The sequence below is a fragment of the Paenibacillus sp. MAH-35 genome, from assembly GCF_058135425.1.
Window position 1 is genome coordinate 57,672 of sequence record NZ_JBYUPU010000010.1, and the last position, 57,671, is coordinate 115,342.

At 57.2% G+C, this 57,671-nt stretch carries 43 protein-coding genes (2 of these 43 cut by a window edge); 10 read left to right on the top strand and 33 right to left on the bottom strand.

Features of this window, described 5'->3' with window-relative positions; genetic code table 11:
- Positions 1 to 397 carry the 5' portion of a hypothetical protein gene (locus AC3Y2E_RS13100; protein ID WP_190923625.1) on the bottom strand. 53 nt of this gene lie to the left of the window's left edge, so only the first 397 of its 450 coding nucleotides appear in the window; the start codon lies at positions 395 to 397; its stop codon lies off the left edge, out of view.
- 120 nt (positions 398 to 517) lie between these two features.
- On the opposite strand from AC3Y2E_RS13100, the gene AC3Y2E_RS13105 reads away from it, so the two are divergent.
- Genes AC3Y2E_RS13105 through AC3Y2E_RS13115 form a run of 3 tightly spaced genes read left to right on the top strand, consistent with a single transcriptional unit; the run spans position 518 to position 5,720 of the window.
- A complete protein-coding gene (locus tag AC3Y2E_RS13105) occupies positions 518 to 1,009 on the top strand; it encodes a GNAT family N-acetyltransferase (RefSeq protein WP_379210879.1) in 492 nt (163 codons plus the stop codon).
- 53 nt (positions 1,010 to 1,062) lie between these two features.
- A complete protein-coding gene (locus tag AC3Y2E_RS13110) occupies positions 1,063 to 2,679 on the top strand; it encodes an SWIM zinc finger family protein (protein ID WP_379210881.1) in 1,617 nt (538 codons plus the stop codon).
- Complete coding sequence (locus AC3Y2E_RS13115) at positions 2,676 to 5,720, top strand: DEAD/DEAH box helicase (RefSeq protein ID WP_379210883.1); 3,045 nt, start codon at positions 2,676 to 2,678, stop codon at positions 5,718 to 5,720. The genes AC3Y2E_RS13110 and AC3Y2E_RS13115 overlap by 4 nt, the downstream gene beginning before the upstream one ends.
- Positions 5,721 to 5,807: 87 nt before the next feature.
- On the opposite strand, the gene AC3Y2E_RS13120 is transcribed toward AC3Y2E_RS13115, so the two are convergent.
- Entirely contained in the window at positions 5,808 to 6,437 is a 630-nt protein-coding gene (locus AC3Y2E_RS13120; protein WP_379210885.1) for a copper amine oxidase N-terminal domain-containing protein, read from the bottom strand.
- 147 nt (positions 6,438 to 6,584) lie between these two features.
- Between AC3Y2E_RS13120 and AC3Y2E_RS13125 the strand changes: the two genes are divergently transcribed.
- Positions 6,585 to 9,068 carry a beta-propeller domain-containing protein gene (locus AC3Y2E_RS13125; RefSeq protein ID WP_379210887.1) on the top strand — a complete coding sequence of 828 codons (2,484 nt, stop codon included), beginning with the start codon at positions 6,585 to 6,587 and terminating at the stop codon, positions 9,066 to 9,068.
- A 187-nt stretch (positions 9,069 to 9,255) separates the two neighbouring features.
- Here the strand turns inward: AC3Y2E_RS13125 and AC3Y2E_RS13130 are convergent, their stop codons facing one another.
- From AC3Y2E_RS13130 to AC3Y2E_RS13165, 8 genes are all read right to left on the bottom strand, one after another.
- Positions 9,256 to 9,969: a TerC family protein gene (locus AC3Y2E_RS13130; protein WP_379210889.1), complete on the bottom strand. Its 714-nt coding sequence runs from the start codon at positions 9,967 to 9,969 to the stop codon at positions 9,256 to 9,258.
- Positions 9,970 to 10,279: 310 nt separating this feature from the next.
- Positions 10,280 to 11,602, bottom strand: a complete 1,323-nt coding sequence (locus AC3Y2E_RS13135) for an ABC transporter substrate-binding protein (RefSeq protein ID WP_379210892.1) — start codon at positions 11,600 to 11,602, stop codon at positions 10,280 to 10,282.
- A gap of 80 nt (positions 11,603 to 11,682) precedes the next feature.
- Positions 11,683 to 14,199 (bottom strand): glycosylhydrolase-like jelly roll fold domain-containing protein, encoded by a 2,517-nt coding sequence (locus AC3Y2E_RS13140; protein WP_379210894.1) that lies wholly within the window; start codon positions 14,197 to 14,199, stop codon positions 11,683 to 11,685.
- Between the two features lie 24 nt (positions 14,200 to 14,223).
- A complete protein-coding gene (locus AC3Y2E_RS13145) occupies positions 14,224 to 16,704 on the bottom strand; it encodes a glycosyl hydrolase family 95 catalytic domain-containing protein (RefSeq protein WP_483875098.1) in 2,481 nt (826 codons plus the stop codon).
- Between the two features lie 20 nt (positions 16,705 to 16,724).
- Positions 16,725 to 17,855 (bottom strand): DUF6807 domain-containing protein, encoded by a 1,131-nt coding sequence (locus AC3Y2E_RS13150; protein WP_379210896.1) that lies wholly within the window; start codon positions 17,853 to 17,855, stop codon positions 16,725 to 16,727.
- Positions 17,852 to 18,832 (bottom strand): sugar phosphate isomerase/epimerase family protein, encoded by a 981-nt coding sequence (locus AC3Y2E_RS13155; RefSeq protein WP_379210898.1) that lies wholly within the window; start codon positions 18,830 to 18,832, stop codon positions 17,852 to 17,854. Before AC3Y2E_RS13155 ends, AC3Y2E_RS13150 begins: the two co-directional genes overlap by 4 nt.
- Positions 18,829 to 19,908 carry a Gfo/Idh/MocA family protein gene (locus AC3Y2E_RS13160; RefSeq protein ID WP_379210900.1) on the bottom strand — a complete coding sequence of 360 codons (1,080 nt, stop codon included), beginning with the start codon at positions 19,906 to 19,908 and terminating at the stop codon, positions 18,829 to 18,831. Before AC3Y2E_RS13160 ends, AC3Y2E_RS13155 begins: the two co-directional genes overlap by 4 nt.
- 41 nt (positions 19,909 to 19,949) lie before the next feature.
- On the bottom strand, positions 19,950 to 22,034 hold the full coding sequence (locus AC3Y2E_RS13165; protein WP_379210902.1) for a glycoside hydrolase family 65: 2,085 nt from the start codon (positions 22,032 to 22,034) through the stop codon (positions 19,950 to 19,952).
- A 325-nt stretch (positions 22,035 to 22,359) separates the two neighbouring features.
- Between AC3Y2E_RS13165 and AC3Y2E_RS13170 the strand changes: the two genes are divergently transcribed.
- Positions 22,360 to 23,244 (top strand): helix-turn-helix domain-containing protein, encoded by an 885-nt coding sequence (locus AC3Y2E_RS13170; protein ID WP_379210904.1) that lies wholly within the window; start codon positions 22,360 to 22,362, stop codon positions 23,242 to 23,244.
- A 709-nt stretch (positions 23,245 to 23,953) separates the two neighbouring features.
- Here the strand turns inward: AC3Y2E_RS13170 and AC3Y2E_RS13175 are convergent.
- The 7 genes from AC3Y2E_RS13175 to AC3Y2E_RS13205 all read right to left on the bottom strand — a co-directional run bounded on the left by AC3Y2E_RS13175 (position 23,954) and on the right by AC3Y2E_RS13205 (position 36,073).
- Entirely contained in the window at positions 23,954 to 25,516 is a 1,563-nt protein-coding gene (locus AC3Y2E_RS13175) for an RCC1 domain-containing protein (RefSeq protein WP_379210906.1), read from the bottom strand.
- Between the two features lie 101 nt (positions 25,517 to 25,617).
- Positions 25,618 to 27,711, bottom strand: coding sequence for an exosporium glycoprotein BclB-related protein (locus tag AC3Y2E_RS13180; protein ID WP_379210908.1), 2,094 nt, complete (start codon positions 27,709 to 27,711; stop codon positions 25,618 to 25,620).
- 21 nt (positions 27,712 to 27,732) lie between these two features.
- Positions 27,733 to 29,547 carry a glycosyltransferase gene (locus tag AC3Y2E_RS13185; protein WP_379210910.1) on the bottom strand — a complete coding sequence of 605 codons (1,815 nt, stop codon included), beginning with the start codon at positions 29,545 to 29,547 and terminating at the stop codon, positions 27,733 to 27,735.
- 319 nt (positions 29,548 to 29,866) lie between these two features.
- Positions 29,867 to 31,456 (bottom strand): extracellular solute-binding protein, encoded by a 1,590-nt coding sequence (locus AC3Y2E_RS13190; RefSeq protein ID WP_379210912.1) that lies wholly within the window; start codon positions 31,454 to 31,456, stop codon positions 29,867 to 29,869.
- A gap of 118 nt (positions 31,457 to 31,574) precedes the next feature.
- Positions 31,575 to 32,450 (bottom strand): carbohydrate ABC transporter permease, encoded by an 876-nt coding sequence (locus AC3Y2E_RS13195; RefSeq protein ID WP_379210914.1) that lies wholly within the window; start codon positions 32,448 to 32,450, stop codon positions 31,575 to 31,577.
- Positions 32,451 to 32,475: 25 nt separating this feature from the next.
- Positions 32,476 to 33,432 carry an ABC transporter permease gene (locus tag AC3Y2E_RS13200; protein WP_379210916.1) on the bottom strand — a complete coding sequence of 319 codons (957 nt, stop codon included), beginning with the start codon at positions 33,430 to 33,432 and terminating at the stop codon, positions 32,476 to 32,478.
- A gap of 298 nt (positions 33,433 to 33,730) precedes the next feature.
- Complete coding sequence (locus tag AC3Y2E_RS13205; protein ID WP_379210918.1) at positions 33,731 to 36,073, bottom strand: helix-turn-helix domain-containing protein; 2,343 nt, start codon at positions 36,071 to 36,073, stop codon at positions 33,731 to 33,733.
- 743 nt (positions 36,074 to 36,816) lie between these two features.
- Here AC3Y2E_RS13205 and AC3Y2E_RS13210 point away from each other — a divergent pair.
- The 3 genes from AC3Y2E_RS13210 to AC3Y2E_RS13220 all read left to right on the top strand — a co-directional run bounded on the left by AC3Y2E_RS13210 (position 36,817) and on the right by AC3Y2E_RS13220 (position 40,233).
- Positions 36,817 to 37,872 carry a hypothetical protein gene (locus AC3Y2E_RS13210; RefSeq protein ID WP_379210920.1) on the top strand — a complete coding sequence of 352 codons (1,056 nt, stop codon included), beginning with the start codon at positions 36,817 to 36,819 and terminating at the stop codon, positions 37,870 to 37,872.
- 75 nt (positions 37,873 to 37,947) lie between these two features.
- Positions 37,948 to 38,643 (top strand): N-acetylmannosamine-6-phosphate 2-epimerase, encoded by a 696-nt coding sequence (locus AC3Y2E_RS13215; protein WP_379210922.1) that lies wholly within the window; start codon positions 37,948 to 37,950, stop codon positions 38,641 to 38,643.
- Between the two features lie 12 nt (positions 38,644 to 38,655).
- Complete coding sequence (locus tag AC3Y2E_RS13220) at positions 38,656 to 40,233, top strand: FAD-dependent oxidoreductase (protein WP_379210924.1); 1,578 nt, start codon at positions 38,656 to 38,658, stop codon at positions 40,231 to 40,233.
- 146 nt (positions 40,234 to 40,379) lie between these two features.
- Here AC3Y2E_RS13220 and AC3Y2E_RS13225 read toward each other — a convergent pair whose 3' ends face one another.
- The 3 genes from AC3Y2E_RS13225 to AC3Y2E_RS13235 are packed head-to-tail and all read right to left on the bottom strand — an operon-like array spanning position 40,380 to position 41,801.
- Positions 40,380 to 40,811: a hypothetical protein gene (locus AC3Y2E_RS13225; RefSeq protein WP_379210926.1), complete on the bottom strand. Its 432-nt coding sequence runs from the start codon at positions 40,809 to 40,811 to the stop codon at positions 40,380 to 40,382.
- Complete coding sequence (locus tag AC3Y2E_RS13230) at positions 40,804 to 41,316, bottom strand: NUDIX domain-containing protein (RefSeq protein WP_379210928.1); 513 nt, start codon at positions 41,314 to 41,316, stop codon at positions 40,804 to 40,806. The genes AC3Y2E_RS13225 and AC3Y2E_RS13230 overlap by 8 nt, the downstream gene beginning before the upstream one ends.
- Positions 41,313 to 41,801 carry a GNAT family N-acetyltransferase gene (locus AC3Y2E_RS13235; protein WP_379210930.1) on the bottom strand — a complete coding sequence of 163 codons (489 nt, stop codon included), beginning with the start codon at positions 41,799 to 41,801 and terminating at the stop codon, positions 41,313 to 41,315. The genes AC3Y2E_RS13230 and AC3Y2E_RS13235 overlap by 4 nt, the downstream gene beginning before the upstream one ends.
- Positions 41,802 to 42,070: 269 nt before the next feature.
- Between AC3Y2E_RS13235 and AC3Y2E_RS13240 the strand changes: the two genes are divergently transcribed.
- Complete coding sequence (locus AC3Y2E_RS13240) at positions 42,071 to 42,478, top strand: GNAT family N-acetyltransferase (RefSeq protein ID WP_379210933.1); 408 nt, start codon at positions 42,071 to 42,073, stop codon at positions 42,476 to 42,478.
- Between the two features lie 124 nt (positions 42,479 to 42,602).
- Here AC3Y2E_RS13240 and cysK read toward each other — a convergent pair whose 3' ends face one another.
- The 7 genes from cysK to AC3Y2E_RS13275 all read right to left on the bottom strand — a co-directional run bounded on the left by cysK (position 42,603) and on the right by AC3Y2E_RS13275 (position 51,433).
- Positions 42,603 to 43,538, bottom strand: coding sequence for a cysteine synthase A (gene cysK / locus AC3Y2E_RS13245; protein ID WP_379211202.1), 936 nt, complete (start codon positions 43,536 to 43,538; stop codon positions 42,603 to 42,605).
- Positions 43,539 to 44,464: 926 nt separating this feature from the next.
- Positions 44,465 to 45,409, bottom strand: a complete 945-nt coding sequence (locus AC3Y2E_RS13250; protein WP_379210935.1) for an ROK family protein — start codon at positions 45,407 to 45,409, stop codon at positions 44,465 to 44,467.
- A complete protein-coding gene (locus AC3Y2E_RS13255; RefSeq protein ID WP_379210937.1) occupies positions 45,406 to 46,383 on the bottom strand; it encodes a DUF4434 domain-containing protein in 978 nt (325 codons plus the stop codon). Before AC3Y2E_RS13255 ends, AC3Y2E_RS13250 begins: the two co-directional genes overlap by 4 nt.
- A 115-nt stretch (positions 46,384 to 46,498) precedes the next feature.
- A complete protein-coding gene (gene murQ / locus AC3Y2E_RS13260; RefSeq protein ID WP_379210939.1) occupies positions 46,499 to 47,404 on the bottom strand; it encodes an N-acetylmuramic acid 6-phosphate etherase in 906 nt (301 codons plus the stop codon).
- Positions 47,405 to 47,586: 182 nt separating this feature from the next.
- The gene (locus AC3Y2E_RS13265) at positions 47,587 to 48,489 is read right to left on the bottom strand and encodes a DMT family transporter (protein WP_379210941.1); all 903 of its coding nucleotides are present in this window, start codon (positions 48,487 to 48,489) and stop codon (positions 47,587 to 47,589) included.
- A gap of 270 nt (positions 48,490 to 48,759) precedes the next feature.
- Complete coding sequence (locus AC3Y2E_RS13270) at positions 48,760 to 50,679, bottom strand: ABC transporter permease (RefSeq protein ID WP_379210943.1); 1,920 nt, start codon at positions 50,677 to 50,679, stop codon at positions 48,760 to 48,762.
- Positions 50,651 to 51,433, bottom strand: coding sequence for an ABC transporter ATP-binding protein (locus tag AC3Y2E_RS13275; RefSeq protein ID WP_379210945.1), 783 nt, complete (start codon positions 51,431 to 51,433; stop codon positions 50,651 to 50,653). Before AC3Y2E_RS13275 ends, AC3Y2E_RS13270 begins: the two co-directional genes overlap by 29 nt.
- Before the next feature lie 227 nt (positions 51,434 to 51,660).
- Between AC3Y2E_RS13275 and AC3Y2E_RS13280 the strand changes: the two genes are divergently transcribed.
- The gene (locus AC3Y2E_RS13280) at positions 51,661 to 51,924 is read left to right on the top strand and encodes a hypothetical protein (RefSeq protein ID WP_190923666.1); all 264 of its coding nucleotides are present in this window, start codon (positions 51,661 to 51,663) and stop codon (positions 51,922 to 51,924) included.
- Positions 51,925 to 52,056: 132 nt separating this feature from the next.
- Here the strand turns inward: AC3Y2E_RS13280 and AC3Y2E_RS13285 are convergent, their stop codons facing one another.
- The 6 genes from AC3Y2E_RS13285 to AC3Y2E_RS13310 form a co-directional block, all read right to left on the bottom strand.
- Positions 52,057 to 52,353 carry a HesB/YadR/YfhF family protein gene (locus AC3Y2E_RS13285; RefSeq protein WP_379210947.1) on the bottom strand — a complete coding sequence of 99 codons (297 nt, stop codon included), beginning with the start codon at positions 52,351 to 52,353 and terminating at the stop codon, positions 52,057 to 52,059.
- Positions 52,354 to 52,475: 122 nt separating this feature from the next.
- Entirely contained in the window at positions 52,476 to 53,543 is a 1,068-nt protein-coding gene (locus tag AC3Y2E_RS13290) for a sensor histidine kinase (RefSeq protein ID WP_379210949.1), read from the bottom strand.
- Positions 53,540 to 54,247: a winged helix-turn-helix domain-containing protein gene (locus AC3Y2E_RS13295; RefSeq protein WP_379210952.1), complete on the bottom strand. Its 708-nt coding sequence runs from the start codon at positions 54,245 to 54,247 to the stop codon at positions 53,540 to 53,542. Before AC3Y2E_RS13295 ends, AC3Y2E_RS13290 begins: the two co-directional genes overlap by 4 nt.
- A 108-nt stretch (positions 54,248 to 54,355) precedes the next feature.
- Positions 54,356 to 55,819: an ArnT family glycosyltransferase gene (locus AC3Y2E_RS13300; protein WP_379210954.1), complete on the bottom strand. Its 1,464-nt coding sequence runs from the start codon at positions 55,817 to 55,819 to the stop codon at positions 54,356 to 54,358.
- A gap of 259 nt (positions 55,820 to 56,078) precedes the next feature.
- On the bottom strand, positions 56,079 to 56,957 hold the full coding sequence (locus tag AC3Y2E_RS13305) for a carbohydrate ABC transporter permease (RefSeq protein ID WP_190923673.1): 879 nt from the start codon (positions 56,955 to 56,957) through the stop codon (positions 56,079 to 56,081).
- Between the two features lie 14 nt (positions 56,958 to 56,971).
- A protein-coding gene (locus tag AC3Y2E_RS13310) for an ABC transporter permease (RefSeq protein ID WP_190923674.1) crosses the window boundary here: on the bottom strand, positions 56,972 to 57,671 show its 3' portion. 263 nt of this gene lie beyond the right edge of the window; the window shows 700 of its 963 coding nt (coding positions 264-963); the start codon falls outside the window, past its right edge; its stop codon occupies positions 56,972 to 56,974.

Below are 57,671 nucleotides of genomic sequence, written 5' to 3' on the forward strand. Positions count from 1 at the left end.
CCGCAGACGTCTTCGCCCACTCCACGCCGCCCAGCATCAAATAATCGCTCTGCAGGTGGAGCAGCGCATCGTCGTCGTCCTGAAACTGATAAACATGCACGACCGGGTAATCCGAAGTCCCCTCGATATATTCCCTAAGCTCGAGGCGAATTCCTCCCCAGTATCCGGAGAGCCCGGTTGCGCTCCCATGCGCGTTCTCCTCCTCCGCGACCTTAACATAGACGACATACGTCCGCGGTTCGATCGCACAAGACGTTTTCTCGTACACGACGCGATCCTTCACCAGATAGTCGCACGCAAACCGGAGCGAGATTTCATCCTTATCGATAAAATCATAATAATACAGCAGAGGAAATCCTTTCGATTCATCGAACAGCCGGTATTCCAGTCTGGCCACTCCCGCGCCTCCTCCTTCTTTTTGGTAAACTATGATATATACGCTCGAGTCTGAAAAATGGTTTCCTGTATCCGTAAATTTTTCGGTACAATGGCAATAAATGAAAAGGGGGCAGCCGTGATGCGGAAGGAGCAGACGACTTCATGGATCTTCGTTCCGATGCTGGAAGAGCACGCGAAACAATTATGCCGCTGGCGGTACCCGGAGCCCTACTCCGGATTCAATTGGCCGTCCTGGGACATGTTGACGGAAAGGGCGGAGGAGATTGGCGACCCCGTCATCCGCCGGGAACAGTATGAGGCGGTACTTGACGAGAAGGGCGAGCTTTGCGGATTCGTGCAATTTTTTCCGCTGGAAGGCTGGACCCGGCTCGGCTTGGGCATGAAGCCCGAACGCTGTGGGCAAGGCTCCGGAGTTTCTTTTGTCAGTTCGATCGTACAGCGGGCAACGGAACGCAATCCCCGGCATAAAATCGACTTGGAAGTGCAAACCGCCAACGCCCGGGCGATCCGCGTCTACCGGAAAGCCGGCTTCGTTATCGCCGATACGTACGAACGCAACTCAAGGGCAGGCCCGGATCTGTTCCACTGCATGGTATTCGAAGGCGGCTAGACGCCGGATATGGTATAATTATGGGAATGTCATGACGGAGTTGATCCCAGTATATGCTGAAAACGCAAATCACCCGCGAAGAGCTCGATCGCCTCGGCGAAGAGATTCACCAGTATTTCGAACTGCATATCGTCGAACGCGGACTCGAGTACCAGCAGAAAGGGTACGTCTACAATACCGAGGTGCTGCCCGGCCGGTCCATCGTGTCCAAGGTGCAGGGCAGCGAGGTATACGACGTCAAGCTGGACCTCGACTTCTTCGGCTTGAGCGAATGCTCCTGTCCTTATGAAGGATTTTGCAAGCATATGGCAGCCGTCTACTTCTACGCCTATTCCGTATACGGGCGTCCCGACGCCTTCGTGAAGGAATGGAAGCAGAAGCAGGAGGAGCCCCGCATTAAGCCGAGCAGCTCGAAGCTGCACCGGCAGACGGCGCTTCTTCCCTCCTCCCAGCCGGCTTCCGTCTCTCTGAAGGATACCGCTTCCGCACACGAGTGGCTGGAGCATACGGAGAAGGAATTCGAGGCGTTCTCCGAACGTCACAACAAATATAAATACGATATCGACGAATATTACGACGCTGCCCTGCAGACGGCGCTTCGCCCTTCGACCTGGTGGGTGCCGGGAGCGAAGAAGCTGCTTACCCTGCTCGGCATCGTCGTCACCCTGAACAGACTGGAGCAGGACTGCGATTCGGGAGGTCAGACGGTAGCCCCCCGTCTCATGTCCTACCGGACTACGGCGGAAGCGCTGGAGCGCCGGCTGGAGGAAGCCGTGGACGACACCGATCCCGAAGAATCGATCCGGCGCTGGCCGGAGCATACGCTCCTGCTGGGCGACCTTGTCTCGCGGTCTATCGCCTCCCGGCCCGCCCTGCCTCTAGTCCGCTGGATGGATGTGTACCGGCTGCTGTGGGGACGGCTGCTCGTGCACGAGCCCTGGGTAGAACGGGAGATCGCCTCAATCGGGCGGCTGCTGGCGTCTTCCGGCACGATGGCGGACAGCCAGCGGGATGACTGGCTGAAAGCCCAGGCTCATTTCGATGTGCTCGCCGGCAATGATCAGGACGCCTGGGGCCGTTTGCGGGAAACGTCCTCGTTTCATCCGGGGGAAGCTTTGTATTATACGAACGATTTCAAACGAAACGGCCAGTGGGAGAGGCTGTGGCTGTGGCTCGAATGGCTGCTGCCGCAATGCCGGAAGACGGACCGCGATCTGTTTCAGTCGCTGTGCGGCTACGCAACGGAGGCGGCCAAGCAGCTTGGCCGCGAGGACGAATGGGGGCGTGCGCTCGTGTCCATGCTCCCCGCCAGTTACTACGTCTACACCGACTTTCTGATCAAGACCGGACGCTTCCGGGAATGGGCTAGCTACCATCTGGCCGAACGCGTGGCCGTGTTCGAGCTGTACCCGGCCGATCTGCGGGCTGTCGAGTCCCAGGACCCGACGATCTTATACCCGCTGTATCACCAGACGATCGAGAGAAGCATCGTTCAGAAAAACCGTACCGCCTACAAAGAAGCGATCCGTCTGTTGAAGAAGCTGGGCGCCTTGTACCATCAGGCCGGACAGCCGGAGAAGTATGAGCTGTTTCTGCAAAAATTGTCTCAGCAGTACGCACGGCTTCGCGCATTCCGGGAAGAACTGGCGAAAGGAAAATTGCTCCGATGAAAACGACTACGGCGCCGATAACGGTTCACGTACGATGGATTGCGTCCGGCTCCTTCTGGATGCGCGCCGAGCAGGGCGGATTCGCCCTGGATTCGCTGGCGCAGAAGCAACTGCTGTTTGCTTGGCACGAAACGTCCTTTTACGGTACGTTCATCGAAGTGCTCGAGCTGGATCGGCAGGAGGGCGTATTGCTGCCGGCTCTGGAAGCAGCCGACTACTTCGCGCTGCCTGCATGGAACCCGCACGCACCAATCCGCTGGAGCGACGAGGCGAAGCCGCTGCATCACGTCTCCCGCCTGATTACCGAAGCGGTGAAGGATCGGAACCTCGTACCCGACTTCGCCAAATGGAAAGCCGGCGGATGGGGCTGGAAGCTGATGAACGAAGACGCCTATGCAACGGCGCTTGGCTTGTCTTCGGTGACGTATCCTCCTTATTTCGACGACTGGGTTCAACTGATTATGGAGGCCCGCTACCCCGATATGGAGGTGGTCCTTCACGGCGCAGAACGGAAGCGGCGGGCCGCGCTTTCGGCAGTCCCGCCCACCTCCGATGCAGATGATCCGGCGGCGGAGAAGGCAGTAGAGACGGGCTCCGGCGATCCTTCCGGGAGCGAGTTACAGCCGGACGGCAATGCTGGCGGTAATACGGCTTCGCGGCAGCCGGAAACGGATACAGCCACCCGCCCGGGCGAGCCTGCCGCGGTCCCGCTTGAGGACCTGTGGACGGATGAGCGCGACTGGCTCGTCTCGATCGGATGGATTCCGGACGAAGCTCCGTTCCGTCCCGCCTTGCGTCTGACCGAGCCCGATCAAGAGGAAGCCTGGTCGCTGACGGCGATTTTGCAGGACCGGAGCAATCCGGAGCGGATCGTCGACTGCGACGCAGACGGCCGGCCCGCCGGCAACTGTCCGGAGGAATGGCTTCCGTTTGCCGCCTCGCGGATTCGTCAGGCTTTTGCCAAATGGACAGCCATCATTCCATGGCTGCAGGCGGATAGGACCGAATCCGGAGAAGAGAGCCTGTCCATCCGGACGGAGATCGACTACGCGGAGGCATGGGATTTTCTTACGGACAAAAGTATTCGTCTGGCCGAAGTCGGCCAATCGGTCCTGCTCCCCGCCTGGTGGGAACAGCTTCGAAAAACGAAGCCCCGGCTGAAAGCGAAAGTGCGGCCGGGCGTAGGCGGAGCCGGCCAATCGCTGTTCGGCCTGAGCGGCATCGTCCAATTCGACTGGCGGCTCGCAATCGGAGACGCCGAGCTGGAAGAGATCGAGTTCCGCAGCTTGGTCGAAGGCAACAAACAGCTGGTTCGCGTTCGCGGACGCTGGGTGCTGCTCGATCCCGAAATGCTGCAGCAGGTGCAGCAGTGGATACGTCAAGTGCGCAAGAAGAAAGGGTTGTCCTTTCGCGACGTGTTGGAAATGCATCTCCTCGGACCTCAGGAGGGCGAAGCTTCCGGAGATGACGGCGACCCGCGTGACTCTACGGATGCCCTGCGCATTGAAGTGGAGCTTAACGAGCATCTGCGCGGCTTTATTCGCCAATTGGGCCGCGCCCAGAGCGTGACGGAGCTGGAGACGCCGGCCGGCTTCCACGGCTCCCTGCGCCATTATCAGGTGCTGGGCGCCTCCTGGCTTTTGTTTCTGCGCAAGTTCGGGCTCGGGGGCTGTCTGGCGGACGACATGGGGCTGGGCAAAACGATCCAGTGGATCACTTACCTGCTGGCCGTTCGCGAGCGGGAACAGCCGCAGTCGCCATCGCTGCTCGTCTGTCCGACCTCGGTGCTCGGCAATTGGCAGAAGGAGCTGGAGAAGTTCGCGCCGTCTCTGAACGTCCGGCTGCACTACGGACCCGGCCGGGCCAAAGGCGAGAAGTTCGCCGAAGCCGTGCAGGACTGCGATCTCGTGCTCACTTCCTACGCCTTGTCGCATCTGGACGAAGCTGAGCTTACGAGCGTTCATTGGAGCTCCGTCTGTTTGGACGAAGCGCAAAATATTAAAAATGCCTATACGAAGCAAGCCACGTCGATCCGCAAGCTGGACGCCGATCACCGGATTGCCATGACCGGCACGCCGATCGAGAACCGGCTCACCGAGCTGTGGTCGATCTTTGATTTTCTGAACCCGGGTTATCTCGGCAACCTGCGCTCCTTCACGGAACGGTTCTCGAACAAGATCGAGAAGACGCAGGACAAGGAACTGATCGGTCAGGTGCAGAAGCTCGTGCAGCCTTTCCTGCTGAGAAGGGTCAAGAGCGATCCGGCGATCGAACTCGATCTGCCGGAGAAGATGGAGTCCAAGGCGTACGTCTCGTTAACGGTCGAGCAGGCGACCTTGTACGAGAACGTGATCGGCGATCTGTTCGAACGGCTCGACCGGCTTCCGCCGATGGAACGGCGGGGGCTGATCCTGGCCGCGCTGACCAAGCTGAAGCAAATCTGCGACCACCCGGTCGCCTATACGAAGGAAAGTCCCGCTGCCACGGGTCAAGTATCCCGTTCGCAGAAGCTGGAGCGGCTGCTGGACATGGTCAGGGAACTCCGGCTGGAAGGCGACAGCTGTCTGATCTTCACGCAATTCGTCGAAGTCGGCCATCTGCTGCAGCGGGTACTGGCTAGGGAGATGAAGGAAGAAATTATGTTCCTGCACGGCGGAACGGCGAAGGCCCAGCGCGACCGGATGATCGAGCGTTACCAGTCGGAGAACGGGGGCGGCATCTTCCTGCTGTCGCTGAAGGCCGGAGGCATCGGGCTTAACCTGACCGCGGCGAACCACGTCTTCCACTTCGACCGGTGGTGGAACCCCGCCGTCGAAAACCAGGCGACCGACCGGGCGTTCCGGATCGGTCAGACGAAGCGGGTGCAGGTGCACAAATTCGTTACGCTCGGCACGCTGGAGGAGAAAATCGACGAGATGATCGAGCGCAAGCAATCGCTCAGCAAACAAATCGTCGGCGCCGGCGAGCAATGGATTACGGAGATGTCGACAGACGAGCTGAAAGATCTGTTCTCTCTGCGGCGGCAATGGGTGGAAGTGTAACCCGGCATGGGTCCCCGTCGTCGCCTATCCGATTGAAAGCCCCTTCCTTGACGGACAGGGGCTTTGTTCATTCGTTCAGAGTGATCATCAATCCTTCAAGGTAATATAAAGGCTCTCCGTCTTCGATTTGCCCCGGCACTCGGTCAACCTGTAAGAGGTTCCGTCCTCGCCCTTCACGGCCTCCAAGGAATTGCAGCTGGTTGAATAGATAATGCGATCATCCATATCCGACTTCGTATAGTCGACAAAGTAATGATACATATAGCCGTCGAAAACGATGGATGCCGGAAGCGGCCCGGCATCGATGGTCTGACGGGCGATCCGAATCCAATCGGGCTTTTTCTGCAGCGTGTTATATAGAAACTCCGCGAACCGTTCCCGGTCCACATGGCGATTCTGGATATCGCCGTTGAGCGGGGCCGTACTGTAGCTGTACGTCTTGGGCATAAGCGCAAAGGGAGCGGCGCTGATCGATATGGACCCTTGATCCCCGTCGTAATATACCTTCGCTCCAAGCGCCTCGGATACGAACCGCAGCGGCACGTACGTACTCCCGTTATGGCTGAGGATCGCCTGTTCCGGCGGAAGCTCCTTCTGCTCTCCGTTGACGAACAGCTTCACCGGAAATAACGCCATCTCCAGCGTACCGGATGCGTAAGCAAATGGAGCAAACGCCAGCAAGATCCCGAATAACGTACCGCATATAAATTTCTTCATTACCCTATACCTCCTTTTTTACCAAATATACACATGTAATGCGATAAAGTTTCGGTTCATCTTCATCTTTTGCAACATTTTCCCAATCCCTCCCGTTAATAAAGGTACAATCTGAATGAAATCAACAAACGGTAGGAGGTATACCCGTTGAAAAAACCGATTCTTACCGGCCTGCTTGTAGTTGCTATGGCCGCCGCTCTAACGCCGCCCGGGAATCAACCGCCTCTGCAGGTACATGCAGCTGCAAGCGAAGAAGGCAGCGACATCCAAATCCGCCTGAACGGACAGCCTTTTCGCGGCGACCGCAATCCCCTGCTCGTGGAAGGAGTTACCCTTGTTCCGCTGCGCAACATCGCGGAAGCGCTCGGAGCGGAAGTGAAGTGGGACGAGACCACCCAATCGGTCCTGCTGCGCAAAGATTCGTCTGAGATCATACTCACCCTGGGCTCTGCGGACGCGGTCAAAAACGGCCAGCCGATCCGGCTGGAAGCGGCTCCCCGCCTGAGCGGCGACATCACGATGGTCCCTCTCCGCTTCATCGGCGAATCGTTTGATACGCTCGTCACTTGGAACGACGCCACACGTACCGTGTCGATCGATCCGCTGCAAGCGCTGCCGACGGTTGGCAGCTATGACAATTTGAAAGCGCTGCTGGAGAAGACACAGGTGGTGTCCGGCTCAACCAGCGACCTAAGACTGTTCAGAGAAAAAAGCAGTACCGCCGTGATGGAAAAGTCGGAGACGTCGAATGCCATCAGCCAGTCGGATAGCGTCGCGGCAGCGCCTGCGGCACCCGTCGAGGCAAAAGCCAAACAGTCGGAAAGCGGCGAGTATTCCCAAACCAACACACAAGTCGAAGGCGTGGACGAAGCAGACGTCGTGAAGACGGACGGCACTTATATGTACCAGGTAAACCGGGGACGCGTCATCATTACGAAGGCGTTTCCTTCGAACGAAATGAAATTAGAAAGCATGGTCGATTTCGACGGTCAATCGTTTCGGCCCAGCGAGCTCTATGTAGATGATAAACACATGATCGTTATCGGCACGACCAACCGGAATGTGAACAACCTTGCCGCCGAGCCGATGCCGGCTCCTGTCGAGGCCCCGGGCGGCGTCATGATCAAAATCGCGCCCGTGCTTCCTTCATCCTCCGTCACCAAAGCGGTCGTCTACGACATTACCGACAAGTCGGCTCCGAAGAAGCAGCGCGAGCTCGAGCTGGACGGCAATTACGTCTCTTCCCGGAAAATCGGCGACGCTGTTTATTTGATCACGAACAAAAACGCCCGTTATTCGTTTATAGCCAAGTCCCCAAGCGGCGCCGCGACCGAAGACGAGGCAAAGAAACATGCACCGTCATACCGGGACACAGCCGTCTCGGACGAATGGAAGGCGATCGATTATGGCGAGATCCGCTATTTCCCGGATTCTCCGGAAGCGAACTATATGCTGATCGGCGGCTTTAACCTGAGCCGTCCCGGCCAAGCTATGGACGTATCGGCCTACCTCGGCTCCGGGCAGAACGTATTCGCCTCGGAGAACAACTTGTATGCCGCCGTCAGCAAAACAGAACCGATCCGCATCATGCCGGCGGAGACCCGCCACGATTCGGCGGCCCCCGCGACGCCAGGACCGGATGCCAGAATACAAGGCTGGGTCGAGCCGCCGGCTTACGAACGTAAAACCGTCGTCTACAAATTCCGGCTGGAGCAGGGCAAGACCAAATTCGTCACTCAGGGGGACGTACCCGGTGCGGTGCTGAACCAGTTTTCGATGGATGAGCACAACGGCATTTTCCGCATCGCCACGACGACGGGCGACATGTGGAGAACGGACGAGAATACGTCGAAAAACAACCTGTACACGCTGGACGAAGCGCTGAAGCCGCTCGGCAAAATCGAGGGAATCGCTCCGGGAGAGCGGATCTATTCGGTTCGGTTTATGGGCAACCGCGCCTACATGGTCACATTCAAGAATACCGATCCGTTGTTCGCCCTCGATCTTACGAATCCGGCGAACCCTACCGTTCTCGGCGCGCTTAAAATTCCGGGCTTCAGCGATTACTTGCATCCTTACGACGAGAACCACCTGATCGGCTTCGGCAAAGAAACGGTCGAGGTTCCGGTCAAAGGCGTCAAAAACCCGAATCCGGCGACGATGGTATACGTGCAAGGCATGAAGCTCTCGTTATTTGACGTAACGGACGTCTCGAACCCGGTTGAGAAACATAAAGAGGTGATCGGCAGCCGGGGAACGGACTCGGAACTGCTCCGCAATCATAAAGCGCTGCTGTACTCCAAAGAAAACAATTTGCTGGCGTTCCCCGTTACGGTTTATGAGTCGACGGATTCAGCCACGGACGGTTTTACTACCGGCTCAGGCAAATTTTCGTTCCAGGGAGCTTATGTATACCGTCTTGATCTGCAGAGCGGGTTTGATCGCAAGGCGTCCATCACACACATAAGCGAAGAGGAGAAAAAGAAGGCGGGCAACGGCTGGTACGGCAGCGATCGCAATGTAGAACGCATTCTGTATATCGGGGATACGCTGTATACGTTGTCCAAAGGGATGATTAAAGCAAACGACCTGTCTACTTTCGTGGAAAAAGACAGCTTGACTCTTCCTTAACGGCGCGGTGAGAAGGCGGAAGCCTGCAGCGCTTCTCCAATCGACAATTCACACAAAAAAACCTCCAGTTCTGCGCTATAGGTCCGATTCGTCGGTTCATCCAACGAACGGGCAGCCTATACGCAGTCTGGAGGTTTTTTATTTAGAGCGGCCTGGAGTACCCCCGGGCCGTCCTGTTTGAACTAGATCAAGACGCTTTGGATGGCTCGCTTCCGTTCCGCGATCCGTCTACCGCTTTGGTTGCGCGCGACTTCTTGATCGCATAACCGGCACTCATAACGCCTACGACGACGAGAACAACGATCGTCCATTTCAGGAATCCTGTGCCTATCCATGCTTTCACAAAGTTCTCACCCACCATCATCTTACCAGCGGTCAAAGCGAGAACCCCTGCCCCGATATACAGCGTAGCGGGGAATTTCTCCAGCAGCTTCAGGATCAGCGTGCTGCCCCATACCATGATCGGTACGCTGATAGCCAGTCCGATTACGACGAGTATGAAGTCCCCATGCGCAGCTCCAGCGACGGCTAGAATGTTGTCGATCCCCATAACGGCGTCTGCAATGACGATGGTCCGGATCGCAGCGGCGAGCGTCGTGCCCGCTTTCACGTTATCATGACCTTTATCGTCGATTAGCAGCTTGATCGCGATCCATACGAGGAACGCTCCGCCCGCAAGCAGCAAGCCCGGTATTTTGAGCAGCCATACAACCGCAAGCGTCGCAGCAGCGCGGATCACGACAGCCCCTACCGTCCCCCATATAACTGCTTTCTTCTGTTGTTCCTTCGGCAAGTTCCGAGCTGCCATCCCGATGACTATCGCGTTGTCCCCGGCAAGCACCAGGTCAATGACGATAATTGCGAGCAAGGCAGACCACATGTCAGCAGTGAACCATTCCATCCTGATCCCTCCTAAATTGGTTGTCGGACAAGCGCCGCTTTGTCTGGACACAACAAAAACGACCTCACCCTTACTGGCAAAGGCCGTTTTTCGAAAAACGAAAAGACCTTTACCTTGTTCGGCAAAGGTCTTGCTTACAACGGTAGACGTTGCCAACAAAGCCGAGGACGGTTCGCGTCCCGTAATGACGACTTTGCTGTAGTAGCTACTCCCCTTTGATGCGATTGTTGTTATTGTAACTGATCGTTCACATTTTAGTCAAGCTTATGTGAGGTTTCTGTTTTGTATCATTTTCATGAAGCTGTACCTGTTACTTGGCTTTGGCCGCTTCGATCTTTTTGTTCGTCTCTTCTTCCGCTGCCCGGAAAATCGTATTATAATCTCCGTCCATAACGACTTTCGGCACGGTTTTGGCATAAGGAGTGAGCAGCGTACTGTCGTAACGGGACTTGAACGGGATCGGAGCAAAGTTGTTGTAGAAAGCCGCTTTTAAGTTTTTGTCCTTAAAAAGGCTGTCTTGACCGTACACTTGAATGACCGCTTCTTTTTGCAGTACCGGCATGACTCCGATTCTCGACAGCTTCGTCTGAACTTCATCGGACAGCAGGTACGCAATCGCCTTCATCGCCTGATCTTTCTGCTTGGACATCGAAGTTACCGCGAAATAAGTCGGGTAAGCCTGAGAACCGACTTTCGGAAGGTTATCGAACGTAGGCAGCGATACCATATCCCAGTTCATTTTCTTATAATCGTCCGGGAAGACGAAGACGATCGAGGACAACCAGGCGAACATCGCCACCTCGCGGCTCGTCAGAAATTCCTCGCGGTACGGAATTGCATCTTTGTGCGCCTTCATGTATTCCACGTATCCGGTTGTTTTGCTGGGGCCGACGAATACGGTGTTAAACAGTTCTCTCCATTTCTCATTGGCGTACAAAGTAGCCTTTTCCGTAACCGGATCGACGAACGGAATCGACAGCTGGTTCATCATCAGCATATGCGTCTGCGACGAGGACAAGCCGATATATTGCGTCTGGTCAAAACGGGTCAGCTTCGCGGCCAGCGTGTTCGCCTCCGTCCAGGTCATGCCGTCCTTCGGATACGGGACGCCAAATTTGTCAAAGATGTCTTTGTTATAATACAGCACCATGTTGTTGTTAAAAACCGGAATGCCGTATAATTGATCCGCAGAAATCTGCTTAACCGAGTCCGCCACCGTCTTCTCGATCCGGGTAAAATCGACGCCGTGCTTCTTCGCCAGTTCGGTCATATCGTATTCCAGTCCGTTGTCGAGCAGCCCCGATGCGAAACCGCCGATCGAATCCCAATAAATATCGATCGTTTCGCCGGAAGTCAGCACTTCTTTCATCCCGTAATCTTTTTGCTTGGCAATATATTTAATCGTATAGTGGGGAAATTTCTCTTTGAGGGCATTGCCAAAACGTTCGTTCCAGCTTTCCACCGAATCTCCGCTGTTCGAGTAAACGACCAGGTTCGCCGGCTGTTCCGGCTCCGGCTTGGGCACGTCCCCTGTCGTCGTACCAGCTTCCTTACCTCCGCAAGCAGCCAAAAGCAATGTAGCACACAGAACGGGCAATGCGAGTAAACGTCCGATTTGGTTCTGACGAATCATTTGTTCATTCCCCCCATTGGAATTTGCTTCCCTGCTTTGTTCCCGGCTTTCCTTTTGGGCATTCATTCCCTGTTCCCCGACTAGTTCAGCCCGATCGTTACCGGACCGATCAGCCCTGACGGCAAGCCCGCACCGTCATACCGGTTAGCCAAACTGTTCGTCACCTGGATGCGAATCTCGTTGTCCCCCTGCTTCAATAAGGCCGCAATATCAAAGGTGTAAGGCTTCCACATCTTAACGCCGGCATGTTGTCCGTTTACCCAAACTTCCGCGAGTTCATGCACCTCACCCAGGTCCAGGCAGGCTCTCAGGATCGGAGAAGTCCCATCGGCCGTAAAGAAACGGGTGTAAGTGACGGTACCGGAAAACCGCTCCATCCCTTCCCATTCCGTCCAACTGCCGAGACGGATTGAATGCGGCTGCTCCTCCTCGTGTACAGCTGCCAGCCAATCAGAGAATAAACTAACGAACGTTCCTTCTCCATCACCAAACTTTGCCGAAAAGATGTATTCAGGTGCCGCAGACGGGTCGATACGGAGGATGACCGCCTCTCGTCTGTTTATCGTCAGCGCGACATTCATACCGCCTTCTTCGCCCGGAGCGTACTTTACAGGGAAAACGCTTCCCCCTTCCCAGGCGTCCCACCGCTCCGCGCGTCCGGCCTCCTTTACCCGAACGGTTCCGGAGTACGGCTCCTCTCCCTCATGGACAAATACATAAAAATGGTTGCCGTCCTTGATCAGATGACTGACGCGGATATGCGGGCATGCGGGCGATAGGGTGACGTCTCTCCCGGTCAGCCGGTCCAGCTCCGCCACGACCTCATCCGGCTCCCGAATCGCTGTCGTTCCCGGCCATGCTCCGTCGTCTCCTTCAGCCGCCAGCCGGACGACCCGGCCTCCCTGCTGCACGAAGCGGGCAAGCACCGCTTTGGTCTCCGCTCCAAACCGTCCCTCGTCCTCGACCAGCACCACCCGGTAGCGCTGGGCTTGAATTGTCATTTCGCCGTCCTTCACCTGTGCCGTTCCCGTAAGCAAGCTCTCCTCCAAATAATTGAATTCGAGCTGGTTCTGGTATAGCGGCTTCGTGATCCGCCACGGCATCCAGTCCTCCCGGCATAAAACGGCTATCGGCGTCACATTAACGCCGTCCGTCATCAGCCAGCTCATCCGCTTCATATAATCTGCGAACAGCCGATAGTGCGGCCACCAAATATTGTTTGGTCCGACATCGGGCGGCCGTTCGTTGCGGCGCTCCCCTGTGATCGAGTAGTAGAAGGCGTGCGGGCAAAACAGGTTGACGCCGCGGACGGCGAGCCAGTCGATATACCATTTCATATCCGAGCCGCTTAGCGCCCATCCTCCTCCGGGACTGCACACCCCGAGAAATTCGTTCAGATTTCTTCTCCGTCCGCGGTGCCGGGCCGCGTCGGACGAGCACTTGCCCGCCGTACTGTGCCTGCCCTCGACCGCCGTGTCTCCCTCGGGACCGACCCAGCGCCAGACGACGTCCTGGCCGGGAATGTGGAAGTGCTCCTGCAGCCCGATCCCGTCGCTCGCCGCCGGATGTCCGGTGAACGCGATGCCGTGCCGGGCGCACCATTCGGATAGCGGCCGGTAGTAGGAAGCGCTCAGCCGGTCATGGACCGCTTTGCGGTAACGGCTCCGGACCCGCCCCGCATCCGCCGGGGAATCAGCCGTCTCCAGCCATAACAGCACCAGATCGGATTCTTCGCACCCGGACCGGATAAAATCGTCGAGAAAATGTTCCGTCCAGACGTGCAGCCCTTTGATATGCCGGCGGCCGAGCATATCCGGCTCATCGGTGAACATCCCCCGGATCGTCCGCCCGAAGTACGTTCCGACCCGTTCATAGTACCGCTCGTGAGTCAGTCGAATAAATTTGGCGGTCGCCAAAGGGTTAAGCAGGTCGGCTGCGGGCGGAGCGTTCGGCTCGCCGTCGTCTTCCCCGAAGTGGACGCCGCGGATCGTGCCGCGTGACCGGGTCTCGATAAACAGCACGATCGACCAGCCCTCCTCATCCGGAGGGACAAACGTCACGCATCCGTCCATCGGCTGCAGCACCACCGGCCGCGTCCCCGGGTATAACCGGCGATCATCCTGAAGGCGAACCGCCTGCGCCGATACGAGCCGGTCGCCGGGTTCGAGAACGGCTGAGCCGCCGCCTTCCCCGGGCCGGCCGGAACCGCCGTCCAGACAGATCGGCCCGCCGCAGCCGAACTCGGCCATTTTCAAACCGCGGCTCGCATACTCCGGATTGCCTTCCACCACTTTGCCTTGAGCGGAACCGGACGGGTACATCGCTTCGTCGTACAAAATCACCTGCATCCCCCGGGCATCTGCCTCTTTCACTGCTATCTCTACCAGATCCATATACGGTTCCGACAAATACGGGATCGACTTCGGCAGCCCCATCCTCGGATGAATGACGAATCCCATCACCCCTTTCTCCGCGAAGTCGCCGATTTGCCGGACGATCTCCTCCGCCGTCAGCGCATCGTTCCAGAACCAGAACGGAATCGGCGTATATTCGTCCACCGGATCGCGAAACTGTTCTTGCAGCGTTCTGAATGCCATGCGTCACCTACTCTCCTTTCCACGCTAATTCCGTTGTCCCGCAGTGTGCGAGATTGGGACGGCTTCCTGCCCGCTAGCGGCCGGCTCCGACGTTATCACCAGCTTCTCCCCGGCGGGTAACCGGACCCGGACCGCATACCCTTCCTCCTCAGCGGTCCGATCTCCGTCAGCCGTGTACATACGGAGCTTGCCGAAACCGGACGGCAGCCGAAGACGAATATCCGTGTCTCTGTCGGCATGCAGCTCCGCCTCGAATGTTCCCTGCTCCGCATCCCAGGAGAACGAGACGGCTCCGGTACAGAAACGCAGCCGCTTCACTTCCCCTTTCACCCACGCTTGCGGCCGTGCCGGGAGCAGCCGGACCGTATCCGGCGATACCCCGAGCAACATTTCCTGCACCGCTGACACCCAGCCCATATTCGCATCCATCTGCACCGGAGCTCTCCGGTAATGGAGCGTAACGCCCATATGGCGCCAATCGTTATGCACCGTATAGAAATTAGTCAGCAGGCACGAGCGGGCAAGCAGCGCCAAACATTCCAGCGCCCGTTCGCCGTCCTCCATGCGGGCGTACAGATTGGCGAGATGCGCGAACGACCACGCGGTCTGGTCCCCGATTCCGATGACGAGCCGTTTCTCTACGGCCTGGACGAACGCTCTGAACAGCTCCGGGTCGTTCTCCCGGGTCACCTCATGTGCGGGAAATACGGGATACATATGCGAGATATGGCGGTGCTGGTAGCGGTCCTCGAAATCCGGATGCTGCCATTCCTTAACGGCTCCGTCCCCGTTTACCTCGTAAGGGGGGATGCGGCTAAGCAAGTCCGCCCACCTCGCGATATCGCTTTCATACACCCCTGCGGCTCGGCTTCCTTCGATCAGATTCGTCAGCAGCTCTTTGGCGATCGCGAAATCGAGCAAGGCGTTGATCGCGGTCGGCATCGGATGCGCCACGGCGAAAGAGTGGCCTTCCGGCATAAAGTTGCCCGGCGTATTTTCCGGAGATACGGAAGGGTACGAGACCAGCATCCCGTCGTCGCCCGTGACGAAGAAATCTTCGTAGAACAGTGCGACTTCTCTCATAAAGGGCAAAGCGCGGTTTCGCAAAAAGTCCGTATCGCCCGTGAACAAGTAGTGATCGTAAAAATGCCGGGCCAACCATCCTGCAGCTCCCGTCCAGTTCAATATAACGGGAACGACCTGAAACGGTGACGTATTGCCCGGCGTCGTGCCGGCCGGAATGAAGATGCCCCTGCAGCCGAACAGCTTCCGTGCGCTTTCGCGGAATGAGTCCATCCGCTCCTCGTAATACCCGATCAGCGAGAGCGTCAAGCCGGATAATCCGCCGACATCGGCATGCCACGACATCATTTGCACGTTCTCGTTGGCCATATGGTGGCTCCAGACCGCTTTGTAATCGCCGCCCCACAAGCCGTACAGCGGAAAAGGAAGTCCTTCCGGCTTCGTCCCGGAAATGTACAGGTACCTGCCGTAATTCCACATCGTCTCGGCCATTCCCGGAGGCAGCTCCCCCTCGTACGCCTCCAGCAGCATCTCCTCGTTCGAAGCGGCCCGCTTCCCGTCGAGCAGCCGGATTTCCGCCGAACGGAACAAGGGAGTATGGATAGCCGTATGACGGGCTAACAGTTGTTCATAGCTGTCCGATATGTCCCCTAGCCGACTCTCAAGCAGCGGCCACGCTTGTTCACGAGCGGTGCGTACGAACGGCCGGAGGAGCAGCAAGATCGAATCCGCTCCGTGTACGGTCAGCTTCCCCCCGTCCGCCGTCATCGTGCACGTGCCGCCTTGCGGAATAACCCGCAGCACGGCCCCGAAGTCCATACCATCCCCGGCCGAAGCCGCATAGCGGATAAAGCCGCCTTCCGCCACCGCCTCCCACGACTCCTCGACCGCTTTCGGGATGCCGGAGGACGCTCCGTCCCCTTTCTCATGCGGCTTCAGCCCGATCTCGGCATCGACCGGAGCTCCCGAGCCGCGCAGCTCGCATACGACCAGATCGTCGCTTCTGGAGACGAACAGCGCCCGTTCATAAGCCGTGCCGCCATCCTCCCAGCGTACGCTGATTTCCCCGCTCTCCATATCGAGCGTTCGCCGGTAATGCCGGAAACCGGCCCTCGCGGGCTGCCCGATCTTCAAATCGGCGAGGGGCAGCGGCGTTTCCCGAACCGATTCGTAGCCCTGCTCGGTTAGCGTCCCGGCCAGCAGTCCGCTGGCTTCCCGGTACTCGCCCGCATCCATCAGCCTGCGAACTTCGGGCAGCGTATAGCTGACGTCCGGCAGTTGACCAACCGTGCCGCCATACCACAGCTCCGCGTGATTGATCATCACCGTCTCACTGCTCACGCCTCCGTAGACGGCGGCTCCGATCGTGCCGTTGCCGGAAGGCAGCGCTTCTCTCCATCCGTTCCCCCACCAGGAGGCCGGCTTTCGCATCACGAGTGTAGTCGTCTCCCGCTTGCCGCGAGCCAGATTGTCCGCATTCAATTCCGCTTCCTCCTTTGTCTTTAGCTTGAAACGAGCTCCACCGCCGGAGGATGAATGTAATCCTGGTATTTATCCCCGACCTTCGCCGAAGCCGTATCCCCCTCGTGAAAGTATAGACGGTGTCTGTAGCGGATCGACAGGCCTTTCGAGAACAGCTTGCCCCCCATAAAGTACAGGTTGTTGGCGGCGAGCAGACCGTAGTCGCGCACATGCCAATGTGTCGGGAAATCCGCGTTGTCCGGATGGTCGAAGGCGGCGATGCCGAGAATACCCGAAGCGGTCCTGCCGTAGTAATCGCACCAGGGCGCCCGCTCCCCCCAGCATTCTTTCTCCCCGACGGATCCGAAAGCGTTCACGATCGTCCCTCCGTTGTCCGCATTGATCGACTCGGCCACGCGGATTCCGAGCGGCCCCGCTTCCTTCGTCGCCCCGAACTCGACCCGGCCGAGCGCCGTCAATTCGCAATCGAGATCCACGATCCGCCCCCCGGCCGGAGTCCGGTAAAACGTCATCGTCCGCGTTTCCGCCAGCTGAGCTTTGCCGCCGTAGCTGCACCATCGCAGCGGAGCCGTAATCCGGGCATACACGGGACCGGATATCCGCTCAGGCCGCTCTGACGTCAGCTGGCGGCCATGCCGTTCCTTCGGCTCGTTCCACACGTCGATTCCGTTCACGTCTCCGACGGCGAGCCAGACGGACCGGTGATGCGGGTGCTCGCTCGTCTCGAAGTCCAGCCTTGTAAAGCTTTCGCCCTCCGGGCCGATTACCGGTCCGAGATACGGCTTGGCGAGCTGCGGATCGAAAACGTAGGACGTAAAGTAACGTCCATCGATGTGCACCTCGATACCGGTCTCCGTCTCGGCCAGCCGTACCTCATCATCCGGGCCGCCTTCGCTATCCGCCGCCTCGACGATCGAGTAAACCGCTGATCGTCCCGCTTCCAGGCGGTCGACGATCCAAGTGAGCGTTACACCCCCGCCGCTCTCTTCGCTTTGCAGGGCAACAGGCGCGCCATCCGGTCCGATCATCCCGAGTCTGCCCCCGCTAATGCCGCCAAGCTGTGGGGGGTCGGCAGGCAGGCGGTAAGACACCGGACAACATTCACGGTCACGCGGACCCGCTTGAACGTTTAATTTCAATAAAACCGTCACTTCCGTTCACCTCTGTTAAGGACTTCGTCCTGGATCGTTCGTACGTATTGCAAAGATTTCTCGCAATTCCGCAGCCCTTCGGGCTCCATGCATTCGGCCGATATTCTCCCACTGTATCCGCTTTCATGAAGCAGAGAAAACAACCTTCCGATGCCGGTCCGGGCGCTCGGTGCCCGTTCACTCTTCGGCTGTCCGGCCTCGCGCGACGGTCCGGTCTCCGCCGTCCCCTTCGCCTCGCCGACCGGAAAGCGGCGATCCGGCTCGGCGTAATGGACGTGAGCCAGCATGCCCGCCCTGGCCACGATTCCGGCGATGTCGGGCGGCTCGCCTTCCGCGTGCATATGATACGCGTCGGCCAGCACCCGGACGTGAGACAGCTTAAGCGCCTCCGCCACCTGCCAAGCTTCGGCGACAGTCCGGATGATGTTGCTTTCCTTGCGGTTCAGCGGTTCAATCGCAACGGTAATGCCGCATCGCGCTGCATGCTCGCCGCACAGGTGCAGGAAGCGGATGATCTGCTCCATCGCGGCCCCGACCGGATAGCCGTCCGGTACGCTCCTGGCTCCGCCGCTTCCGAAGACGACGACCTCGGCACCGGTGGCGGCCGCCCGGCCGAGCGCCAGTCCGACATAGTCGGCGATCGCCCGGTCGTCGACGAGCGGACCGGTCAGTTTTAAGGTCGGCGGGATCAAGCTGTTATAGACCGGGATGCTCCAGCCTCTAACCGCCAGCTCGCCCCGCAGCCGGTCGAACTCCCGCTCCGGCAAAGCCGTAATCGCGCCTGCGGCCAGCTCGGCGAAGTCGTAGCCGGCGGCATAGATGCAGGCAATGCCCGCAAGCAGCCGCTCCACCGGATCATCCCGAACGTCGGACGACGAAGCTCCGGCCGCCCCCTGCGGCATAAAGGTTCCTGCCGTCAGGCAGCAGCCGATCGGAATACGCTTGGCCAAAGCGGCGTCCGCCTGTTCTTGTATCATAGCGCAACCGCCGCCGGCTTGTAAGGCAAGGTGACCTCTCGTCCCGTCCGGGCCGATTCGTACAACGCCTGAATGATCTCCACGGCGGCGCGGCCTTCCCGGCCCTCGATAAGCGGCGGCCTGCCTTCGAGGACCGCATCGATCATATCCTGAACTTGCCCGGCATGCCCGGTCTTCAATCCCGCCGCCCCATCCGCCTGTGAAGAGCGGCCGGCCCCGTACATATCGAGCACCCGCTTCTCGCCGGTAAAGTCTTTATCGTCATCGGCCATCTTAAACAGCTCGATGCGATGGTTTTTCACATAGATCGATCCATGCGTTCCGTGAATTTGAACCAAAGATTCCAGACCCGGGTACGCGCAGGTCGTGCCGATCAACGTCCCGATCGCCCCGTTCCCGAACGTAACGGCCGCAACGGCGGTATCCTCCGTCTCGATCGTATGGTTATAGGTGCCCGCCTTGGCGAATATCCCGCTTATCGGCCCCATAAGCCACTGCATCAGGTCTACCGTGTGAACGGTCTGGTTCATGATCGCGCCGCCCCCGTCCATCGCCCACGTCCCGCGCCAGCCGCCGTTTTTGCGATAGTAATCCTCTTCCCGGTACCATTTCAGATGAAAATTGCAGGTCACCATCCGGCCCATCCGGCCGCTGTCGATCGTTTCTTTAATGAACTGGTAGGCCGGGGCAAGCCGGCTTTGGAAAACGCAGCCGAGAAAGCGCTTTTCCTTCGCTGCCGTATCGACCATCTCATCGATTCGCTCCAGATTGATCTCGAGCGGCTTCTCGGTCAACACATGTTTCCCCGCCCGAAGCGCCATCACCGTATGGTCGCGGTGCATCCCGCTCGGGGTACAGATGCTGACGGCCGCTATATCCTGACGCTGGAGCAGCTCGGCAAAAGACGTATACCGGTTCTCCGGAACGATCCCGTATTCGTCGCCGATCTTGTGAAGCAACGCTTCGTTTATATCGCAAATGGCTACGAACTTGCAGCCCGCCGCTTTCACCGCACCGGCAACGTGGCTTTTGCCCACACCCAGTCCGAACACCGCATACCCGATCCCGTTTGCCATAAGTTCCACTCTCCTCCGACGTATGTATCTGTCTAATGCCTCTACATCCAAGCGTTCAAACCTTCCTGACGCACCATCCAGCTGCCGTCCCGGGGGAAACCGGGAGCCTCTTCCTCCGGTCCTCCGATCCATCCGCCCGCCATCATCGCGACCGCGGTCAGCATACCGCCGTTACCCGGCAAATACGCCGTCAAGCCGGGCCTTTGGTAATTGTGACCGTTCGGCAAATACGTATTTTTCGTTACATCCATAAGCAGCAAATCTACCGCCAGACCGCCTTCCCCAAGCCGGGCCGCCGTCATCGCCGCCATCGGGTAATCCCATCCCCAGGTGGTCTCCCAGCGCCAGACATCCATCACCCGCAGCAGCGTACTCCGCATCGTCTCGGGATCGGCCTTCTTGCCCGGCAGCATGCCTAATGCGCCCAGCATCGACGGATGATCCGTATTAACGTTCGTATACGTGTCCGGGCAGTTCTCGTGTGCCAGATAAACGCCGTCCGCTTCCGGCAGCTCCGACAAACGCTCGCAGACGTGATGCCACCGTTCCGGAACGTTCCGGCCGAGCCGCTGCGCCCAAGCGATTGCCGTCTCCAGCCCGTGACGCCAATATTCCAGCTCGTAGGTCGGATTCCACGTCTCCGCCGGTTTGTGGCGCTCCTGGGCGGGGATCACCGGCGGACCGAGCACGTATCGCTGACGCGGTTCGTCCCATTCGGCGAAGGAAGCCATAAACTCGGCCGATTCCAGCACGAGTTCCCCATACCGTTGAAGCGTATCCCCATCCGGATCGGACCGGTAGAGCAGCTCCGCCATCACGATCGGATGCGGCTGCTGCCAGATGAGCAGCGGTGCGATGCCTGACGGGCTTTGCTCCCCTTCCGGCCCGACCATCTTCGGCCAGCGTGCTCCGGTGTAACCCTGCGAGGCTGCGAGACTCCGGGCTTGCGGCAGGATCGCATGGTACCAGTCCATACTGCGCTTCAGCAGCGAAGACCGGCCCCACAGCGGAAAATGGAACGCGTGCCACCCATGCATCTCCAGATGCGGCTTGCCGAACCAGCTGTTGTACATCAATCCCGTTTCCTGCGGGGGGATCGAGCCCGCACTATGAATCGCCGTCAAATATTGCGACAGCACGATTCTTCGCTCCAGCTCCAATGCCCTCGGGTCTGTACTGCCCGCGAGTTCCACGGCTGCGCCCTCCAGCCAAAACCGTTCCCAGTGAATCTGACTGGCCTGCCCGATCTCGGCTGCGGGGGTTATCGCTGGCAGCCGGCCCGCCGCTGCGAACACGGCGGTAAATTCAAACCGTCCCTTTACGCCTGCGGCGTGAAGAACAAACGAATGCGGAAGGTCGTCGTCAGCCACCAGTTTGCCCTCGCTCCATCCCAGCTCGACGGAATAGCCGTCGTCGTCCATCGTCCTTATGATTCGCGCCCGGTTGCCGTTATCCGTAGGATAGCGCTTCCATTCTGTATGATGCGAATCGTCCTCGTCCCAGTTCAGCCGGATCGAATCACTCCACTCCCTCGACGTCATGCCGGGGGCGGGAAACCGGACGGACAGCTTCAATCTGCCTTCGGCCACGAGGCGGCTGTCCACCGTCACCCCGAGCTGGTCGGCCTCGGGATGGCAGCAAGTAATGACTTGCACGGGCACGCCGTCCGCCTGGAAACGGCTGACGAGCGTCCCGCTCCACAAGTCCAGCGTCTGCTCCGCATCTGTAATTTGTTCGGCCGTCAACGGTACGCCGGTTTCGGACTCGAACCGGAAGCCGATCTGGCCGAGCTGCAGCCGATGCGGATTTTGCCGGAGCCAGTGGTAAGGTTCTTCGCGGTCTTCCGCGCGGACCGGGTAACCGCCCCGCTGCCGCTGCTCATCCCGGTACTGCATCCGCACGTCGTCCAGGCTCCAACGCCCTTTGCCTCCGGAGTGATGCCAGCCCCATTGGGATTGCGTTCCTAAAGGCACTTCATATCGTTCGGGAAACGTCTGCAGTCCGGTCAAGTCGGCGGTAAAAGCGAATTCGCCATTGCCGACGGAGAGCGGAGATAACGGCAGCCATTCCCGGATTACCGGATTATGGCGGGTCACTAACGCTTTGCGGTCGATCTTCCGAGTCATGCTGCGGTCCTCCCTGTGTAGGGCCGGACGGAAATATCCGGCCTAGAGTTTGCTGCAGGAGTGAGTTTCATTGACTCCTGGTACGATTCCAGAACTTATCTTATGGGATGAAAAGACGCTGCCAGCGGCCAATTCCCCCTTTTCAAGCCACATCTTTAGCTCTGCATTTGTACGATCTGTCTTATTCGGGTCTCAATATTTAAGGTACCCGAACCGACGCCCGCATCCTATGGGAGTATTCCGCCAAAGTATAGGGGAAATCCCTTTTCCGCAACCTATTTTTAGGGATATAATGCAAGTATCGTACCTGCGGAGGTGATCGTTCGTGAAGCCCGTTTTTTCGTCGGAGCAAAGATTCCGTCCCGGTATGCACGTATTCGTCAACCAGGCGTTCGAAGCGTTCAGCATCCCGAAACATACGCATGACGCCATCGAGATCAGCTTCGTAACCGGGGGAACCGGCTACCAGTACATCAACGATACGGTCGTACGCGTCAAACGCGGCGACATCTATCTGCTGCCCGCCGGAACGTCGCACGTCTACCGGCCGTCCTCTCCGGACAAAACCGGCAGTTTGCGCATCATCAACTGCGTATTCCGGCTGCAGGCCTTATCCGGCTTCCCGGATGTACCTCCTCCGGGCTCCGAGCTGCACAACGCCTTATTCGCCCCAGACCGGATGAAGCAGCCGTGGTTTCACCACTTTGATCGCGACAGCGCTTTCACCGAGATGTTCCACGCCATGCTGGCGGAGTACAAACAGCAGCAGCCTCTGTATGAAACGATCATCCAGTCCACGTTCATTCAACTGATCGCCCGGCTGCACCGGAGCACGCTTCCTGCCAAGACGGAAACCGCCGGAGTTAGCAAAATTCAGCGGGCTATCGCTTATGTGCGGACCCATTTTCAGGACAACATCTCGCTTGCTCAGGTGGCGGACCACTCCTCGCTAAGCGAAAGCCATTTGCAGCGTCTGTTCAAGCAGGCTACCGGCGTATCCTTCATCTCGTATGTCCGGCAACTGCGGGTGCAGAAGTGCTGCGAGCTGCTGCGGACGACAAATATGACCGTCCAGCAAATCGCTTCGGCGGTCGGGTACCAGGACATGAAATATTTTCATTCGCTGTTCCGCCAGCAGACGGGAGCGACGCCGCAGGAATACCGGAAAAGAGACGACGGCACAGGGAGCGGAGCCTCTTTCGGAGAATAGGTCAAAAAGTTAAGATAAAACCGTCCGATAATGCGTCTGGACAGTCCTTTGAAGTCCGAACCCCAACATATGCGCGTGTGAAAAGAGATGGGTAGCTTCGCTTCAGCCGCTCGCCCTCAATCGTGTAGTTTGGGTAAGGTTTATAGTCACAACACGACTTGAAAAGCGGCCCGTAAACAGCTTTCTTGTGAGCAGGTCGTGTCAGCTTCGACAAAAACGTAATGCGTACGGGCTCTATCACAAAATAAGAGTCTCTGGTACCCTATTTTCGGCCTAGTCGAAAGATTGAACCGAATAAAGGCGGTTTGTGCCCCTTATTTCAACCAACTGATGGGGTTTGCAGCCTTTTTGCCGATTTTAAGAGCTTCAAAGCGCTCTTATTTCGCTGTCCAAGCGGGTTTCGGACAATCTAAAGGCTGCAAACCACTCTTATTTGTTGCATGACCGCGGTCGGCTCACCCCATTCCTTCCGCCTATAAGCAGGGCACAGCGCCGAGCGATAACGATGAGCAACCTGGGAAACTTGCTGACACTGTTAAGAAAAGCTTCTGGGCGAAGCCTTTTCCCATTAGAATGACCCCGCGTAAGCGGTAGTTTTCCTTTGTTCAGAATGTTTCGGTTCGCTTTTACGAAAAAAGAGCTAGGCGCCGGAACGGCACTTAGCTCTTTTTGTGATCGTGTCTTGACGGTTTGCGCGTCACTCCATTTATTACTGTTCGGGACGGGACAGCTCCATTACGATCGGTGTCGGATTAAGGAGTGCTTCACGGGTCCGATTGCCGAGTTGGCCTTTATCATTCGCTCCCCAGGTCAGAAAAGCGCCTTCCCGGGTCTGCGCACCGCTGCTCATGTATCCGGCCGTCACCGATTGAACCGGTGTTTGGATGATTGCCTTCACCGGAAGTGCGCGCGACAGGTTCGATCCGTCTCCCAGCTGACCGTTTTTGTTGTAGCCCCAAGTCCATACAGAGCCGTCTTCCTGCAGCGCCATACTATGCAGGCCGCCGGCGGAGATTTGAACGATTGCGCCAATGCCGGGGACCGCCTCCGGATAGGAACGATTCGTATGACTGCCGTCTCCCAGCATCCCTTCGTTATTGTTTCCCCATGACCAGACCGTTCCGTCCTGCAGGAGGGCCATACTATGGAAGATACCGGCCGATACGGCCGATGCCTGACTTAATCCGCCGAGCTGCACAGGCGAGTTCCGGTCGGTTAAGGTACCGTCTCCCAATTGCCCATAGCCATTTTGGCCCCACGCGAACACCGTGCCGTCGTTCTTGACGGCCAGGTTGTGAAAGGCGCCGCCGCTGATCGAAACGATCCCGTCCAGACCCGGCACTTGAACCGGCGTCAACCGGTCGGCCGTCGAGCCGTCTCCCAGTTGGCCGTAAGCGTTCAGTCCCCACGCCCATAACGTACCGTCCTTTTTGAGCGCCAGAGAATGCGACTGGCCGGCCTGGACCGCAATGACGTCCTGCAATTCCGGCACCTGGACCGGATTCCGCCTCGACTCGGTCGTACCGTCCCCCAATTGGCCGTAGGAATTGTCACCCCAAGCCCACACGGTCCCGTCCTCCCGAACCGCCAGAGAATGGTTATGCCCGGCAGCGACTGCACGTACCCCGGTTAATTCCGGCATCTGCACCGGGATAAAGCTGGATGCCGCCAATTGACTGCCCAGGCGGCTTAACCGGGAATACCCCCATGACCATACGGTGCCGTCACGATCGAGCGCAAGCGTATGCAGCGAGTTGGCTCGGCCCATAACGATTTTCGGGGCGTCAGCCGATGAGAGAGGCAGCGTGCTTGCCGTCACGATGTTGCTCATCGGCGATACGTTCCCCGCCGCATCCTTCGCCGCGATGGCGAACGAATAGGTGGTCCCGGACGTAAGACCTGTAATGGAGGCCGCATACGTTCCATAGGTGACGGTTGTTACCGTTGCAGGAGCCGTATGGCTATAAATCACATACTCCGTTATACCCATATTATCGGTTGCAGCCGTCCAACTGAGGCTGATGCTGTTGACCGTTTTGCCCTCAAGCTTTAGAAAAGGCGCCCCTGGAGGCGTGACATCCCGAATCACGCTTCCCGGCGGTAAAGCGTACACGTTCTGGCTTACCGTGCTTGACCCGTATGTAGACGTAGTGACGCTCCCGCCCGGAACCTGGACAGAACCGCCAACAGCCGGCTGCGCGCCCGCGAGCGGTACGAGCAAAGGTAAAGCAAGGGTACATACCAGCAATTTATTTGTTTCCATTTTTCTCATACCATACATCCTCCCAAATGCTTGAGGCTCCGATCGAACGGACGCAAACCGGACCTCTTCCGGTCCGATCTGCCTCGCCTGCCATCGGCATTTTAAGCGCTCTAGTCAATGCTTACCCCGGCGCTTGCATAACCTGGCAGGGTATTAACTAGACTAACACCGGCAGCAGTTGCCGAATACACCAATAACAATCGTTCGCCTTGAGCTACATCAACTGGAGTTGGTAAATTGTGCGATCCTGTTGAAATGTTCCCGATTGAAATAATTCCTGACATATCAGGCGTCAGATTAATGCCGTTCCCCGGTAGGACTGGCGTAAACACATTGCTGTTAAAAGCCGCCTTGTATAACTGGACATGAATCGATACAGTTGTTCCTATATAGGTTGCAGCCTGTGTCGTGCTGAAAAAAGCGGAAATCGAAGATATTTTTCCAGATCTAGGAACAACAAAAGCGTAATTCGTCTCTGCCCCCCCAGAACCGGTTAGATCTATCGTTCCCCCTAATGGAGACGGAACATTACCGGACTTCCCGTAACCAAGAGCAACTACATCCCCCGATAATCCCCCGGCAACAGTCGTAACTGTGATAGGCGCACCTGATGCAAAAGGTACGATGGTGCTGCTTCCTGTTCCTGCCGGTCCGGTCGCGCCAGTCGCTCCTGTCGGACCCGTTGGACCGGTTACGCCATCGGCTCCGGTTGCTCCTGTTGCACCTTGCGGACCCGTCGGGCCTGTTACTCCATCAGCCCCGGTCGCGCCAGTCGGACCGGTTACTCCATCGGCTCCGGTTGCTCCCGTTGCGCCTTGCAGACCCGCCGGGCCGGTTGGTCCCGTTACTCCATCAGCCCCGGTCGCTCCCGTCGGTCCGGTCACTCCGTCGGCTCCTGTTGCTCCCGTTGCGCCTTGCAGACCCGCCGGGCCGGTTGGTCCCGTTACTCCATCAGCCCCGGTCGCTCCCGTCGGCCCGGTCACTCCGTCGGCTCCTGTTGCCCCGGTTGCGCCTTGCAGGCCCGCCGGGCCGGTTGGTCCCGTTACTCCATTAGCTCCGGTTGCGCCTGTTGCGCCTGTTGCGCCTTGCAAGCCCATCGCGCCAGCCGGCCCCGTTACGCCATCGGCTCCGGTCGCTCCCGTTACGCCTTGCGGTCCTGCGATTCCTTGCGCACCTTGCGGGCCTGTCACTCCCGCCGATCCGCTATCACCCCTGTCACCTTTCTCGCCCTTCTCGCCCTGCTCTCCTTTTTCACCTTTCTCACCTGGATCGCCCTTGTCGCCCTTGTCTCCTTTGTCACCCTTTGGTCCCGCCAAAGCGCCCTCCGAAGCGGCTTCTACGAAAAATGCAGTGTTTCCGTTATGTACGACCGTAACAGGCTGACCCGCCTCCAGAATGGTTCCGCTCTCCGCGAAAACCACGGCATCCGCGTCCAGCTTAAATTCCGTCTTTGCACCGTCATGGTTCAATATTGCAATCGACGACTCCGTCAGTTCCACCAAAGTCCCGCGTGCAACCCGGTTCAACTGCCGGTCCGACTGCCTCTCGGCATTGCTTAACACGACTGCGAGCTGCGCGCGGGTGATCGGCTGCTTGGGCTTGAACGTATTGTCGGGGAAGCCGCTGATGATATTGAATTGAGCCGCCGCATTTACATATCCTGCCGCCCAACCGGAAATCTCGCCCGAGTCAGCGAACGGTGCGGGCGTATTCGCCAGCGCTTCGGCCTGTGAAGTCTTACCCATCGCACGAACGACCAGCCTGGTCAGCCATTCGCGGCTCGCAGGCTGATTGCCCCAGTCTGTTCCCGTAATCGACTCCTCGCTTCTCACGAGTATGCCTTTCTCCAAAGCGATCAGAACCCAATTTTTAGCCCAATCGTCAACCTCAAGCGACAAACTGGCCGGCAGAGGCGACGCGTCCTCAACGCCCAGAAAGCGAACGATCATAATAACGGCTTCTTGTTGACTGACCGGGCTGTCCGGATTGAAATTGCCGATTCCGTCCCCCTCGGTTAGCCCCAAAGCAGCCGCCTTGGAGATGTATTTAAACGCCCAGGATGAACGGTCCACATCCGCAAAGGAAGCCGCATGTACGGTAGCGGGCTGCAAAGGACCGAAGCTGGGGAAGGAGGATACCGCAAGCTGACTTACGACCAGAAAAGCCATAGACGTTTTAAAGAGGGATTGCTTCTTATCTTTCATTCCTCATTACCTCCGAAAATTCTAGGATATTTGTTGAAAATACCGCCGATTGGCCAGCACCCGGCTATCGTTGGGAACGTACGAAGCGGCCTGCTCGTTATGGCTGCGGGCCAGCTCCCGCCGCCCCAAACGGTCATAGCAGACGCACAGCTGAAGATGCGGCAGCCAGGTCCAGCAGGCCAGCTCGATCATCGCGTTCGGTTCGCTCGGCTTCGGGAGAGCCAGGGCCTGCTCATACCAGAGGCACGCTTCCTCATACTCCCCGGACTGCATGAAGTAATAACCTAGCCTGCAGCACTGCTCCGCTCTCGGCAAGGCGTAAGCGAACGACTGGATCACTTTGTTTTTCGCCTCGGAGAGCCGGCCGAGCTCTGCCAAACAGTCGGCAGCCCGGGCGCAGGCGGAAATTTTGTCCTCCACCCAGCCGCCAGGCATCTGCAGAAACTGATCGTACACGGCCGCAGCCCGCTCCCAGTGTCCGTTATCGCGCAGCTCATTGGCGAAGTAAAAGGTGTCTCTCGGCGTAAACGTTTCATTCGATGCCAGACGCGCTTCGTAAATATGCAAGTTTCGGGTGGAGTTCTTATGCATTCGGCGGTGAGTGATGCCAATGTCGGAATACATCACGTTTCCGGATACTTCCAAATATTCGTGCACTATGCCGATCCATTTAAAGTTGCGCTCCCGCTTCACCAGTCTGTTCCTTCGCAGGCTTGCGGCAGGCCGCCCCTCCTCGTCGAACGACAGATTATAGTGCATGGACACGGAATCGACATTCCACTCCAGGGAGGATAATACCGTTCTAAGCTTCTCTGCGTCCGCGGGAAGAACGACATCGTCCGCATCGAGCCACAGAATGTACTCTTTCGTAGCCAGACTGAATGCATAATTGCGGGCTTTGGCGAAGTCGTCCACCCATTCGAAGTCTGCGATCCGGTCGGTGTACCGGGCCGCCAGCTCTTTGGTTCCGTCCGTCGATCCTGTGTCCACGATAATAATCTCGTCGACCAGCTCGCACACGCTGGACAAACAGCGGTCAAGCGTCGCCTCCTCGTTTTTGACGATCATGCACAGGCTCACCGTAACCGGCCTGCCCCAGCGGTTGAGCGCTTCGCAGATATCTACGCCCCACTTCTCCTTGGCCAAAGTCCGGTTGCGCTCCAGCTGGCGGTTGTACCAAAGAGGGTCTTCCGGGAACAGGGGCGGAGGCGGCATATAACGTACGAAGCAATCCTCCGCTATATACAGACTGAAGCCCTCCTTAAGCAGCCGATAACACAAATCGTCGTCTTCAAAAGACTCCAGCCCGAACCGCTCGTCAAATCCGCCCACCCGCTCGAAGGCGTCCCGTTTCACGAGGAGAAGACCGCTTAACAAACGGGTTACTTTCTTGCAGTGTCCGGCCCTCGTCAATTGCAGCGCTTTGGCCGTATGGTCCAATTGCTGCATATTGCCGCAAGCAACCGCCATATGCTGCTCTCCGCTTACATCATTGCTGTAGGGACCGGCCATTGCGGCATCCTCATTACGATCGAGACATACCGACAAGGAGTTCAGCCATCCTTCTGAAACGAGCATGTGATCACGCAGAAAAACAAGTCGCTCCCCCTTTGCGGCCGAAGCGCCTTGATTATAGCCTCTCGCTACACCGGCAGGGACCTCGTTCGTAATCACCGTACAGTCCAGCTTCGACAGCCATTTGCTCTCGGGTTCGTCGATCGCCCCGTCGTTGACCACAATCAGGTCGTAAGGAGCATCTGTGTACATGCGGATTCTGGACAAACACATCTCTAGCAGCTGTTCATGCTGCGCAAGCAAAATAATGCTGACTGACATAGAGCCCTCCTCTTTCCGGCAGGGTAGCTTGGATCGGTCCATTCATTGGAAATGTACAGTCGGATAAGAGCCTGTCCGATAAATGATTCCTGAACTCGACATGAACCGACATATAAGTCTATAGTAACAAATCGATTTCGAACGATTTTTATCGGATCACCTCCTTTTACTGAGCAAATTCTGAGCAAATAGAGCTAACGAAACCTTTTTATTTGAAAAATTTCCAATATTAAGACGAAAATTTACAAAAAAATTTACGATCGCCAAAAAGACCCTGATCCGATCATCCGATCGGTCAGGGTCTTTTTTACCATTTCATTTATTTCCACTCCGGACCTTTGTAGCCGGAATCTTTCAATGCATCGTTCACTTCCTTCAGCACTTGAGAGCCGCCTTTGTCCATCCATTCCTTCACCATTTTATCCCAATCGGAAATCGGTTTTTCGCCGAAGATCATCTTGGTTTGCTCGGTGTACAGGAATTTGCTCAGGTCGGAGTCTTTCGTCGCTCTCGTTTCGGAGAACACCGCATTGACCGGGTTGACATAATGCTTCATGTTTTTGTGCAGCGTTTCGAACTGGGCGGCTACGTCGCGGAGCAGCGGAATCGTATATTCTTTCGAATATCCGTTCGCGTCATCGCTTGGAGCCCACATGCGGCTGTCCGGCAAGTAGTTCATCGGAGCCAGGCCTTTTTCTTCGATTTCCCTTTGCACGGCGCCGTTTGTAATTTTGTAGCCTTGGTTCTCAAGGCCGTTCAGCCAGTCAAAGTCTTTGTTGCTTGCGTTACGCTGTTCCAGCGTGTAGAATTTCCGGCCATAGTCGATCATCTCGAGAATGCGTTTTACTTTTTCCGGATCGTCCTTCAGCTTCGCGCTGAGCATCACTACGCCGTAGTATCCCGGAGTCGTCGTATACCCCTGGCTTCCATCCGGCGCTTTGAACATCGGAATCGGCGCCAGCTTGGCGTTCGGGTTAATGTCGACCAGACCTTGCATCCAAGTAGGGTTCATGCCGCGAGGCGTTCCGATGAAGATACCCGCTTTGCCGCCGTAGAATTCCTTCGTGTTAACCTGCGTCCAGTTCAGAAGCGCGAAGTCTTTGGTGATGGCGCCTTCCTTGTACAAGTCGGCGAGCCACTGAACATGCTCTTTGCGGGCGTTCGAGATGAAACCCGGGATCAGCTGGTCCTGATCGTTTTTATGATACCAGGCGTTGATGTCCCAGTAGGTGCCCATCGCATATTGCGGGTTGATGTTCTCCGCCATTGCAAGACCGTAGGTGTCGGCTTTGCCGTTGCCGTCCGGGTCGTTTTTGGTGAACGCGATCGCCACCTGCTTCAGCTCTTCGTAGTTCGTAGGCATTTTCAGGTTCAGCTTCTCGAGCCAGTCGGTCCGGATCATCGGCGTCAATTCGTAGGTTTCCGTCAAATACTTCTGGATGCCGTAAATTTTGCCGCCCACGGAAACCGACTTGCGCACGTTCTCCGGAATGAGCTTGAACGACTCGTATTTGTCCATATATTCGTTAAGCGGCAGGAACGCACCCTGCTTCGCCCATTTGTAGAAGTTGGCGTCCGGCGCTTCAAGCACGATAATATCCGGGATGTCGCCGGAAGCGACAACGGCGCTCAGCTTCTGAACATAGTCGGAACGCACGACGTATTGCGGCTTGTAGTCGACGTTGAACTTCTCGTTAATCATCTGGATGCCCTTGCCGTCGGCCGGAGGCAGCGCTCCGTAACGGTAGTCGATCATCGAGATCGTATGTTTCTTGGAAGCCCCCGCCTGACCTTCGTTATTCGCGCCCGCTGCGGGCGGTTTCTCTGCTTCTTTGCCGGTTCCGCAAGCGACGGCCGTTGCCGACAGCGCGACGATCAGGCCGGCTGCCAATACTTTTTTCATTGCCATGTTGAATTGATCCCCTTCCCGTAATGGAATGATTGCACTTGATGATTTCCCTACTATTTTGCATATCTAAGTTGAACTAATAACTTCCTGGATAGACCGAATGCAATGGAGTAAAAGATCACCCCTTGACCGATCCGAGCATCACCCCCTTGGCGAAATGCTTTTGCAGAAACGGATACACGATCAGAATCGGTACGGTCGCGACAATGATCGCAGCCATCTGGATCGTCTCCGCAGGCGGAGCGTTCTCGAGCAGAATCTGTCCGTTCGCCAGCGTATTTTGCGCTTCGTTTACGACGACGATTTGCCGCAAAATAACTTGGATCGGCCACCAGCGCTGGTCGTTCATGTACAGGATCGCGGAGAAATAGTTGTTCCAGTGATACACCGCGTAGAACAGTCCGAACGCCGCCAAGGAAGGCTTGGACAGCGGCAGTATTATGCGCCGGAACGACTGCAGGTCGTTGGCCCCGTCGATATGAGCCGCTTCGTGCAGCTCGCTCGGAATGCTTTGGAAAAACTGCCGCATGATGATCAGGAAAAACGGCGTAATCGCCACCGGCAATATGAGCGCCCAGATCGAATCGATCAGGCCGGTTTCCTTCACGACCAGATAGGTCGGGATCATGCCGGCGTTAAACAGCATCGTGAACAACACCATAAACGTTACCGTGCGTTGACCGAACACCGGACGCGACAAGACGTAAGCGAACGTCGACGTAAACGCCAGATTGACGATCGTCCCGACGACTGTAATCAGCCCGGTCACCCATAACGAGCGAATGAACGATTTCGATACGAAAATGAATTCGTAGGCGTCCAGCACCCATTCCTTCGGGATGAGCATAAAATCGCTCTGCATATATTCTTTGTAGGACGAGAACGATACGGCTACGACGTATACGAACGGAAACAGCATCACGAGTGCCGTAACCGCAAGCAAAATATAGTTGGTAAAATCGAGCACCCGGCTGGATATCGATTTGTCTTTCATGCTGCAGTCTCCTTTCCGGTCACCATCAGTACACGCCTTCTTCGCCGAATTTTTTGGCCAGCTGGTTCGCCGCCATGACGAGGACAAGCCCGACTACGCCTTTGAACATGCCGACCGCCGTAGCGAAGCTGTAGTCCGCCTGTTGGATCCCCTTGAAAAACACGAAGGTGTCGAGAACGTTTTGCGTCTCCTCGTTAAACGGATTGAGCATCAGAAATACTTGCTCGAAGCCGCTGTCGAGCACGGTGCCCAGACGAAGAATCAGCATAATGACGATCGTCGAACGGATCGCAGGCAGCGTGATGTGCCAGATTTGCCGCATCCGGCTGGCGCCGTCCATCACGGCCGCTTCGTACAGGCTCGGATTCACTCCCGCGAGCGCCGCCAGGAAGATGATTGTCCCCCAGCCCGCTTCCTTCCAGATCACCTGCGTGATGATCATCGGCTTGAAGTAGGACGGATCGGTCATGAACGGAATCGTTTCCCAGCCTAGCGAATCCCGCAAGAAGATGTTGACGAGCCCTTCGCCCCGGAAGAAGATGATCCAAATACCCACTACGACAACCCACGACAAAAAGTGCGGCAAATAAATGATTGATTGGATGACGCGCTTGTACACCTGATTTCGCACCTCATTCAGCATAAGGGCCATCAGGATCGGCATCGGAAACGCGAATGCGATTTGCAGGAACGATAAGTACAGCGTGTTCCAAAGAACCTTTACGACCTCCGTGTCTTCGAATATGCGCCGGAAATGCTCCAGACCCACCCATTCGCTGTTGAATATCCCCTGAAACGGATTAAAGTCGATAAAAGCCAAATACAGCCCGAACATCGGCGCGTACTTGTATACGAGGAAATAAGCGAGTCCCGGCAGTCCGAGCAGCAGCAAGTACCGGTCTTTCCATAACCGGGCCCGCATCCGCTTCCATACCGATGCCTCTGCCTGTCCCGAAAGAACTGCGGCTGATTCCGTATTCATCTCTTTGTTTTGTCCCCCTTCTCGTCGGTCTTGGCTGTCTCTTGTCCGTAGCATACCCCGCATGCGTTTTTAATCGCAATTATCTGTTGCAGGCGCGGAGATGATAAACAATTAACGCGAAAAGATAAAGATATCGTAAAGGGGAACAGGCATAAAACGGCAGGAATGGGGAGCGTCTCCGGAGTGTTTCAGGGAAGCGAATCGGCGAATTGGCGGATTGGGGGACCGGCAGATCGGAGCAAAAGAAAAACGACCGCCAAGCAGAGTCTGCTCGCAGTCGTTCAGGGGTACAAAAGTGCTATTTTTGATTTTCCTCCGGTCCCGGTTCGTCATCGTGATCGCGGAATTGCTTGCGGTACTGCCCGGGAGGAATTTGTACGGTTTGCTTGAAAATCCGGGTAAAGTTTTGTACGGACGTGTAGCACAGCTTCTCCGAAATGTCCTTGATCGGCATGTCGGTATGGACGAGCAGCTCTTTCGCTTTCTCCATCCGGTACTGGATCAGGTAATCTCCGAAATTGACGTCGGTCTCTTCCTTAAAGGTCCGGCTGAGCAGGGACGGCGACATCCCGAAATGATCGGCCACATGCTGAAGCGACAGGTCGGTATCGTAACGTTCGTGAATATAGGCGAGAACCTGCTGGATCGCTGACTTCTGCCTGGACGTGCGCAAGCTTCCCATATGCCGGGCGACCGCCGGGAAAATCGTTCCCGTCAGCCATTCCGTCACCTCGGTAATGCTCGTCTTGGCATACAGTTCCTTGTACGGATCGTCCGGGAAAAATGCCTTCGGATCAAGTCCCATCTCCTGAATCCGGACTTCCAGCTCTCCGATCAAGTAAGCGTACAGCCCGAGCACGGTCTCCGAGTTTTGCACGTACAGCGGCACTTCCCGCATCATCTCCTCCAGCTCGACCCCGGCGGTCTCCAGATCGCCTTGGGCGATGCTGGCGACGATTTTTTTCTGCCGCTTGATAATCGCGGTCCGGGATTGCTGGACAGAGGGCAGCAGCTCGCGGCTCGTAATAAGCTGGTTGTGGCCGAGCAGCAGCCGGTAGCTCAGCAGTTCCAGCGCCTGCTGGTACGCCTCGCTGATGCCCCGGTAGCTTTGCACGGGACGGCTTAAGGCGACGGTCACGGAAAATTGGAAATATTGCCGGACCTTCCCGTTAATTTGCCCGACCATCTCGCGAATCTCGCCCTCGACGGCGTCGCTGATCCGGTTCAGGCCGATGACGATCGCCACTTGTCCCGGAAGCGGCGCAGCGGTGATGCAAGTGAAGGCGGGCTCGTGCTCGCACAGCTCCTCGCACATTTTGCGCAGCGCATACAGCATCAGCGACCGGTCCTTTTCCCGGTACGTTTCCCGGAACCGGCCGAACTCGTCTACGTCGACGAGCGCGACGGCGAACCAGCTTCCTTTCAACGGAAAGCCGAACTGTTCCGTTTTCTCGCGGATATCCTGGTCGTCCATCTCTCCGCGAAGCAGCTGCTGGAGTACCGTTTCTTTGAAATACGGCAGCTGCTCGTTCAACCGGTGCTGCAGCCGGTCGTTCGTCTGCACGACATGATGAATAAACGAATCGAGCGCCTCCAGGCCGTCCTGCTGCGCCTTCCCTCCCCTTCCGTTCCCATTCCCGTCTCCCGAAAATTTGGCCGACAGCCGCTGAATCGGGACATACATCCATTTGGCTCCGAATAAGGCGATGAGCATCCATAACACGACCAAAATGGCGACGATCGTCCAGGTGAGCGACTGGATGCGTTTGGCCTTAACGGTTAACATCTCATTGTCGGTAAGAGCCAGATACGTCCAGTTGTTAAAAGCCGACCGCTCCATCGATACTTTGTAATCGGTGCCGTCCAAATGAAGGATCGAGGGCGCCCCGTCCGGGTCGCTCCAATACCGGTACAGCTCGGTCGAATAGATCCGGGTGCCGATCTCGTCCGGATTGTGGCTGGCGGCCACGGTCCCGTCCTTGTCGAGCACGAGCAGCCTGCGGTGTTCGCCAAGCTGAACGCTCTGCACGAAGTTGCTCAGCAAGTCCGACGGGGCGTGCAGCATCAAGTACCCGTCCGGCTTCTCCGAATAAAACAGCGGCACAGGGCGAATGACCAGCAGCTCGTCCTGGTTCGGATACGTCCGCGGCGAGATGACGACCTGCGTGCTATACTGCGCGCTGATTTGCCGGACGATATCGCGGTACTGAAAATCGTCGAGAGCGTATAAGCCGTTGCCGTTGCGATTGGAATACACTTTATTGAAACCGGTGTAGATGACGGAGATGTCGTAGCGGATCTCCGAGAAGCTGCGCTGCTTCTGCACAAGCTCGAACGCGTCCATCGTCAGATCGTACGTCTGCATGGAGGGGCCGAGCTGGACCGATTTCTCGATCAAGGAGTTGTTGGCCAGCTCGATCGACGCTTTCTCCAGCGTCTGCAGAAACCGGTCGACCTGAAACTGAATCTGCTTCAGGATAATTTGATGGTTATGGTCCACCTCATCCTGCACCATGCGGGATGCGATCATCGAGGACAGCATACCGAGCACAAGTACAGGGACAATATAAAGGAGGAGCGAGTATAGATAAAGCTTCCTTTTAAATGTTGTATTCGCAAATAGCCGCCGCAGTTTATCCATCTCCGCTCCCCCTTTCTTTGTATCTGGTAAGCTCCGGTTTGCAACCGTTAGCAGTAGCAGCTGTTAGCACCTGTCGCTTGGTTGCAGCTGTTAGCGGCGGTTTACGAGACTGTCGATTCGTTGTGTAGAAGTGTTAGCAGGCCGTTCCAAGTGAAAAGTTACCTTCTTCTGCTCAAACAGGTTGTCCGGAATCCCTTGATTGAATAACGATTGTAAGGTAAGGGATTCCAGACAAAACTCGCCAGAAGGTAATCTTTTCCCTTTCCACTTGGTTGTCCACAATGAATCGACAGCCTCTCATTTATCTCTTAAAGCGCCTGGTTCCCCCATTTCATTTCAGATACGAGCTGGCAAAAGCTCTTATTCGCGCCGTGACCACTATAAGGAGGATGGAACGTTCGCACTTTTCGCAACCGTTTTCAAAAAAAGAAGCAGGCCCCAATCTGTATCCAAGCGGAGCTGCGTCGTTTTTTGTCGAAATTATAGTATATTGGCTTCTGCGTGTCAATGTAAGCAAACGATATATTTGTCTGGCCCGTGATCGCTGGGAGAAGACTTCTGCCGGCGCGATGTAAATCTTATACAAAAGCCTCTAAACGCTGTCCTTTCCACGACGAATAACTTCGGACAAGATGAATATTTTTTTCACATATCCATAATAAAAGGGAACTTTCCTCCAAAGTGTGCTATACTCATTGTAGTTCCTTTTTCATTTTATTTCAACATATAAGGAGATCGGTCCGATGGAGCGAGTCGCGTCGATTGCGGCGAATTTGAAAGTGTATTTGGACAGTTTACTCCGCCGGGATGATTCGGGCCGGCTGTATGTGCTGGATGATGAGCTCGGCGACCGCGCGAGCTGCTGCACGACGGCCGAAGCGGCTTGTCTGTACGTGCTGAATTCCCGCTTGAACGGCGGGACGGAGACGGATTCGGCTATCGCCGCCGAGCTCATCGACGACGTGCTGCGCCGTCAGCTTCCGTCCGGAGCGTTCGGCCAGCCCTATTACGTCAAGCGTGGCGAGACGAGTACGGTCGATATCGCCGAGATCGGCGCTGCGGCCAACAGCCTGTACCACGTCTACAAGGCGACAGGCAACGAATCGGCCAAAGCAAGTCTGATCCGATCCGCGGAATACTTGCTTACCCAGGTTGCCGAAGAAAATCCCGGCGCGGTCTACAAAAATCCGAACGCCCGCATGCATGACGTGCTGAACGGCGACATTTACGCGGCCCACACGCTGGGAAGAGCCTATGAGCTTACGCAGAACCCGGTATATTTGACGCAGATCGAACGGATCGTCGCACACGTAGCTGACCGCTTCGGGCGTCACAGCCCCGGTTGGTGGCCTTATACCGAGAAGTGGGACGGATCGGTCGGCATGGGGAACAGCGTAGCGTACCAGGCGACGATTATCGCTTTCGCTCACCCGCTGCTCCCGCTCTTATCCGCGCCTCTGCAAGCTGCATGGAAACGAATCGAGGAAGAAGCGGCCGCAATCGTGCTGCAAGCGCTGCAGGACGGTCCGAACGATTATAACGAGGCCCCTTGGTGGTGCCGCGACTGGCCGAACGTACCGGAAATTTTGCTCTCGCTCGCTCGCGTGCCGCATCTGGAGGAAGCCCGCGCTTACACCGAAGGGCGGCTGAAGGAAATGGAAGACGGCGTGACGGAGCACGGCATCGCTTATTTCCGGCCGAAAGTAAAAAACGACGATCCGGAGCGCACGCCGGTAACGACGACGTTCCGCAAGGCGGCCACCATCGGCGGCATCTTATGCGCGATCGGACTCGATTAACGAGCTGCCGGAACGTATCCGTTTCATCGCAACCTATTGATCATCAACCAGACTATACGAGGAGTGTTTCACCCCATGAAACCGTTATTTGCAAAAAGAGGCTTGATCGTATCCTGCCAGGCGCTGCCCGGCGAACCGCTGTACCGGCAAGGCACGATGGCGCTTATGGCGCTGGCCGCCGAGCAAGGGGGCGCAATCGGCATCCGTGCGAACGGGCCGGACGATATCCGCGACATCAAAGCCGCCGTCAAGCTTCCGGTCATCGGCTTGCTGAAGCGCGACATTCCGGGATCGGACATTTACATTACCCCTGAGCTGGCCGACGTACAAGCGATCATCGAAGCCGGAGCCGAAGTCGTCGCCATGGATATGACGAATCGCGAAGATCGCGCTGAACGCGTTGTCGAGTTGATCCGTTACTGTCACGAGGCGGGCGTTGCCGTGATGGCCGACATCTCGACAGTGGAGGAAGGCGAGCTGGCCGAATCGCTTGGCGCCGATCTGATCTCGACGACGATGTCCGGTTATACTCCTTACAGCCCGAAACAAGATGGGCCCGATCTGGAACTCGTTCGCCAGCTGGCGCTGCGCCTGAAGAAGCCGGTTGTAGCCGAAGGCCGCATCTGGAGCCCGGAAGAGGCGGAACAGGCGTTGGAAGCGGGAGCCGAATATGTGGTCGTCGGCGGCGCGATTACACGTCCGCAGTTCATCACCCAAAAATATGCGGAGCGGCTCGGTCAATGGCTTAACCGGACGGGCGACCGCGAATAGGAAGGGATTCCGATGCAACAGAAGATGCAAAGCGACGTACTCGTTATCGGAGGCGGACTTGGAGGGTGCGCGGCTGCGATGGCTGCCGCCAAGTCAGGCAAACGGGTCATCCTGACCGAAGAAACGGACTGGATCGGCGGGCAGGTAACGAGCCAGGCGGTTCCGCCCGACGAGCACCGCTGGATCGAGCAGTTCGGCTGTACCCGCACGTACCGGGCGTTCCGGAACAACGTGAGGGACTACTACAAACGCAACTTTCCTCTGACGCCGTCTGCGATGGCGAATGCCCGGCTCGATCCGGGCAACGGCATCGTCAGCCGTCTGTGCGTCGAACCGCGCGCCGCATTGGCCGTTCTGAACGAGATGATGGCTGCCTATGTGCACAGCGGAGCGATAACGATCCTGCTGAATCACGTTCCGGTTGCCGCCGAAACCGACGGTGACCGGGTCGTGAGCGTAACCGTGCGGCCTGCAACCGGCGGAGAGGAGCTGACGCTGTACGCCCCGTACGTGCTCGACGCGACGGAATGCGGAGATCTGCTCCCGCTGGCCGGAGTCGAATATGTGATGGGCGCGGAGTCGAAGAGCGAGACCGGCGAGCCGAACGCCTTGGACGGGGACGCCGAGCCTGACGATATGCAGGCGTTCACTTATGTCTTCGCCGTGGATTACCGGGAAGGCGAAGATCATACGATCGAGAAGCCGCGGGAATACGAGTTGTGGAAGACGTACCAGGCGCCTTTTCAAAAAGACGTCATGCTCAGCTGGGCAACGTCGAACTACAGTCCTTTTCAATCGTACAGCCTGTTCCGCGTCCCGACTCCAGGCATTTTCTCTTTGTGGGAATACCGCAGGGTAATCGATAAGTCGAACTTTGTGCCGGGGACTTTCGACAGCGACATCACGCTCGTGAACTGGCCGCAGAACGACTACTGGCTCGGAAATATCGTCGATGTAGACGAAGCAGAGCGTAATGTGCATCTGGACCGCGCCAAGCAGCTCAGCCTCAGCCTGCTCTACTGGCTGCAGACAGAAGCGCCGAGACCGGACGGGGGATTCGGCTTCCCGGGCGTACGCCTGCGCAAAGATGTGGTCGGCACCGAGGACGGTCTGGCCAAAGCGCCGTACATCCGGGAATCCCGCCGAATCCGTGCGGAATTTACCGTCGTCGAGCAGCACATCAGCCCGGACGTCCGCGGTAGCGGGCAAGCAGCCGAGAAATTTGCGGACTCGATCGGCGTGGGCTGCTACCGGATCGATCTGCATCCGACGACCGGGGGGCGCGAAGGCTTCTACATTCCGAGCCTGCCGTTCCAGATCCCGCTCGGAAGTCTGATCCCGGTCCGGGTGGACAATCTGCTGCCCGCTTGTAAAAACATCGGTGTCACACATCTCACGAACGGCTGCTACCGTCTGCATCCCGTCGAGTGGAACGTAGGCGAAGCGGCCGGTCATCTGGCTGCGTATTGCCTCGAGCACGGGTTAACTCCGCGTCAGGTACGCAATACGGAGCAGCATCTTCGCGACTTCCAGAACCTGCTCGTCCGGGAAGGCGTAGAGCTGGATTGGCCGGTTATCTCGCAAGTATAAACGAACAAACTCGCCTGCAGACCAGCATGGAGAAAAGCCGCTTCGCTCCCGAGAAACCGTCACCTTTGGCGACGTCTTGAAGAGCAAGCGGCTTTTGGTTGGTGTGCGGCTGCAAGTGCAAGCGATCCGGCTCACGACACCCCCGTTTATTGGGCAGCTGCAGGCTCCTGGTTGCGACTCCGGATCAGTCCGGCCAACCCGCCCAGCAGAACCAGCAAAGTCGCAGCGTGCAGCATCACCCCGAATGAATCTCCTCCGATCGCAAGCCACAGGAGCAGCGGCGGAACGTGCAGCATCCCCGAGGAAGGCGCGAAGCCCATCAGCAACCTTACCTGTCCCGGGTTATACCGCATAAGCTGGCCAACCGAGAAGGCGATCGTCATGAACGATGCGCCCATATTAATAACCGACCACAGCTTCACCGACGACGATTCGGAACCTTTCTCAGGTCCCAGGAAATCGAAGGAGAATCCGAAGCCCGACAAGTACAATAGCGAAACCGATAAAGACAGCAGTCCTCCGGCCAATAGGACCAGAAGGATTGCAGCATGTTTTCTTTCCGGCTCTTGTTTAACCATATACTTTCCTGCGCGCCTCCTCATAAAAAGCCCGGTTCGCCTTCACCCACGGGACTTCGGCTGCCTGCTCCTCGCTGAACAGCCCTCGGCCGAACGTTTCCGCTCCTGAGCCCTCCGGAACTTCTTCCAGCCGGCTGACGCTCGCCCAGTGAAACACCATATAGCTGTCCGGGTACGGATACCGATGGCCGTCAGGCTTGGGGCCAAGCAGCCGAATTCTTTCGTAGCCGAGCACCCCGCAGGTGCCGGCGACAGCGCCCGCTTCTTCGTACAGTTCCCTTCTCATCGCCGCCTCAGCGGTTTCCCCGGGCTCCAGATGGCCGCCGGGAATGTCCCAGCCGCGCACCTTCAGCTTCGTGAGTACAAGCTTCCCTTCCAGAAAAGCCAGTACGAATGAACCCGTTATGAGCTCCAGCGCCGGCAATTGATCCGTTAACACCGAGCACGTTTCGTTGGGCAGCGGCAGACCTTTGTTGTTTTTCGATTCTCTGACTACCACGTTCATGGGTTCTCTGCTCCTTCGGGTTCCGACTTCCATCCGGGCTGCTCGAACGTGATCTCAAAGAAAGGATGGCCGGGGTCCGGACAAGGATCTCCCTTATACCCCAAGCGTTCGTAAAAAGGCGCAGCCTTCGCGCTAGCCTGCCATTGCAGCCATCGGACTCTGCGATCCTCGCACCAGCCGACGGCCGCCTTCACCAGTTCACGGCCGATCCCTCTCCGCCGATAATCCGGATGAACGAACAAGTCGTTCATTCTAGCCGTCCGGTGTCCCACCCGAATATGCGGACCGTAGTCGTGCACCCAAGCGTACCCCGCTACAGCGCCGTTCCATAACGCCACCGGTATGAAATGCCCGTCCAGCATTCGTTTCTCCATCACTCGGGTTAGGAAAGCTTCCCGGTTACGGTCCGAGTTGTCCTCAATGATCGGCCACAGATGCTCGATATGCTCCGGCTCGACTTGGCGGATCAGCAGCTCGCTTCCCATAGCGGCCCCCTCCCTTTACCCTTGTGGTTGGCTTAGCTCTGCCTGCTCTAATTAGACGAAGGTTTGTGTATTTTCGTTTATTTTACCATTCATTTGCATCTGGTACTTGGAGAAAATGGTTTTAATTCTGCCTCCAACTTCGGGAGGCTTAGCACAAGATTGCCTCATCGCTCCGAATGGTCCAGCGAAACGCGCCAAAATCGGCCCTTCCCTTGTTCCATCATTCATGGCAAGATCAAGATCATATCCATCCGCAGGAGGTTTCGCTTATGACTACCCCATCCATCGAATACAAAATCAATGTGCCGCTCCGGGCCGAAGAGGTTGCGAACGTTTTTAAGGCGTCCGGAATTAAACGTCCGGCGGATGACCTGGCCCGGATTCAAATGATGATCGACCACGCCAATCTTCAACTGACGGCTTGGGACGGCGACAAGCTGGTCGGAATCGCCAGAGCGGTCACCGATTTTTCATACTGCTGCTATTTGTCGGATCTCGCGGTGAGCAAAACGTATCAGATGCGGGGGATCGGCACGGAGCTTGTGGAACGAATGCGGCAGCATCTGGGGGAGCAAGTGTCGCTGCTGCTGCTTTCCGCACCGGAAGCGATGGAGTATTATCCGCGAATCGGCTTCAAGCGGATCGAGAACGCTTTTTTAATACCTCGAGTGAAGTGACGGGCTGAGCCCCGGCCAATCCAGTATGGCGGCAGTCTGGAAGCTGGTCGGGGCGCTTCGGACTGCCGCAGCTCAAGGTAATCATTACCTATGACGTCCACTGGTTAGCGGGCGCAGGCCGAGCCTACTCCTCCTGGAACAAAGGCGTGGACAAATACCGCTCACCGGTATCGGGCAACAGCACGACGATCGTCTTGCCCTTATTCTCCGGCCTGCGGGCCACTTCCACAGCCGCATGAAGAGCGGCGCCGGAGGAAATGCCCGCCAGCAATCCTTCGCAGCGCGCCAGCTTCCGCGCCGTATCGAATGCTTCGTCATTGCGTACCTGGATGACTTCATCCACAACGGAGCTGTCGTACACGTCCGGCACGAATCCGGAGCCGATGCCTTGAATCTGATGGGCTCCCGGTCTGCCGCCCGACAAAACCGGGGAATCGATCGGCTCCACCGCCACGACTTGAACGGACGGCTTTTTGCGCTTCAACGCGTCCCCAACTCCCGTCACCGTACCGCCCGTGCCCACGCCGCCTACGAAGATATCGACTTCCCCGTCAGTGTCCCGCCATATTTCCTCCGCCGTTGTCCTCCGGTGCATCTCGGGATTGGACGGATTGGCGAACTGCTGCGGGATGAACGAATTCGGGATTTCCGCGGCCAACTCCTCCGCTTTGCGGATCGCCCCCTGCATGCCTTCCTCGCCGGGAGTCAGCACCAATTCCGCCCCGAGCGCCTTCAGCAGCTTTCTGCGCTCCAGGCTGTACCCCTCCGGCAACGTAATGATCAGCCGATAGCCCAGTGCAGCCGCCACGGAAGCCAGCGCGATGCCGGTATTGCCGCTGGTCGGTTCGATGATGACAGAGTCGTGACGCAGCAGTCCTTTCTCCTCCGCATCCCTGATCATCGCAAAGCCGATCCGGTCCTTGACGCTTCCCGCCGGATTGAACGATTCCAGCTTGGCGATCAGCCTCGCCTCGAGCCGGTGTTTCCCGGCATATTGGTTCAACTCCAGAAGCGGAGTATTTCCGATCAGATCCGTTAAATTTTTGGCAATGTTCGCCATCAGACTCATCCCTTCCCACTTTCGATTAGTCGCCGGTTGTGACCCGGCCTGATGCCGCAGCAATCTCTCTGCTTTATTATACTGCAAACCGCGAAACAAGCCTAAAGACTGGAAGGCGTACCGCTCTGTTCTGCAGCGCGCTTCTAGGATAAACATCCGGTTCACGTACGTGCGGACTGGACTCTATTGCAATAAGAGTCTCTGGCACCCTCTATTTTCGGCCCAATCAACAGACTGAGGCGAATAGAAGCGAGTTGCACCCCTTATTTCAGCCAACTGCTGGGGTCTGCACCCTTTTGGCCAATATTAAAAGCCCCAAACCGCTCTTATTCCCCTGCCCAAGCGGGTTTCGGGCAAAATAAAAGCTACAAACCGCTCTTATCCGTTTCGTTCCCGTCTATAAGCAGGGCGTAGGGCTAAAACAGCCGGCAAGAAACCACCTGCGATACTTGCAGGCGCCACCCGAAAGGAAGGTGAACGCCTTGCCCTACACTGCGCTGCGCTGTCCTGCCCTGCTCCCATTCCGGGACCTTATTAGTTCCGTAATATATGCAAAAAGCTTCTAAACGACTAAACGAAGCCATTCGCTGGCGCTGTGTATCGGCGTGTTCGTCAGCTTTCTGTTGTTCATCGCTTCGGGCAGTATGCTGTATTTTAAGCTGTTCACGGAGATCCAACGATGCATGAACCTGCTTAAGGAGTGGCTTTTCTTGGTTTAGAATGCCCCGATCTTCTATCGCTTTAACGCTTTACCCGGCATACACATTCTGCGTTAAAAAAAGACGGAAAACGCCCCACCCTAAGCGGCATGCTTCCGCCCAAGATGAACGCTTCCGTCCTGGTTTTCAGACCGGGGCCGGACAACCAACCCCGACTCCTGTCTTAGCTTATTTGCATCCTCACCCGGGTGCTCCCGCCGAAGCGAATCAGTCCGCCGCCGCCAGCCAAGCCAGCTTCGCCGCGCCGGCCAGGCCCGCCTGCTCGCCGAGCGCCGCAGGAACGATCCGGACCGGACCGTAGGCCGGCATCGTTTGCTGCTTCACCTGAGCTTCGATCCGGTCGAACAAGAAGTCGCCCTGAGCGGTAACGGCTCCGCCAATTACAATTGATTCCGGGTTCAGCGTATGAATCAGATTGGTGAGGCCGACCGCGACGTATTCCGCATACCGGTCGATCAGGCCGAGCGCCTGCTCGTGACCGCCGCGGGCGAGCTCGAACAGCTTTTTCGCCGATCCGTCGGTAACCGACGGGTCCAGGCCGATTTCGGCGGCTTGCCGCATCAACGCCGTGACGGATGCATACTGCTCCCAGCATCCTTTCAGGCCGCAGTTGCACGGCTGTCCGTCATGCTTGATGACGATATGCCCGTAGCCCCCGGCATACCCGTTGCGCCCGTAATACGGGGTACCGTTCTCCGTCACCCAGCTTCCTCCTACGCCTGTACCGAGCGTGATGCAGAGGAAACCTTCCGTCAGCTCTTTACCCGCGCCGATCCACGCTTCGCCGATCGCAAAGGCGTGCGCGTCGTTCACCAGCGCGACGGGAAGCCCGGTCTCGCGGGCCATATTGTCGCGCAGCGGCACTCCCGTCCAGCCGGGCAGGTTGGACGTCGCGTAACCGATCCGGCCTTCCTTCACGTTGACGTAACCGGCCGTCGCTACTCCCATGCCGCGGGCTTCCCAGCCTTCGGCCACCGCTTTCTCCTTGTAGCCGCGGGCGATGCCGTACAATTTGTCCAGCAGCGAGTCTCTCCCCGCCCCCGCTTCCGTCGGCGTGTTGTGGGCGTGCAAAATGCGCCCTTCGCTGTCCACGATACCCGACTTGATGTTCGTGCCTCCGATATCGATTCCGAATACGACTTGTTGTTTCATCGATTCCGCTCCGTCTCCGCCTGCCCCGCGATCGGCCACAACCCGTTGTCGCGCAGCAATGCCATGTAGTTTTCATACAGCTGTACCGATGTTTCGTGCCCTGCATGTACGGCGCTGCCGGGCTTGTTCATCATACCCAAGTATTGATAGCACAGCACCTTATCCGAATATTTCGATAAAATCTCCAACTGGCGGCGCACCCGTTCGAACGGTCCCGGATGGAGCACTTTGCCCGCGAACTTGAACAGCTCCAGATCCGACCAGAGCGGCTTGCCCGCTCGGTCGTGCGCTTCCCGCAGCCGTGCAAACGTCGCATCCACCGCTTCGAACGTCGTCCGGTCGACCCCGATCTCGTCCTGATAGGCGATATAATCGACCTCCAGCGAACGGAGCTGTGCGACGAACCGGTCGTCACCGGTAATCGAACGGGTGCCATATGGGGCGATCATCACCCGCTGCGGTCCGATCTTGCGCAGGAAATCGGCCATCTCGTTGGCATATGCGATATAGTGGTCGGGGAAATGGGTGAAAATCGCTGCTTCCACCGGCAAATACCAGCCGGCAAACGAAGCGTGATGACCGTACTTCGCCGCCAGCTCTTTGGCGAAATCATAACGAAGCGCCGACTTGTCTCCGGTAGTCGATAAACTGCCCATAATCGGAGTCGTATAAAAGCCGTTCCCTACATAAATCGTCAGGCCGAGACGATCCCCTGCCCGGAGAACCGCCTCCAGCGGGTCCTTACATACCGTATCCCACCGATGCGACCATATCTCCGAAGGGTAAAACGCCTTGCCATGCAGCGCAACATTCAGCAGCACCAGCGTATCCATTCCCGCCTCGGCCATCTCCGTCAGCTTGAAATCCCAATCTTCGTCGGTAAACTGCTGTGTCGTCGAGTTCCAGCAGTCCCCTTCATACGGATTCGGATGATAAAAATCGAACCAGGACCCCGTAATGCGCATAAGCGCCATATCGCTTCCTCCTTATAGGACGATGCTTCCCGCGTCTTCTTACCTTTACTTAACTTAGCATCCCGCTTGTCGGGCAAATCCCAGCCTGAACCATCCCTCGGCAGTCGCCTGCCAGTCAAGCCTGAAGCGCGCCGCGCACGTTCCCGTCCGCTTCAGCCAATCGCCGGAATGCTTCCTCGGCCGATACGCCGGCAAGCAGCATGACGATGCTCGCCTTCATATGGTCGCCGGTGGCCGCCATCGCCGCCTCGACGGCCGCTTCGTCCTCGCCTGTCGCCATGGCGACGATTCCCCGGGCGCGCTGCCGCAGCTTCCCGTTCGACGCTTCCATGTCGACCATGAAGTTTTGGTACACCTTGCCGAGCTTCACCATCACCCCGGTGCTGATCATGTTCAGCACGAGCTTCTGCGCCGTGCCGGCCTTCAGCCGCGTCGAGCCGGTCAGCGCCTCCGGTCCGACCGTCACCTCGATCGCCTTGTCGGCGAGGCCGCCGATCACGGAGCCTCCGCTGCAGGCGAGCGCGACCGTCGACGCTCCCGCCGAGCGGGCGTACTGAAGCCCGCCGACCACGTACGGCGTACGGCCGCTCGCCGCGATGCCGACGACGACGTCGCCTGCCGCCAGGCCGCGCTCCGCCAGATCGGCGGCGCCCAGCTCGGGGTCGTCCTCCGCCGACTCGTCGGCGCGGTCCCGCGCCACGCCGCCCGCTACGAGCGCCTGCACGAGCTCCGGCGGCGTGCCGAACGTCGGCGGGCACTCGTACGCGTCGAGGACGCCGAGACGCCCGCTCGTACCGGCGCCGACATAAAACAGCCGCCCGCCCCGCCGCAAAGCGCCGGCGATCAGATCGACAGCCTCGGCGACGGCCGGAAGCGCCGCCTCCACCGCCACCGGAACGCGGAAATCTTCCGCGTTCATCAGCCGGAGAAGTTCCACCGTGGAGCATTGGTCCAAATCCCGGGTTCGCGGATTGACCTGCTCCGTATCCAGATGCCTGATACCAGGCGATTGTCGGTCCACAGAAATTCCCCTTCCGAAAATTTTCTCCATAAATCAAAAAACAAAAAGGAGCATATCTCCATTATAGAAGAGTGCTCCTTCTTCTGTAAAGCGTCGGATTCGACGCTGCGCCCACCTGTTGCGGCGTCCTGCCAGCCTATTAGGGCGCACTTCGGCACCTCCCGGATAAACTTGCCGCCCCGTCAGCTGGCCTCCCCTGCTTCCGCCGGTCTCGGCCTGCTGCGCGGCCGGTTCCTGCCGATCGAGGTCGCCAGCAAGACGCCGCCGATAATGAGCAACGAGCCGAAACCCTGCTTGAGCGTAACCGCCGTTCCCAGGATCACATACCCGAGCGACATCGCTACGAACGGCTGCAGATTCAGGAATACCGCCGCCTTGCCGGCGCCCACGATCTGCATCTGCCGGTTCCAGACGAGCCCGCACACGACCTGCATCAGAAACGCGCTGGCAATCAGCAGCGTCCACGCCCACAGCTCCGTGCTCATGCCCGATACGTCCTCGCGGAGCAACGCTACCGGGATCAGCATCGCGGTGCCGGATACGGTGGCGTACGAGGTGACGAAAAACGCGTCCCTGCGCTCCATCAGCTTGCGCGTCAAAATCGTCGAGGCGACAAACGTCAGCATCGCCCCGACAATCCACAACTCGCCGGCCGACAGATGAATCGAGCCGCCCTTGCCGACGACGAAAAAGACGCCGGACAAAGCGATTGCCGAGCCGATCCCCATCCGCAGCGTAATCTTCTCGCTGAGAAACAGCGGTGCCAGCAGTCCGATCATAATCGGAGACAGCGACAGGAGCAGCGACGAAGTCGTCGGGTCCGCATCCTGCATCCCGGTATAAAAGCAGATTTGATTAAGCGCATTGGCGGCGCCGAGAGGAAGCAGCAGCTTCCAATCCTTCCACGCCGGCCACTCGAACCGCCGTGCGGCCATAGCCATAACGACGTATACCGAGGAAGTGAGCAGCAGCCGGGAGACGGAGAGAAGCATCGGGGGAAAATGATCGACCAGAATCGCGCCGAACACAAAATTGCTTCCCCATATCGTTACGCAAACCAGCAGCAGTACATAGGAGCGGGCCATAGATCGTATTCCTTCGCTTTAATGTTGGGTCAATCGTTGTCTACTCTCATCTTACTTCGCCGCGAAGGGAAAAGCGAAGAACCCGCTCCCCCGTTTTCCACACTAGGCACCAAAAACCCGCACGCAATCGTTCCTATGCCTCCGTATGCTCCTCTTCACGGCTTATTTGCCGTCACAGGGATTCGCCCGTTGTCAGCTCACCCTGAGCTAAGCGCATACTGGCGCACTTGATGTAAGATTTCCCGTATCCCATGTCCCCCCGTTCGGGTATCAGCTTTGTGCCAATTGCTTCATATACGCCTTCCGGGCCAAGGCAAAGTAAAGGATCTGCATCCCGGTATACACCGCCATCACGTCGATCCCGTACTGCCACACGCTCGATCCGAGCAGATTGCCCAGCGTTTTGTAGGCGAATGCCGCGTGAACCATACCGACGACTACCGGCACGAAAAACGATATGCCGATTTGGGTCGTCGTCATTTTACGAATCTCGGCGTCCGACACCCCGATCCGGCTCAACGCCCGGAACTGCGCCTGATCCTCCTGGATTTCCGTAAACAGCTTAAAATATAGCATGCTGCCCGACGCGATGAAAAACAGAAAGCTGACGAACACGCCGATAAACAGCGCCAGCAAGTTGAACTGGTGCATGGCCGCATAATCCTCGATCCGGCATTCCAGCTGCCACGAGCGTTCCTTGGGCACCGATTCGCGAATATGCGAGGCGGCCGCCAGCGAATCCTTCCAATTGCGAACCTCAAATCCGTAATACGCATACAACTCCGGCTCCGGGACCGTCCGGCTCCATTCCTCGTATTGCCGGTCGTTCACTACGATCATATTCGCAAGCTCCAGCCTCGAATTAATGATGCCGCCGTTACTTTGACCGTCGATCTGCAGCGTCACGTCCTTGCCCCCGACAACCGTTTCCAACTGATCGCCCGGCTTGAAATATTCCACGGCCACTTGTCGGTTCGGATGAACGTAATAGGCATGACCCGGTTCTACCTTCAGCGTTTTTTTGCGCTGCAGCTTCGCGACCCGGTTGTACGACTGCTCCGGTATGACGAGCGCTTCCGTCTTGTACTTCGACTCCAGCATGACGGGCACCTGGAAGCCGGACAACTGCACTTCGTAATCCAATTCGAGACCGTGAAGCGCGAGCTGCCGCTTCAGCTCCTCCGGATGGATGACCTCATGAACGCCAAGCCCTTTCTCGATCACCCCGAACGATTGCGGAAACCGTTCCATCATCTGATTGCGCGTATCCTGAAACAAGACATAAAACGACCCGGAAGCCGTCAAGATGACCGCGCATAAGATTGAAGCGGTAAACAGAGTGCGGGCGTTATCCTTGATCTTAAATAAAAGCTGGGCGATCGTGACGATATGCGTATGCCGGTAATACAGCCCCGGCGTCCTCTGCAGCCGCCGCAAAATCGCAACACTGGCCTGCGTAAATAAAAAGTACGTGCCGACAATAACGGTGATCAGAATCGGCATCATATACGCGATAATCGTGTAGATGTGGGCCGTATACGCCATATAATAACCGCTCAGCAAACAAACGGCCGCTAAGGCGGTCAGCCATTTCGAATACAGCGGCACGCTTTTCGGCTGTTTCGACGCCTTCATCAGCTCGACGATCTGGCTTCGTCCCAGATGCCGGAGCGTATACAGCGTGATAAGCTCGAACAGCGCCAAAAACCCGAGAGCGGTGATCCAGATCGCTTTTGGCGCCAGAATAAACCGGATCGGGCTTGTTACCTGCAGCAGCTGGGCAAGCACCATGAAGAACAGCTTGGTGAACAAAGCCCCGAAGCCGATACCCGCCGCGATCGCAAGCAAAGCGATCAGCGTATTTTCGTACACCACGAGCAGGGCGATTTGGCGGTTCGTCGTGCCGAACAGACGAAGCAGGCCGAACTCCTTTTTCCGCGACCTCAGAAAGGCCGACATCGAATACAGCACGAAAAAGAAGGAAAAGATGACGATAATGTACTCGCATAAAATCATCCCTTGCCGCACCTTGCTGGCTGCGGGAATATTGCCGCTCACAACGTCCGGATGGAACAGAAACGCCGCATAGATAAAAAAGATCATGACGGAAAACGTACTGCACAGGAAAAAAGCGACATACCGGTGCCAATTGCCCCGGACGTTATTCCGGGCGAGTCGGCGAAACGTCATTGAAGTTCCCTCCCAGCACGCTAAGCGCATCCAAGATTTGCTGGAAAAAGGCCTGACGGTTCGCCCCCCGGCGAATTTCCGAGAACAGCCGGCCGTCCTTAATGAACACGATCCGCCGGCAGTAGCTGGCCGCGAACGGATCATGCGTAACCATAAGGATGGTCGTCCCCTGTTCTTCATTTAACCGCTTCAGCGCCTCCATCGCGTCCTTGGCCGCCTTCGAGTCCAGATTGCCGGTAAGCTCGTCCGCCAGCACGATCGCGGGACGGTGGATGATCGCACGGGCAATCGCCGCCCTCTGCTGCTGTCCGCCCGACACTTCATACGTGCGCTTGTCCAGGATAGCCGATATGCCTAACATTTCGGCGACTTCACGGACCCGGCGCTCGATCTCCGCGGCTTTCAAGTTGTCCAGCACCAGCGGCAGGACGATATTATCCTTCATGGACAACGTATCGAGCAGGTTGAAGTCCTGAAAAATAAACCCGAGCTGCCGGCGCCGGAAGAGGGCGAGCTCCTTATTGGACAGCTTGCTCGGGTCGGTTCCGTTCACCTCTATCCGGCCCGAGGTCGGCTGATCGATCGTAGACAGCATGTTGAGCAGCGTCGTCTTGCCGCTGCCGGAAGGCCCCATCACGCCGACAAACTCCCCTTCGGACACTTCCAGATGGATTTGGTCGAGCGCCCGGTAAGTCATTTTGCTCGATTTGGCCCCATATATTTTCGATAGCGCCTGCGCCTTTAATACCGTCATAATCAAGTTCCTCCATCATGCTAAAGCGATTGTGTACAGCTTCTATTCCCAGTGTACCCGAAGAAACCAATCCGCACGATGGGGGAAGCTTTCAAATATCGAATACGCGGCTTACAGTTTTGTCATCTAATTTTTCCGTGACATTTGAAGCGAAGATGCGGTTGCCCCCTGTCGAAATATGATATACTATGAAAAGTTCAGACTATACAAAAGTTCAGGGTGATAAAATGGCACAATTTTATGTGACGGACCTGCAGCAATCCGATACGAATGAGAAGGCTGGGCTGTACCAGTTTTTGGCCACCTTTTCCGACAAGACGAAGGCCCGGGTGTTCTACACGAAAAATCCCGACTGGAAAATTACAAGCATCACCAGACTGCTCACGGTACCTTGCCCCATCTGCCGCAAAGACTACTTCTGCAATTGCCTGGAGCGGTTCTCCGACACGATCCATAACGAGATCGTGGACAGCGGCCTGCTTCCCGAGTAAGCGTACCCGGTATCGGTTCTTCGACGCACACCCCAAAAAGTCCCTGACCGTTCTTCGATAAACGAAGAATTCAGGGACTTTTTGCATCGGACCGCCATCACAGGCGGCCAGGGCGTCACTTTGCGATCCATGTTAGCAGCCTTGCTCCAGAACCATCTCCATGTCGATTTCTCCGTTTTTGACACCGATGCGCAAATCGTAATCGCCGATAAACCAGCCGTCCTGCTCCTCCAGGAAAAAGGCGATCCCGTCCGCTTCCGCGCGAACCGCCGGCTTGACCGGAGCTTCCCGGATGATGCCGAGCGAGTAGTTGGGATGAACGGTGCTGTGGCCCGCCAGCTTGACGAACAGGCGCAGCTCGTCCCCGCCCTTGAGCCCCATTTCCTTTTTGTAATAAGCCGCGGCTTCGTTCGTGATGTGCAGTTGCATCGCAATCCCCTCCGTTGTTCGTTTCCGTTAGGATAACCGATTCTCCGGGGAGGAACAAGGATAAACGTCACATTGGGAGGCGTCGTCCCGAAGCCTACCGCCCAACGCCAGTAGCAGGAGGATTACCCGTCCAGCGTATGAATCCCGTCCGCACGGGGAATCGTCAACGTAACGACCGTCCCTTCCCCCAGCACGGAGGATACCTCCAGCCGATGTCCGAGCCGCAGGCATACCTGCTTGGCCAAATACAGGCCCATGCCGGTCGATTCGGCGACGCGCCTCCCGTTCTCGCCGGTGAAGAACGGGTCGAAGATGCGCGGCAGGTCGTGGTCCGCGATGCCGATCCCTTCGTCCCGGATCGAGATCCGGCATTCGCCCCGTTCCTCCGCAAGCGAAACCAGAAGCGTCTTCGTCCCTTCCTTCGGCTTCGAATATTTGATCGCGTTCGTCATCAATTGGTGAAGAATGAAGACAATCCATTTCTCATCGGTTTCCGACCAGATCGTCTCCGCATCGGTCTCGATTTTCGGGAACAGGCGGTACCGGATGCACGCTTTTTTATGTTCGTTAATGACCCCCCGAACAGCGTGCACCATCTCCACCCGTTTAATATGCAGATCGAACTCGAACTTCTCAAGGCGGGCCGTGTGGAGCATCATATCGAGTCCGTGCGCCAGCTTCTCGTTCTCTTCCTGAATGCTGGTCAGCAGCTCTTTGGCCTCCCCCGTACCGGTGCGCTCTCCCTGCTGAACGAGCAGATCGATAACCGATACCGGCGTCTTCATCTGATGCACCCATTGACGGACGAACGTCTGGTGAAGGTCCTGCTGCTGCTTGTACTGCTCCAGCCGCTCCATATACTTCATATAGTTATCGATGACCAGCTGCTGGGTCGCCTGTTGTTCGCGCGTCGCCGCTGCCTGAAGCATCAATACGTCGTCGATAGCAGCCTCCCCGCTCGTCAGCACATCGATCTGGCGGTGGAACGGACGGCTGCGGATATAATCTATCGTCAAATACACGCCGAGGCCGACTAGGGAGAGCACAGCGGCGTAGATGACCGTTTCGCGGCTGATGGAGACGTTCTGCCCGAGCAGGTCCAGCCACACGACGAGCAGCACCAGCAGCAGGTTCGCCATATAGAGGACGATATACCCGATCCGGTCGGCCAGGAAATGTCGAAACCTCACGTTCTCGCCCCCCATGTAACTTGCAACCGGTAACCGGTTCCCCGCACCGTGTCGATCGCCTTATCGATCCCGATCTCCTCCAGCTTCTTGCGCACCCGCGTGACGTTTACAGTCAGCGTATTATCGTCCACGAACGTCACGTCGTCCCACAGCGCTTCCAGCAGTTGTTCCCTTGTGGCGATTTGCCCGGCCCGTCTCATCAGCTCTTCGGCCAGCTTGGACTCGTTACGGCTTAGATCGGTCTTGTGCCCGTTCCATTCGAGCGTTCCCCGGCCCCGGTCCAGCACCAGTCCTTCCACATCGACGATGTCCGTATTGCCGTGCGGAGCCGACGCATATTCGCCATAGGTCCGGCGAAGCGCGCTTTTTATTTTGGCCATGACGATCTCCAGATGGAACGGCTTCGTGATATAATCGTCTCCCCCGTTCTCGATCGCCATCACTTGATCCATCTCGCCGACGCGCGCCGACAGGAACAGGATCGGCACATTCGAGACGGTGCGGATTTGCCGGCACCAGTAAAAGCCGTCGTATTGCGGGAGGTTAATATCGAGCAACACCAGATGAGGCTGCAGCCCGGCAAAAGCCTGCTTGATATTCCGGTAGTCCGTAACGCGCGTTGCCTCGTATCCGTACTTGTCCAGATACCCTCCGAGAATCGAAGCGATTTTGTCGTCATCCTCTACAATCATAATTTTGTACAAAAGGGCCGCCTCCATACGTATTCCTCTGGTTCCATTATACAAGCAAGCACCGGCAATACGAAATGAAGGATGGGATCGGTTTTATCACCAAAAAGCCCCGCCTCCCGGTCAAGACCGGACAGACGGAGCTTCGTTTGCGCCCCGCGGCCTCCGCTTGAACGTATCAAGCAGCACGGCGGCACCCAAGCTTTGCAGGATGAACACGCACGGAAAAATATCGAACCGGTATCGCGTCTGAACTTCGATGACGATATGGAGCGCCGCATAACCGAGCAGCAGCAGCACGAATATGGACGCTTCCGCGCTTGCGCCCCGGTACGCCATCACGGTCATAGCGATCAAGCCGAAAAACGCCAGCAGGACGTATTGCACCCGCTCGGTCTGAATCAGCTTTTTTTGCAAAGCCGGCCGGTTCTGTTCCGGAATGCTCCACATCGGAGCCGAATCTTCCGCCCCCCACATGGACTTCGCTTTGCTGAGAAACAGCGCCCCGACCTGCCGCTTATCGGCCAGACGCTGCTTGAGCAGCTCCAGCTCCGCGCGATTCCGTTCCTCGCCTTGCGGGAACTGCAGCACATACATCGTATCGTCGTACGACCAGCCCCCGTTCGTATCCGGATTCAGACCGATCATAAACTTCCAGTACGGCTCCTGATTCGATAACGGGTACGAAGTGACGCCAGTCTGCACGAGGGCGAAGCTCGCGGACTGCTGCACGATGAAGTAGACGGCGACCGCTCCGGCCGTCTTGATGGCCAGTGCGGCCCACTTCCTCTCGCGGAAACCCGGCAGCAGCTTAAACAGCACGATATAAGCAACCAAGCCGACTACAAAAAAACTGCCCAGCGGCCTCATCAGGTTGGCGAAACCGAAACAGAGCCCGACGGCAAGCCAGTCCGCCTTCCCGCCCAAGCCCCGGCGTATCAGCACATAAACGCCAAGGAAGAAGAAAAAGACGGAAATATGCTGGTTCGTCAGCACTGAGCACATCATAATATTCGGCACGTATACGGCGTACAGCAGCGCCGCCGCTCTCCCGCCCGTCTCCCCGAACGTACGGGCCGCCGACAAATAAACGAGGACTGCCGTTCCCGCCTGAAACAACACGTTAAACAGCTTCAGTACGATCAGTTCCGTACCGAACCCTGTAATGATCAGCGCTTCGTAAAGCGTAAATCCGATCTGGTACACCCACCGGGTGAAATAGTCATTCGTCCCGAACGAGAAATCGCCGCCAGCCGCGCTCAAAGCTCCGGAGTGCATATCGAGAAAATCCGATACCGGCTGTGTATCGACTGTAACGATCCATATAAGTCTCGCGCTGATCGCAACGGCAAGCACCGCAGCCAGAAACACTCCGCGCCCGGCATAACGCATGGCAGCCCCGAGCAGCAGCAGTACGGCTGCCGCCGAGCCTGCCGTCAGAAGCAGCACCGTGACCGGCCCCGACTCGAAATAGGAGCTTGCGCTCGCATACGAGTGCCACAGCATCCATGCAAACAAAGCGATACCACACACCGCGAGGAGCCGGGCGATCCATTTACCCGCTGAGTTTGCCTTTCCTACATCCATGAAGCTTCGTCCTTTCCTTTTCCTCTCCGATACAGGTGCCCGATTCATATCCCCCGCCCCGCTATCAAAAGCTAAGCACAGAACGTATACGACTAATATTACTCAACCGGGACTAGGAACGTAAAGGGTAACGGCAGAAAATCACTGCGGTTTAATCGGGCTGGGCAAGCCGCCTAATTCCCTAAACAACAAAAAAGCTTCGCTTTCCAGAGCTTGTTGAACTCCAGTAAGCGAAGCCTGTTCGCCGGGTGCCGGCCTCTTACCCCTTAATGGCCCCGATCATAACGCCTTTGACGAAATACTTTTGCAGGAACGGATACAGCAGCAGAATCGGCACGGTAGCGACAATGATCGTCGCGTATTTGATCGTCTCGCCGATCGGCATCTTGTCTGCCCCGCCTACTCCGGTCATCATCGAGTCGGTGCTGTTCGTAATCAGAATTTCCCGCAAGATCAGCTGCAGCGGATACAGATCCCGCGTACGCAAGTAGATCAGCGCGTTAAACCAGCCGTTCCAGTGGCTGACGCCGTAGAACAAGATCATGACCGCCACGACCGGCATGGACAGCGGCAGCACGATGCGGAACAGAACGGTGAAGTCGTTCGCGCCATCCAGCTTGGCCGACTCTTCCAGGCTGACCGGTATGCCTTGGAACGAGGTCCGCATGATGATCAGATTATAAGCGCTCATCGCGCTCGGGATAATGAGTGCCCAGCGGCTGTCGAGCATGCCAAGCTCGTTGATGAGCAGGTAGGTCGGGATCAGCCCCCCGTTAAAAAACATCGTGAAGACGATAATGAACATAAGCGGATTTTTCCACATCACCGACTGCCGCGACAGCGCATACGCCCCCAGCGAAGTCATCAGGATGTTCAACGCCGTACCGAATACGACATAGATCAGCGTGTTCACATAACCGGTCAGGATCGACGGGTTGGCGAATACGAGCTTATACGCCTCGATCGTAAATCCTTTCGGGTACCAGATCAGTCCCCGCATCTGCACGACCCAGGACGGATCGCTGAGCGATGCGAACAATACGTACAGAAACGGATACACCGTCACTGCCGATAACAAAATCATGAATGTAACGTTAGCCCCGTCAAACAGGCGTTCCCCTATACTCCGTCTAATCATGTGTCCCCGCCCCCTTACCAAAGCTTGTTGTCGCTGGTACGGCGGCTGATGGCATTGGCCAGCACGAGCAGCGTGAAGTTGATGATGGCGTTGAACAGACCGACGGCGGCACTATAGCTGAAGTCGGACTCCAGAATCCCTTTCCGGTAGACGAACGTGCCGATGACGTCGGCCGTCTCATACGTCGTGCTGTTATACAAAAGCAGAATTTTCTCGGTGCCGACCGACATGAAGCTGCCGATCTGTAGGATGAGCAGGATGACGACCGTCGGCATGATCCCCGGAAGCGTAACGTGCAGCGTCTGTTTCCACCGGCTTGCGCCGTCGACTCGGGAAGCTTCGTACAGCGAAGGATCGATACTCGACATCGCGGACAAATAAATGATCGAGCCCCAACCGATGTTCTGCCATATGTTCGAGGAGACGAAAATCGTCCGGAACCAGCTGCTTTCGCGCAGGAAGGCGATCGGCTCGAAGCCGAACCAGGCAAGCACGTTGTTGATCAGACCGTCCCGAGCCAGGAAATCGACCAGCATCCCGGAGATGACGACGATCGAGATAAAGTGCGGCATATACGTTACCGTCTGGACGACGCGTTTCAAGGCGGCGCTGCGCAATTCATTGAGCAATAAGGCCAAAATGATCGATGCCGGAAAAGCGAACAAAAGCTCGTATAAGCTAAGCAGCAGCGTGTTGCGCAGCAGCCGCCAGAAG

Bases quoted from the DNA above. Each gene is read 5' to 3' on its own strand.
- AC3Y2E_RS13280 (WP_190923666.1), top strand. From the start codon at position 51,661: ATGGCACAATTTTATGTGACGGACCTGCAGCAATCCGATACGAATGAG.
- AC3Y2E_RS13265 (WP_379210941.1), bottom strand. From the start codon at position 48,489: ATGGCCCGCTCCTATGTACTGCTGCTGGTTTGCGTAACGATATGGGGA.
- AC3Y2E_RS13205 (WP_379210918.1), bottom strand. From the start codon at position 36,073: ATGGATAAACTGCGGCGGCTATTTGCGAATACAACATTTAAAAGGAAG.
- AC3Y2E_RS13225 (WP_379210926.1), bottom strand. From the start codon at position 40,811: ATGGTTAAACAAGAGCCGGAAAGAAAACATGCTGCAATCCTTCTGGTC.
- AC3Y2E_RS13135 (WP_379210892.1), bottom strand. From the start codon at position 11,602: ATGATTCGTCAGAACCAAATCGGACGTTTACTCGCATTGCCCGTTCTG.
- AC3Y2E_RS13180 (WP_379210908.1), bottom strand. From the start codon at position 27,711: ATGAAAGATAAGAAGCAATCCCTCTTTAAAACGTCTATGGCTTTTCTG.
- AC3Y2E_RS13130 (WP_379210889.1), bottom strand. From the start codon at position 9,969: ATGGAATGGTTCACTGCTGACATGTGGTCTGCCTTGCTCGCAATTATC.
- AC3Y2E_RS13215 (WP_379210922.1), top strand. From the start codon at position 37,948: ATGAAACCGTTATTTGCAAAAAGAGGCTTGATCGTATCCTGCCAGGCG.
- AC3Y2E_RS13210 (WP_379210920.1), top strand. From the start codon at position 36,817: ATGGAGCGAGTCGCGTCGATTGCGGCGAATTTGAAAGTGTATTTGGAC.
- cysK (WP_379211202.1), bottom strand. From the start codon at position 43,538: ATGGCGAACATTGCCAAAAATTTAACGGATCTGATCGGAAATACTCCG.
- AC3Y2E_RS13105 (WP_379210879.1), top strand. From the start codon at position 518: ATGCGGAAGGAGCAGACGACTTCATGGATCTTCGTTCCGATGCTGGAA.
- AC3Y2E_RS13275 (WP_379210945.1), bottom strand. From the start codon at position 51,433: ATGACGGTATTAAAGGCGCAGGCGCTATCGAAAATATATGGGGCCAAA.
- AC3Y2E_RS13185 (WP_379210910.1), bottom strand. From the start codon at position 29,547: ATGTCAGTCAGCATTATTTTGCTTGCGCAGCATGAACAGCTGCTAGAG.
- AC3Y2E_RS13175 (WP_379210906.1), bottom strand. From the start codon at position 25,516: ATGAGAAAAATGGAAACAAATAAATTGCTGGTATGTACCCTTGCTTTA.
- AC3Y2E_RS13235 (WP_379210930.1), bottom strand. From the start codon at position 41,801: ATGGGAAGCGAGCTGCTGATCCGCCAAGTCGAGCCGGAGCATATCGAG.
- AC3Y2E_RS13240 (WP_379210933.1), top strand. From the start codon at position 42,071: ATGACTACCCCATCCATCGAATACAAAATCAATGTGCCGCTCCGGGCC.
- AC3Y2E_RS13190 (WP_379210912.1), bottom strand. From the start codon at position 31,456: ATGGCAATGAAAAAAGTATTGGCAGCCGGCCTGATCGTCGCGCTGTCG.
- AC3Y2E_RS13270 (WP_379210943.1), bottom strand. From the start codon at position 50,679: ATGACGTTTCGCCGACTCGCCCGGAATAACGTCCGGGGCAATTGGCAC.
- AC3Y2E_RS13285 (WP_379210947.1), bottom strand. From the start codon at position 52,353: ATGCAACTGCACATCACGAACGAAGCCGCGGCTTATTACAAAAAGGAA.
- AC3Y2E_RS13250 (WP_379210935.1), bottom strand. From the start codon at position 45,409: ATGAAACAACAAGTCGTATTCGGAATCGATATCGGAGGCACGAACATC.
- AC3Y2E_RS13230 (WP_379210928.1), bottom strand. From the start codon at position 41,316: ATGAACGTGGTAGTCAGAGAATCGAAAAACAACAAAGGTCTGCCGCTG.
- AC3Y2E_RS13165 (WP_379210902.1), bottom strand. From the start codon at position 22,034: ATGACTCGGAAGATCGACCGCAAAGCGTTAGTGACCCGCCATAATCCG.
- AC3Y2E_RS13220 (WP_379210924.1), top strand. From the start codon at position 38,656: ATGCAACAGAAGATGCAAAGCGACGTACTCGTTATCGGAGGCGGACTT.
- AC3Y2E_RS13160 (WP_379210900.1), bottom strand. From the start codon at position 19,908: ATGGCAAACGGGATCGGGTATGCGGTGTTCGGACTGGGTGTGGGCAAA.
- AC3Y2E_RS13120 (WP_379210885.1), bottom strand. From the start codon at position 6,437: ATGAAGAAATTTATATGCGGTACGTTATTCGGGATCTTGCTGGCGTTT.
- AC3Y2E_RS13155 (WP_379210898.1), bottom strand. From the start codon at position 18,832: ATGATACAAGAACAGGCGGACGCCGCTTTGGCCAAGCGTATTCCGATC.
- AC3Y2E_RS13195 (WP_379210914.1), bottom strand. From the start codon at position 32,450: ATGAAAGACAAATCGATATCCAGCCGGGTGCTCGATTTTACCAACTAT.
- AC3Y2E_RS13305 (WP_190923673.1), bottom strand. From the start codon at position 56,957: ATGATTAGACGGAGTATAGGGGAACGCCTGTTTGACGGGGCTAACGTT.
- AC3Y2E_RS13300 (WP_379210954.1), bottom strand. From the start codon at position 55,819: ATGGATGTAGGAAAGGCAAACTCAGCGGGTAAATGGATCGCCCGGCTC.
- AC3Y2E_RS13140 (WP_379210894.1), bottom strand. From the start codon at position 14,199: ATGGCATTCAGAACGCTGCAAGAACAGTTTCGCGATCCGGTGGACGAA.
- AC3Y2E_RS13115 (WP_379210883.1), top strand. From the start codon at position 2,676: ATGAAAACGACTACGGCGCCGATAACGGTTCACGTACGATGGATTGCG.
- AC3Y2E_RS13255 (WP_379210937.1), bottom strand. From the start codon at position 46,383: ATGGCGCTTATGCGCATTACGGGGTCCTGGTTCGATTTTTATCATCCG.
- AC3Y2E_RS13200 (WP_379210916.1), bottom strand. From the start codon at position 33,432: ATGAATACGGAATCAGCCGCAGTTCTTTCGGGACAGGCAGAGGCATCG.
- AC3Y2E_RS13110 (WP_379210881.1), top strand. From the start codon at position 1,063: ATGCTGAAAACGCAAATCACCCGCGAAGAGCTCGATCGCCTCGGCGAA.